Origin of the sequence: Aeromicrobium sp. IC_218 (assembly GCF_004336805.1) — a bacterium.
Classification (GTDB): domain Bacteria; phylum Actinomycetota; class Actinomycetes; order Propionibacteriales; family Nocardioidaceae; genus Aeromicrobium.
This window is the reverse complement of sequence record NZ_SJXM01000018.1, coordinates 1-55,837: the sequence shown is the minus strand read 5'-3', so window position 1 is coordinate 55,837 and position 55,837 is coordinate 1. Positions and strand designations below refer to the sequence as shown.

Below are 55,837 nucleotides of genomic sequence, written 5' to 3'. Positions count from 1 at the left end.
CACGCCCGGGACGAAGCAGGTCGGCGCACGGCTCAGCGTCCGGGTCACCGCGCTGCGGACCGGGTACACCGACGCGACGGTGACGTCGGCCGAGACCGCGCCGGTCGCGGGCTCGGCGGCACCCAGCCCGCGCATCGACGTCGCCGCCGCGAAGCAGCAGCTGCGCCGCGGCCAGTCCACGACCCTGACCTGGACGTCCACCGACGCCGACCGGGTCACCGCCTCGGGCGCCTGGACCGGCACCAAGCCGGCCACCGGACGCGCGACGGTCAAGCCCGGCCTCGGCACGTCCGTCTACCGGCTGACCGCCACGAACGCCGCCGGCACCGCCTCCGCCCAGGTCGCGGTGACCACGACCCGCCAGGCCACCCGCCTGCGCGTCGCCGCCACCGACCGGCCCGTCGTCCGCGGCACGCGCACCCGCATCTCGGTGCGCGGCCTGGACGCCCGCGAGACCTACTCCGTCCGCGTCGCCGGTCGCACCGTCGCGCGCGGCACCGCCGACGCCCGCGGCACGGCCACGCCGGCCGTGACGCTCCCCTGGACCGCGCCCACGGCCGGCCGGGCTGTCGTCGTCACCGGCTCGGTCGCCGACCGGACCGGCCGCGACAGCCTCGCCGTGGTGACCGGGAAGCTCGCCGCCACCGCCAAGAAGTCCGCGGCACGCGCGTCGACCGCCCAGCGGATCACCGTCCGCGGCCTCGTCCCCGGCCAGAAGGTGCGCGTCACCTACCGCGGGAAGACGATCAGCGCCGCGACGGCTCGAGCGTCCAAGAACGGCACCTACACGGTCCGCTTCGACGTCGGACAGCGCTGGGGCACCAAGAAGGTCACCGTCCGCTCCGGCGACCGCACCACCCGGACGTCCTTCACCGTCACGCCGCGCCACGGCTGAGCCGGACCGGCCGCCCCCGCGGGGCGGTGAGTCATCCACGACGCGGACGTCCGCGGTGGTGGATCACTCACCGCCCACCGCGCTGGGTCGTGGACCACTCACCGCCCACCGGCGCGGCCCGTCAGTCGAGGGCGACGACGAGCGACTCCTGGACGAAGCCCAGCCAGTCGTACACGTCGCCGAAGGCGATGACCGCGTCGTCGTCGGACTGCTCGAGCCGCTCGAGGTCCTCGTCGGTCTCGATGCCCAGCCGCACGGCCAGCGCGAGCCGGACGTCGGTGAGCGCCCGCAGCCAGGCCTGCACCTGGGCGGGGTCGAGCTCGACCTCGACCTCGGTGCCGTCGTCGCTGTCGGCGATCGGGCCGTCGTCCAGGCCGCCGGCGCGCAGGGTCTCGATCAGCACCTCGGCGTTCGCGACCTTGCTGGAGACGAGCGACTGCTCGGTGAAGCGGCGGAACTCGGCCGCGTCGTCGGCGTCGTCGCGGTAGGCGTCGGGCAGCAGGCGGCGCAGCACCGGGTCGTCCGGCGGCAGCGCGGGCCCGCCCATGCCGAGCTGGGTGGCGAGCGGGTCGGCGCTGGACTCGGACTCGCCGCTGCGGTCGCGCAGCAGCTCCACGACCTGCGCGGAGAGGTTGGCCAGCAGGTGGGCCTCGGCCGACTCGAAGGTCGCCTGGACGCGTCCGCGCCGGCGACGGCGGAAGGGCTTCACACGCCGCTCCTCTGCAGGGTCGCCCACAGGCCGTACTCGTGCATCGCCTGCACGTGACGCTCCTGCTGCTCACGGCTGCCACTCGACACGACCGCCTTGCCGTCGTGGTGCACCGCGAGCATGAGCTCGGTGGCCTTGTCCTCGGTGTAGCCGAAGTACTCGCGGAACACGTAGGCCACGTACGACATCAGGTTGACCGGGTCGTTCCACACGATGGTGACCCACGGGTCCTCGAGCCGGACGTCGTCGGCGACGTCGGGCTCGTCGATCTGGACGGGGGTCGGCATGCTCACGTCCCCCATTGTGGCGGACGCCGTCCCGCGGCCCAACGCCGCGGAGCGGGTGCCGTCCGGCCGCACTAGCCTGGCCCGGTGACCACAGGGCTGCTGACCGACCACTACGAGCTGACGATGCTCCAGGCGAGCCTGCGCGACGGCACGGCCGGGCGCGCGTCCGTCTTCGAGCTGTTCGCGCGCCGCCTGCCCGACGGACGCCGCTACGGCGTCATCGCCGGCGTCGGCCGCGCGCTGGACGCCATCGAGCGCTTCCGCTTCGACGAGGACGACCTGGAGTTCCTGCGGGCCCACGACGTCGTCGACGCCCCCACGCTGGACTGGCTCGCCGACTTCCGGTTCGGCGGCGACGTCTGGGGCTACCCCGAGGGCGAGGTCTACTTCCCCGGCTCCCCCGTCGTGGTCGTCGAGGGCTCGTTCGCCGAGGCCGTGCTGCTCGAGACGGTGCTGCTGAGCATCTACAACCACGACTCGGCGATCGCGTCGGCCGCCGCGCGCATGCGCACCTCCGCCGCCGGCCGCCCGCTCATCGAGATGGGCTCGCGCCGCACGCACGAGTGGTCGGCGGTCGCCGCCGCCCGCGCCGCGTACGTCGCCGGCTTCGGCGCGACGTCCAACCTCGAGGCCGGACGCACGTGGGGCGTCCCGACCACGGGCACGAGCGCGCACTCGTTCACGCTGCTGCACGACTCCGAGCGCGACGCGTTCGTCGGACAGGTCGAGTCCCTCGGCCGCGGCACCACCGTCCTCGTCGACACCTACGACGTGGCCGAGGCCGTCCGCACCGCCGTCGACGTCGCCGGCACCGGCCTGGGCGCGGTGCGCCTGGACTCCGGCGACCTCGTCTCCCTGGCCGCCGAGGTGCGCCAGCAGCTCGACTCCCTGGGCGCCACCGACACCCGCATCATCGTCACCAGCGACCTGGACGAGTTCGCCATCGCCGCGCTCGCCCAGGCGCCGGTCGACGGCTACGGCGTCGGCACCGCGCTGGTCACCGGCTCGGGCGCGCCGACGTCCGGCTTCGTCTACAAGCTCGTCTCGCGCGAGGGCCCCGACGGGCAGATGGTGCCGGTCGCCAAGAAGTCCAAGGACAAGGCGTCCACCGGCGGACGCAAGCAGGCGCTGCGCCGGCGGGACGCGCGCGGGGTCGCCACCCACGAGGTGATCGGCGTCGACGTGGCGCCGCACGACGACGGCGACGACCGCTCGCTGCTCGTGCCGCTCGTGCGGGGCGGCGAGCGCGTCGACCACTCCACGCTCGACGACGCCCGCAAGCGGCTCGACGACTCGCTCGCCGAGCTGCCGCCGTCGGCGTGCCAGCTCTCGCGCGGCGAGCCCGTGCTGCCGACCGTCTACGAGGGGGCGCGATGAGGGCACTGGTCGTCGTCGACGTGCAGGTCGACTTCTGCGAGGGCGGCTCGCTGGCCGTGGCCGGCGGGCACCGCGTGGCCGAGGACGTCCGCACCCTGCTGGCGTCCGCCCACGGGTACGACCACGTCGTGGCCACCCGTGACCACCACGTCGACCCCGGGCCTCACTTCAGCGAGAACCCGGACTTCGTCGACTCCTGGCCACCGCACTGCGTCGTGGGCACGCCGGGGGCCGAGCTCGAGGCGCCGCTGACCGACGACCTGTTCGAGGCGATCTTCGACAAGGGCGAGTACGAGGCCGCCTACTCCGGCTTCGAGGGCTTGGCCGCCGGCACCGGGCTGGCCGCCTGGCTCCGCGCGCACGACGTGACCGACGTGGACGTCTGCGGCATCGCCACCGACCACTGCGTGCGGGCCACCGTGCTCGACGCCGCAACCGAGGGCTTCACCGTGCGCGTGCTGGAGGGACTGACCGCCGCCGTGACGCCGGCCAACCTCGACCGCGTGCGCGACGAGTGGACGTCCGCCGGCGTCGTGGTCGCATGAGCGTCGACGCCGCCGCCCAGCCGGTCGACGCGGCCGCCCAGGAGGAGCTGGCCGGTCGCGGCCTGCGGCTCGGGCTCGTGGGCGCGTCCGACCGCGCCGGACTCGACGCCTGGGCGCAGGCCGTGCGCCGCGGCTTCCTGGACGTCCGTGGGTCGTCCGACGCGCTCGGTGCCCGGCACGAGCTGCGGGGCCACCACCGCCACGTCGGCGTCTGGGACACGACCGTCGCCGAGCCCGCGACGCCCGTGGGGACGCTGGAGAGCTGGACGTCCGCGCTGACCGTGCCCGGAGGGACCGCCGTGCCGGCGTGGGCGATCAGCGGGGTGACGGTCGCGCCCACCCACCGCCGCCGCGGCATCGCCCGCAACCTGCTGGGCTCGGAGCTGCGCACGGCGAAGGCCGCGGGCCTGCCGATGGCGATGCTCACCGTCTCGGAGGCGACGATCTACGGCCGCTTCGGCTTCGCGCCGTCCGCCATGGCCGCCGACCTCGAGGTCGACACCGGCCGCGCCCGCTGGACCGGCCCCGAGACCACGGGCCGCACCCAGCTCGTCGAGCCCGACACCCTGCGCGACGGTGCCGAGCAGGTGCTCGACCGCGTCCGCCGGGCCACCCCGGGCAACATCGTCATGGGCGAGGTCTTCCTGCGCCGCATGCTCGGCACGCTCGGCGAGACGGCCGGCGACACGCACAGCCGGGCGTGGCGCCACCTGCGCCACGACGACGCCGACGGCACGCCGCAAGGCTTCGCGGTCTATCGGCTGGTCGAGGACGACCGGGACATGTCGCGCTCCACCGTCGTGCTGCACCACCTCGTCGCCGCGACCGACGAGGCGTACGCCGCCCTGTGGCGGACGCTGCTCGAGATGGACCTGGTCTCACGAGTCACGGCTCACCTGCGTCCCGTCGACGAGCCGCTCGGCTGGATGGTCGGCGACCGGCGCGCGATCCGCACGACGACGTTCGACCACCTCTGGACGCGCATCCTCGACGTCCCCGCGGCCCTCGAGGCACGCACCTACGAGACGTCCGGGCGCGTGGTGCTGGAGGTCGACGACCCGCTCGGCGTCGCCGGTGGCACGTTCGCGCTCGAGGCGGACGCGTCGGGCGTCGCGCAGGTGAGCGTGACGGAGGCGCCCGCCGACGTACGGCTCGGCGTGGACGCGCTCGCGGCGCTGCACCTCGGCGGGGTCCGGGCGCACACGCTCGCGACCGCGGGGCGGGTGCAGGGCGACGTCGCCGTGCTGGACGCGCTCATGGCCACGGCCCGGGCGCCGTACCTCGACCACTGGTTCTGAGCCGCAGGGCGTCCCCGAGCCGCTAGCGTGCGCATCATGAGCTCGCCGTCCTCCGATCCGTACCGCTCGCCCGCCGCGCTGGGCTTCCTCGCGCTCGGGATCGTGCTGGTCGTGGTCGGCTTCTTCGTCGGCCGGGACAGCGCCGGCGCGGACGAGGGCGGAGAGATCCTCGCTGCGGTCCTGCTGCTCGTCGGGGTGCTGAGCCTGGTGACCGCCGCGGTGGTCCTGGGCACGCGCCTCGCCCTGGTCGAGCACGAGCAGTCCCGCACCCCCGCTCCCTGAGCCGGTCTCCCGTTCTTCGAGCCGGTCTCCCGTTCCCTGGCCGGTCTCCCGTTCCCTGAGCCTGTCGAAGGGACCCTCAGCGCCTCCACTCGTACGGCGTCGTGGTCGACACCTTGCGCAGCCCGGCGCGCTCGAGGATGGGCCGCGAGTACTCGGTCGAGTCGCTGTGCGCGAGCGTCCACCCGCCGGCGAGTGCTGAACGGGCCCGAGCGGCGGTGAGCGCCCGGTAGATGCCCCGGCCCCGCCACGCCGGCAGGGTCGCGCCGCCCCAGATGCCGACGAAGTCGCTGCCGGCGACGGGCTCGAGGCGCCCGGCGCTGACGATCGTCCCCTCGGTCTCGGCGACCCACAGCTCCATGCCGTCGTCCAGCGACAACCGGTGAAGCAGCGCGTCGGCCTCCCGCTCGGACACGGGCTCACCGAACGCCTCGTCCTGCATCGCGCTCATGGCCCGGACGTCGGCCTCGGCGGTGACGCGGCGCAGCGTGACGCCGTCGGGCAGCGGCACGTCGACGGCGAGTCCGGCCAGCGGTCCGACCATCACCGACTCCGTCTCCCCGGCCACGAACCCGTGCGCGACGAGCGCCTCGTGCAGCCCCGGCGCGTGGTCGTGCCCGCGGGTCTTCCACTCGATGCGGGTGATGTCCGGGTCGGCGGTGAGCCGGGCGAGTCCCTCAGCCACGAGCCGGCGGACCTCCTCGGCGTCGACACCACCGAGGTCTCGGTAGGTGACGAACCCGCGTCGGCCCCGGAAGGTCACGAGCCGCAGCGGGCCGAGCCGCTCGACCGACACCGCGCTCGGCGTCTCGGCGTCGGTGCGGAGCTGCTCGTCGTAGGCCCTCAGCAGGGCGGCGTCGTCCATGGGCTCATCCTCGCGTGCGGCAGCCACCCTTCGACAGGCTCAGGGATCGGGGGTCACGCGGGTTCGAGGGTGCGTGGTCGGTGCTTGACGTGGCGGGCGTGGCGCAGGGGTCGTTGTTGGGGGTCGATGCGTGGTGGTGGGATCACTTCGACGACGCCGTCCGCGCTGAGGCGGGCTTGCCAGTCTGAGTCGTGGAGCAGGTGGTGGTGGAAGAAGCAGAACAGCGCGCCGTTGTCGACGGACGTGTCGCCGCCTTCGCTCCATGGCTTGAGGTGGTGCGCTTCGCACCAGCCTGGTGGTCGGTCGCAGCCCTTCCAGGAGCAGCCGCCGTCTCGCTTCGCGAGGGCGATGCGCTGGGACCTGTCGTGGAGGCGCTTCTGCTGACCGACGTCGAGCGGCTGGCTCGCGCCGTCGAGAACCATGGGGATGAGACCGGCATTGCAGGCCAAGCGCCGCGCCTGGCTGGCGGAGAGCCCGGTGTCGGTGGAGAGCATCGCCCGGCCGAGATCGCGGACCAGGTCCTGGTGCTTCATCGAGACCGTCACAGTCGCGGCGACGCCGCCGGCCTGCGGGAACGCGTCCTGAGGGAGGTGCTCGACGAGCTCGCAGAGGGCGAGGCCCATGCGGCGGGCGTGGTCGAGCCGGCCGACCTCGTGGTCGGAGTGCTCACCGTCGACGTCCCGGAATACAGCACCCTCCCTACGGGGCGAGGCGAGGCCTTCGAGGACGGTCTTCAGCATGTCCGCCTGCACGTCCGGCAGCACGCCCCGGATGCTGCTGCGGCCCTTGCCCATCCTGGTGATGGTCAGGTGGGTCTCGTCCCAGGCCTGCTTCTCCTGACGCTCCAGCTGGGCACCGATGATCTCGTCCGCACTGTCAGGATCGACCACTTCCACGATCCGGTTCGCCAGCCGGCGCAGGTCGTCGGCCCCGAACTCACGAGCGTGCTCCAGCAGGGTGGCCTCGGCGTCGTCGTGCTGCTCGTCCACGAACCACTCGGGAAGGGCGTCGAGGGCCTTCAGGATGATCGACGCCTGCGTCGTTGCCAGACCACCGGACGCCCAGGCCTCACGGGTCGCGGTGCCACGGGTCGAGTCGAGGCGGGACAACCCCACCAGCCTCGAGGCCTCACCCCGGGTGATCCCCGTGGTCGAGGCGAGCCAGGCGGTCGTCGACGCGGAGCCGTCCTCGCGCGGGATCGCTCGCTCCTCGACCGCGCCGGCCAACCGCGCAGCGGTTGCGGTCAGGCTCGCGATGGTCCGGTGGATCTCGGCGTTCACGGTACGCAGCTCGGAGTCGGTCAGCGACCACTCCTCCAGGGCGCGCAGCTCCTCGCGCAGACCCTCCAGCTGATCGCTGATCATCCGAAACCCCCGAGTCGAACGTTTGTTCTAGTCTACCTCTGGGCGGTGACAGAACAAGGCGATATCCACTGGCATTGCAGCGGATTTCTCGCTTCGACAAGCTCAGCGAGCGGGGTCGGGCGCGCCGACGAACCGACCGCGCCGAGCACCCCACCGCTTCGTCATCAGCCTCTCGGGCGACCACGCACTCAAGCCTCCTTTCGACAAGCTCAAGGAGCGGGCTCGGGCGAGCGCCTCGGGCCACAGCGCACCCCGGCTCCTTTCGACAAGCTCAAGGAGCGGGCCCAAGGAGCAGAACGCACGGACGCCCCTCCCGCCGCAGCGGGAGGGGGCGCCCCAGGGCACGCGAGGCTCAGCGCACGCGCACCTTCACCGTCGTCGTGCGGCCGGCCGTGTCCTGGCTGCCGAGGTACGACACCGTGAGCGTGTGCAGCCGGCGTCCGGACGGCTTCACCGTCAGCACGACGCGGCCGTTGCGCAGCGTGCCGGTGGCGAGCGTCCGGCGTCCGTCCGTGACGCGGACCGCGCCGGCCGGGACGTGCCGGGCGCCGCGCACCGCGACGGTCAGCCGCACCGAGCGGCCCTGCTTCACCGACGACGCCGAGCGCGTGACCGCGACGCTCGCGGACGCCTTCTGGACGACCACCTTCGCCGTGCCCAGGCTGGACGCGCTGCGGGCCGTGCCCGCGTACGCCGCGGTCAGCGTGTGGCTGCCCGCCCTCAGGCCGGAGACCGAGAACGTCGCCGCACCGTTGCGCACGGCGGCCGTGCCGAGCGTCCGGGAGCCGTCCTTGAGCGTGACCGAGCCGTCGGCCGTGACGCCCGAGGCGCCCTTCACCGCGACCGTCACGACCACCTTCTGGCCGTGGACCGTCTTCGCCGGCGCCTTGACCGACGTGGTCGTGCGCAGGCTGTCGGCGAACACCGTCGAGGCGCCGCCGAGACGCAGGAACACCGTCTCGCCGGTGGCGTCCTTGAGCCCGTCGTTGTCGGTGACGGCGTAGACCTGGCCGTCGGCGGCGATGGTCAGGCCCTCGAGCTTCTCCTGGGTCCAGCCGTTCGTCGCCTGCAGGTCGGGCAGGACGTCGTGGGCCAGCTTCTTCTCCAGCACCGGGACGCCCGTGGGGTCGCCCGCCGGGACGTCGACCGTGTAGACGCGCTTGACCCGCGCCTTCGGGCCGTTCAGCTTGTCGCGCTCGACGACCGCGAGCGTGTCGGCGTCGACCGCCACGATCTCGGACAGGCCCATCCAGTCCGCGCCGTCACGGCGCGGCGTCTGCAGCTCGTAGCCGTACCAGTGCCACTGCTTCGCGGCGACGTCGTAGCGGCCCAGGCGCGTGGTGCTCTCGCCCTCGAAGGCGTCCGTCGGCGCGGTGCCGTCGGTCCAGAGCGGACGCTGCACGGCGACCCACACGTGCTCGCCGCGCGCGTCGGTCGTGGTGGTGACGCCCTCGAGGCCCCACTTGCCGATCTTCGCGGTCACGTCGGCCGGGAGCTCGACGGTCTCGACGACCTCGCCCTTCGCGTCGGTGCGGAGGACCTTGTTGCCGGGGCCGGTCGCACCCTCGACCGCGAGCCAGAACCCGCCGTCGGCGCGCGAGGCGATGCCCTCGACGTCCAGCTTGGCCGGCACGCCGCCGACGGTCACGGGACGCGCCGCGGTGATGACGGCCGGCGTGCGGCGCACGTCGACGGTGTAGAGCTGTGCGACGTCCAGGGCGGCGTCGGACGCGGCGTAGATCGTGCCGGCGTCCGTCGGGTGCGCGGCCAGCGCGCCGAGCGCCGTCCAGCCGACCGGCTTGCCGTCGACGTCCGCCGAGCGGATCGACGGGAAGGCTGCCTGGCCCTTGCCGTGCTCGAACAGCTGCACCGAGGCGCGGACGCCGGTCGCGGCGTCGTCGGTCTCGCTGGAGACCGCGAGCAGGTCACGCGACTCGATCGCGAGCAGGCCCTCGGGCCCGTTCGTCGTCGGCAGCGCGTGGACGTAGCGCGGGTTGCGCGGGTCGGTCATGTCGTAGGCGACGACCACGTTGCTGCGCTCGGAGCCGACGAACGCGTAGCGGGTGCCGCCGAACGTGCCGATCGTCAGGCCCTCGGGCTCGGGGCCCTTCTTCGCCGCGCGGTCCTCGTTGTGCAGGCCGAGGCTGATGACGACGTCGGCGAACGAGCTGCCGGCGTCCCACACGACGTCGCCGGTGGTGGAGTCGAAGACGCTCCAGCCGCGCGAGCCGCCCTTCCAGTCGCCCTCGTTGGCCGTGGCCAGGTAGCGGTCGTCGACCCAGCCGATCGCGTCGGGCTCGCGCACGACGTTCGTGATCGTCTCGGTCGGCGAGATCCTGCCGTCCTTCTTGGTGTCGAACCCGGACGCGGTCACCGCGCCGGCGCTGAAGACGCGCTCGATCGCGCGGGTCGCCAGGTCGATGACGACGACGCCGTTGTTCTCCTGCAGCGTCACGGCCAGCTTGTTCTCACCGTTGATGGACACGTACTCCGGCTCGGGGTCCTGGGGCGTGTCGAGGCCCGCCGCGACGAGCGACGGCAGCGCGGAGCCGTCGGCGTTCGTCAGGTCGATGCGCTGGGTCGTCCATGCGGACGGCGCACCGTCGAGCGCCACGACCTGGACGAAGCCGGCCGGCGCCTGGGGCAGGTCGCCCTTGGCACCCCCGGCGGGGGTGGCCTCCTCGTCGCGCTGGTTCTCGATCGCGACGGCGGCGTACTTCCCGTCCTTGCTGATCGCGATGGAGTCGGGCTGGCCCTGCAGGTCGATGCTGGCGACGCGCTTGGTGTCGGACAGCCGCACGACGTCCAGGCGTCCGGACGGGTTCGCGAAGTCGCCGCCGCTGGTGTCGACCACGACCAGCACGTACTTGCCGTGGACGGCCACGGACGTCGGCTGGTCGTCGGCGTCGCCGAGCTGGGCCAGCGACAGGCTGCCCTCGCCGCGCGGCTTGCCCGGGTCCGTGATGTCCAGGAACCCGATCCGCTTGCCCGGGGCGTCGGTGTAGACGAGCGTCCGGCCGTCCTCGGACGCGGACGAGATCTCGGCGACCGTCTCGCTGCTGGCGGGCACGTCGGCCGGCAGGTTCTGGTACACGGGGTAGGTCGCCGTGCGGTGGAACGCGGACGGCGACGGGGCCGCGGTGGGCGTGGCCTGCGCGCCGGGCGCGAGGGCGGGGACGAGCGCGGCGGTCAGCGCGAGGGTCGCGAGACCGGCCAGCCCGCGGCGGGTGGGTCGGGACATGCTGCTCCTAGGTCGGGGGACGAGCCCGACCAGGCTGGCGGTGCGGCGGTGACCGGGACGAGAGCCGACCGGTGAACGTCCGGCGAACACTCCCGCCGGCCCTTTCGCGGCGAACCCGCCCCGCGGACGTCCGGCGCCGCCTAGGGTCGCGCCATGAGCAGCGAGCCGACCACGACCCACGCCCCGAGCCGCGACCGCACCGAGGCCGGCGACTGGCTGGCGATCGGCGGCTTCGTCCTCCTCGTGGCGGTGCTGCTCGCGGGCACGGGGTGGACGAGCGCCGAGGGCGACGCCCGAGCCGCCCTGGTCGCCCTCGGCGCCGTCACCGCGATCGCCGGCTTCCTGCTGCTCGTGGTGGGCGCCGTCATCGCCGGCACCACCATCGCACTGCGCACCGAGCGGGCCCGCCTGGAGCAGGAGCGCTCGGCGCCGCAGGCGGACTAGCCCAGGAGCTCCTTGGCCAGCAGGGTCAGCGTCTGCTCACGGGCCTCGGACGCGCGGGCGTCGTCGCCGCGGTGCGCGGATGCCACCGGGTGCAGCATGACCTCGTCGACGCCGAAGGAGTCGGCCAGCGCACGGATCTGCTCGGCCGCCTCGCCCGGCTCGCCGACGACGGCGCGACCGATGCCGGACGCGACCATCTCCATGAGCTGCGGGTGCAGGGGCTCGGCCTGGGCGTCCTCGACCAGCTCCAGCGGGCCGAACGGCTGACCGGTGCGCAGCCGCGCCATCTGACGCATCTGGGGCAGGGCCAGCGCCTCGGCCTCGTCGTGCGTGGGCGCGACGACCGCGTTGACTGTCAGGAACGTGGTCGGGGCCGAACACAGGTCGCTCGCGCGGAAGTTCTCGCGGTAGTACGCGAGCGCCTCCGCGGTGCCGTGGCCGGAGAAGTGGTGCGCGAAGACGTACGGCAGGCCCTTCTCGGCGGCGAGCTCGGCGGAGTACATCGACGAGCCGAGCAGCCACATGCGCGGCTCGCTGGCGGCGGCCGGGGTGGCCTTGAGGACGTACTGCTGGCGCGGGACCGGCACGCGGACGCCCTCGGTGCCCATGAGCGCCACGACGTCGTCGAGGTACTGCGGGAACTGGTGGACGTCGGTGTCGTCACGGCCGGCGGCGCCGCGCAGGGCCATGGAGGTGACCGGGTCCGAGCCCGGCGCGCGGCCGATGCCCAGGTCGATGCGGCCGGGGTAGGCGGCCTCGAGCAGGGCGAACTGCTCGGCGACGGCCAGCGGCGCGTGGTTGGGCAGCATGACGCCGCCCGAGCCGAGCCGGATGCGGTCGGTCTGCGCGCCGAGGATGCCGATCATCACCGGCGGCGACGTCGCGGCGACGGCGGCCATGTTGTGGTGCTCGGCGACCCAGTAGCGCTCGAACCCGGCGGCGTCGGCGGTCTGCGCGAGGCGGACGGACGCCGCGACGGCGTCGGCGGAGGTCTGGTCGGAGCGGACGGGCACGAGGTCGAGCACGGACAGGCGCATACCTGGCGCAACGCGCGCCCGTCCCGGTTGCTTCCCGACGTGACGCGTCCCGCACGGAACCCGTGACGGCTGTCGCCACCGGCTGGTAGACCTTCTCCATGCAGGTCACCCGGGCCCAGGCGCTGCGCTACCGCGTGCACGCCCAGCAGCTCGAACGCACCGGCGTGCACGCCGACGCCGCGGTGCTCGACCTGGGCGTCCAGGACACCGGCCCCGACGGTGCCCCGTGGGCCCTGGCCGTCCGCGGCTGCGAGCCGGCCCCCGGCTCCACGGTGCTGGTCTGGACGCTGCGCGGTGCCCCCGCGGTCTACCGCCGCGACGAGATCGCGCAGGTCGCGTCCGCCACCGCGCCGCTCAGCGAGCGCGACGCCGCCAAGCGCGTCTTCGACGCGGCCAAGCCGCTGAAGGCCGCGCACGTCCCGGTCACCGACGCCCTCGCGAAGGTCGCCTCGCTCATGCGCGAGGTCGTCGACCACCCCATGCCCAAGGGCGACGTCTCCACGGCCATGACCGCGCGGGTCGACGAGCCCTACCTGCGCGAGTGCGGCCCGTGCGCCACGACGCACCTGTACGAGCAGCCGTTCCGCCTGTCGGCGCTCCAGGCCGGGCTCGAGCTGCGGCCCCGCACCTCTCCCCCGGTGCTCGAGCGCATCCACGGCTGGTCCGGCCCGCAGCCGGCCAAGCCGCACCTCGACCCGATCCGGGCCTACCTGCACCTCGTCGGCCCGGCCACGCCGGCCGAGGTGGCCGGCTTCCTCGACTCGCGCATCCAGGACGTCGCCACGCACTGGCCGGCCGACGCCGTCACGGTCGAGGTCGACGGCGAGCCGCGCTCCGTCCTGGCCTCCGACGCCGACGCGCTCCGCGAGGCGCCCCGGGCCGAGGCCGTGCGGCTGCTCGGCCCGTTCGACCTGTTCCTGCAGTCGCGCGACCGCGAGCTGCTCGTGCCCGACAAGCGCCACCGCGACGCGCTGTGGCCCCGGCTCGGACGTCCGGGCGCGGTGCTAGCGGGCGGCGAGCTCGTGGGCACGTGGCGCCCGCGCACGTCCGGCGGCACCCTGCGGCTGCAGACCGAGCTGTGGTCACGGGTCGACCCGACCCTGCTCGGTCACCAGGCCGAGCGGCTCGCCGACCTGCGCGGCGTCCGCTTCGGCGGCTTCACCGACGCCTGAGCGTCACCAGCCCGAGGCACGGGCCGCACGCACGAGCCCGTACGACGCGGCCACGGCGAGCACCGCCAGCAGCACGAACGGCCACGGCGACATCAGGTCGGCGCACTCGACCTCGGTGGCCGACGAGGTGCAGTGGACGCCGGGGCCGTGCCGGTGCAGGAACGCGACGTACAGCAGGGGGCCGGCCGCTCCGGCGACCGAGGCGAGCACGGCCCGGGTGCGCATCGCGGGCAGCAGCAGGCCGAGCCCGACCAGCAGGGCCGTGACCGGCAGGACGAAGACACCCACGGTCAGCAGCGCCAGGACGCCGAAGGTGGCCGCGGCACCCAGCACGGCCCAGGCCGCGTGGGCCCACCACGGCACCACGGCGGACGTCCTCGTGGTGCGGTCGTCGGTGACGGTCATGCGGCCTCCCGGGTCGGTCTGCCCGCACGCTACGCCGGATCGTCCCCGCACGTCCCCGCTTCCGTTCGCGCTGAGTGTGACGTTTCGGGGGTCGATCGGGCCGATGGACCCCCGAAACGTCACACTCAGCGGGAACCGGCGCCGGTCGCGCGGTGAGGACCTAGGCCCGGGCGGGCTCGTCGGTCGCCGCGAAGGTGCCGAGCCGCTCGACCAGGAAGCCGCCCGGGTACGAGCGGACGCGCTCCAGGTCGCGGTTGAGCTGCGGCGTGCGGCGGGCCGGGAGCAGCGCCACCACGCGTCCGCGCAGGCGCAGGGCGCCGTGCGAGGCCCGCTCGAACCAGGCCGGCGGGTGGGCGTAGCCGAACGCGTCGCGCAGCGGCGGGTCGAGCAGCGCGATCGAGAACGCGCGCACCAGCCGCTTGGCCGGACGCGGGTAGAAGGTCGTCAGCAGCTCGAGCGTGGCGTCGGCGACCTCGCGCGAGCGCCAGTCGTAGGCGAAGTGCTCGGCCTCGTAGGCGTCCATGAGGTCGGCGAACGCCTCATAGGTGGCGGGGACGTCGTGGATGCCCATGAGCCGGCCGAGCCGCTGGTAGTACCGGACGGTCGCGGTGCGCTCGGCCTCGACGCCCTGGCGCCAGCCGTAGCGCTCGATCCAGCGCACCGGCGTGACGACGAACGTCGACAGCACGTAGAGCATGTCGTCGTTGGAGATGCCGTAGCGCCCGTGCATCTGGTTCATCCGCCGGACGGCCGAGCGCCCGGACGCGGACTCCATGCCGTCCACGTTGATCGCCTCGAGGATCAGCACGGTGTCGTCGTGACGCTTCTGCGTGGCGGTGGTGAACTGCTCGGTCTCGTGCAGCAGCCGGCCGATCGAGGGCACGGCGTACGTCCGGAACAGCGCGAAGCTCAGCGCCTGGGTGACGTCCCAGGGGAACTCCAGCGTCGCCTGGATGCGCGCCATCTCCTCGAAGTCGACCTCGGGGTCGAGCGTGGCCAGCCGGCGCTGCCAGCGGTCCTTCCCCGGCACCCCCCGCACCCCCGGCACCCTCACAGCACGACCCCCAGGAACGCGACGATCTCGTCCAGGGCGTCCTGGGCGGCCGGCACCACGCCGGGGAGGCTGATGAACCCGTGGATGGCCTCGGGGTAGTCGACCACCTGCACCTTCACGCCGGCGGCCTCCAGCACCTCCCGGTACTTCTCGCCGTGGTCACGCAGGGGGTCGTGCCCGGCGGTCAGGATCAGCGCCGGGCACAGGCCCGTGTGGGACGCTGCACGGATCGGCGAGGCCTGCCAGTCCTCGACCCCGTACGCGTCGCCGAGGTAGGTGCGGCTGAACGTGCGCATGCTGCGGCTGGTGAGCACCGGCGCGTGGGCGTTGGCGTCCTCGGACGGGTAGCGCTCGTAGATCTCGACGGCCGGGTAGATCAGCACCTGGCCGCGCAGCTCGACGCCACGGTCACGGGCGTGCAGCGCGCACACCGCGGCGAGGTTGCCGCCGGCGCTGTCGCCCATGACGGCCACGCGCCCGGCGTCGGCCCCGAGCTCGGCGGCGTGGGCCAGAAGCCACTCCAGCCCGGCGACGGCGTCGTCGGACGCCGCCGGGTAGCGGTGCTCGGGCGCCAGCCGGTAGCTCGGCGAGACGACCACCGCGCCGCTGCGGGACGCCACGTGGCTGGCCGCCCAGGCGGACTGGCGCGGCTCGCCCTGGCACCAGCCACCGCCGTGCAGGTTGAGCACGACCGGACGCGGCGTCACCGTGGCGCCGCGCGGCGTGTGCACCAGCACCGTGGAGACGAACCCGTCGCCCAGCGCGACCTCGAGCTCGCGGACGTCCACGTCGGTCGCGGGCCGGCCGAAGATGATCTGGGCGCCGCGCATCGTCAGCTGACGGGTGCGCCGGGCCCGCGTGCGGACCATCGCGTCGTCGTCGACCTCCTCCTGCGGGGACGACAGCCGCCCGAGGACGGCGGCGAACAGGCGGGTCTGCCACGGCATGCTCATGGGACCCCAGGGTGCCCGACCGCGGTGTCAGCGCCCGAAGCGCGCCCGCATGAGCTCCTCGGCGTCGGCGGCCCGTCCGACCAGCTCGGCGGCCAGCTCGGCGGGGGTGGCGACCTGCAGCAGCGCCAGGCGGTCCAGGTCGCCGATCGGCAGGATGGCCGCGAGCTGCCACAGCGCGGTGACCGGGTCCGGAGACAGCTCGACGTCCGGCGACCAGGGCAGCTCGACCAGGGTCGCGAGCCGGGACACGCACCCGCGCACCGCCAGCTCGGCGTCCTGCAGCGCGCGCCGCCAGCGCTCGTCCCAGACCAGGGGCGGACGCGGCCGCACCCGGGCCCGCGGGTACGGGTCGTCGGGCAGCCACTCCACGACGTCCAGCCGGTGTGTGCCGGTGACCAGCATCGCGACGCCGTCGTCGATCGCCTCGACGTGGTCGATGCGCGCCAGCGTGCCGGTGCCGAAGCGGGTGTCGCCGCCGCCGACCTCGTGGCCGCGCTCGATGAGGACGACGCCGAGCTCGGGCCGGTCGGACGCCATCAGGTCGTCCATCATCCGCCGGTAGCGGGGCTCGAAGACGCGCAGCGGCAGCGTCGCGCCGGGCAGCAGCACCGAGCCCAGCGGGAACATGGCCAGCTCCACGTCGTCCACGCGTCTAGCCGGACGCCTTGAGGGCCCAGGTGCGCAGCGTCTCGATGCGCTCCTTGAGCTGCTTGACCGACGCCTGCGCGGCCGGCGGACCGCCGCAGGACGAGCGCAGCCGGTTGTGCGTGACGCCGTGCGGCTCACCGGTGCGGTGGTGCCAGGCGCCGACGAGCGCGTGCAGCTCGCGGCGCAGCGCGCTGGTCTCCTCGTGCGCGGCCATCCGGTCGGCCTCGGGGTCGGGCGCGGCCACGCCGGCGGCCTTCTTCTGCTGGGCGCGCTTGGACCGGGCCGACTTGAGCAGCTCGGCGACCTGGTCGGGCTCGAGCAGGCCGGGGATGCCGATGAAGTCCAGCTCCTCCTCGCTGCCGGGCTGCACGAACGTGTCGTGCCCGTACTCGCCGCCGTCGAACAGCACGCGGTCGAACGAGGCGTCGCTGCCCAGCGCGGCGAACGTGCCGAGCTCGAGCTCGCCGGACGCCTTGGTGTCCTGCTCGGCCTTGGCCAGCATCTCGGCCTCGGCGGCGAACAGGTCGTCCTCGTCCTTGACCGGACGTCCGATGACGTGGTCGCGCTCCTGCTCCATGCCGCCGGCGTACGACAGCAGCAGCGGCACGCTGGGCACGAAGATGGACGCCGTCTCCCCGCGGCGGCGGGCGCGCACGAAGCGGCCCACGGCCTGGGCGAAGAACAGCGGGGTCGAGGTGGCGGTGGCGTAGACGCCCACGGCCAGGCGCGGGATGTCGACGCCCTCGGAGACCATGCGCACCGCGACCATCCAGCGCTTGTCGCTGTCGGAGAACTCGGCGATGCGCTCGCTGGCGCCCGCCTCGTCGGACAGGACGATCGTGGGCAGCTCGCCGGTGATCTCCTTGAGCAGCTTGGCGTAGGCGCGCGCCGACTCCTGGTCGGAGGCGATGACGAGCCCGCCGGCGTCGGGCACGTGGCGGCGGACCTCGTCCAGGCGGCGGTTGGCCCCGTCGAGGACGGCCGGCATCCACGCGCCCTTGGGGTCGAGCGCGGTGCGCAGCGCCTGGGCAGCCAGGTCGCGGGTCATCGGCTCGCCGAGGTTGGCCGAGATCTCGTCGCCCGCGCGCGTGCGCCAGTGCATCTCGCCGGCGTACGCCATGAACAGCACCGGGCGGACGACGCCGTCGCGCAGCGCGTCGCCGTAGCCGTAGGAGTAGTCGGCGACGCTCGCGACCGAGCCGTCGTCCTGCGGGGCGTAGGTGACGAACGGGATGGGGTTCTCGTCGGAGCGGAACGGGGTGCCGGTCAGGCAGATGCGCCGCACCGCCGGGTCGCACGCCTCGCCCACCGCGTCGCCCCAGGCCAGGGCGTCGCCGGCGTGGTGCACCTCGTCGAGGATCACCACGGTGCGCGCCCGCTCCATGCGCACGCGGAAGCCGTTGGGGTTCGCGGCCAGGCCGGCGTACGTCACGGCGAAGCCGTTGAACTCCTTGCCGAGCACCCCGCGGCCACCCATCGAGGGGTCGAGCCGGATGCCGAAGCGATGGGCCGCGTTGGCCCACTGCGTCTTCAGGTGATCGGTCGGGGCGACGACCACGACGCGCTCGACGACGCCACGGGCCAGCAGGTCGGCGGCGAGGGTCAGCGCGAAGGTCGTCTTGCCGGCGCCGGGCGTGGCGACCGCGAGGAAGTCGCGCGGCTGCGTGCGCTGGTACTTCTCGAGGGCGGCCGCCTGCCAGGCGCGGAGGCCGGCGCTACTCACCCTGCGGAGCGTCGTCGTTCAGGGAGGCCCAGATGTCCTTGCACTCAGGGCAGACCGGGAACTTCTCGGGCGCCCGGCTGGGCACCCAGACCTTCCCGCACAGCGCGACGACGGGCGTGCCCATGACCATGGCCTCGGTCAGCTCGTCCTTCGGCACGTAGTGCGAGAACCGCTCGTGGTCACCATCGTCCGTGCGCAGGTCGGTGCGCTCGTCATGGACCGTCTGCGTACCGCCGCCGCCGAAGATCGTCACGTCCGGGAGTCTAACCCGGCGACCCCGCCCGACCGAAGCGCGCGACCGCGCCGGGTCAGTTCTCGGAGGGGTCGTCGGGGAACGTCGCCAGGAAGCGCGCGTCCCCCTCCTGGCGGCGCAGCACGGTGCGCCACAGGTTCTCCGGCTGCGGGGTCAGGACGTCCTCGTCGTGGGCCTCGGTGACCAGCCACGAGCCCTCGGCGATCTCGTCCTCCAGCTGGCCGGCGCCCCACCCGGCGTACCCGGCGAAGACCCGCAGGCCCAGCAGCTCGGTGGCGTCCGGCACGGGGCCGTCAAGGTCCACCAGGCCGAACCGACCGGTCATTGGGCGGAACCCCTCGGGGCTCGAGCCGGCCGGCACCACGGCCACCGCGAGCGCGGAGTCCATCGACACCGGGCCACCCTCGAACAGGCAGTCCGGGGCGCCGACGAGCGCCGACCACGAGGGCAGGACGTCGTCGACGTCCGCGTGCGTCGGGTGGTTGACGATGACGCCCAGGGCGCCCTCCTCGTCGTGGTCGAGCAGGAAGACGACGCTGCGGCGGAACGGCCCGCTCTCCACCGAGGGGGTCGCCACCAGGAGGCGTCCGCGCATCGAGTCCATGCCCCTATGATGCCCACATGTCGCACGGAGCGCCCGCGTCCGAGGAGTTCACGATCGACGAGCTGGCCCAGCGCGCCGACATGACCGTGCGCAACGTCCGGGCGTACTCGGGTCGTGGGCTCATCCCGCCGCCCCGCCTGGAGGGCCGCACCGGCTACTACAACCAGGCCCACCTGCAGAAGCTGCGCCTCGTGCGCGAGCTGCTCGACCGCGGCTACACGCTCGCGGCGGTGGAGAAGGCGATGCTGTCGAACCCGTCGACGGCCAGCTCCCACGCGCTCGACCTGCTCCAGGTGCTCGACTCCCCCGGCCACGAGGAGGAGCCCGAGCAGATGTCGCGCGACGCGCTCGCCGCCCTCGCCGGGGTCGGCCGCGACGACGCGCTCATCGACGCCCTGGTCGAGTACGGGCTCGCCGAGCACGTCGACGACGACATGGTGCGGCTGCTGTCGCCGACCGTCGTCCGCGCCGGTGCCGCGGCGGTCGCGCTCGGCCTGTCGACCACGACGGTCATGGCGCTGTTCCCGCTCATGCGCGAGTCGCTCAGCCGCATCGCCGACGCGTTCGTGGCCAGCACGGTCGACGAGATCGTCCAGCCGTTCCTGGACGCCGGCATGCCCGAGGGCCAGTGGCCGGACGTCGTCGCGGTCGTGGAGCGGCTCATCCCCGTCGCCAGCCAGGTGACGCTGGGCATCTTCCGCCGCCAGCTCGGCCAGGCGATCGAGCACGAGCTCGGCGAGAAGCTCGCCGAGCTCGGCTACGGCACCCCCGAGGAGCCGGTCAGCGGGTCGTGACCGACCCGGTCTCCTTGGGCACCAGCTCGATCCAGGTGCGGCCCGGGTCGACCGTGAAGCCCTTGCCGTCGGCGGTCTTGAGCGAGATCGTCGAGCCCAGCGTGCGCTTGCTCCACGTGCCCTCGACGACGCCGCCGTCGGCGCGCAGCAGCGTCGCGCGGCCCTGGCCCTTGAAGACCGTCTCGGGCACCGGGTTGCCGCCCGGGTCGCGGTAGCCGGCGTCCTTCACGTCCGCGCTGAGCACGAGCAGCGACGTGGCGCGGAACTCCTGGCCCGACGCGGCGTGGCCGTTCTGCCGCGTCCAGGTGCCGCCCTTGCGGGCCCACTCGGTGGTGTGGCTGCTGGAGAAGCGGACGCTGGCGCGCGAGGCGGTCTTGGCCGCCGCCACCGGCTTCGTGCCCTTGGCCGTCCACGGCAGGTAGTCGCGGGTCACCTCGGCCTCGCCGGCCTTGGCCGCGACCTGGCGCAGGTCCATGAGCCGGTCGTACGGCGCCCGCTTGGCGGGGTCGCGCGTGAAGCCCGGGGCTCCGTTGTCCTCGGACCAGACCTTCACGTCCGCGCGGTCGAGCACCGCGTACGCCTTCTGCGCGCCGCCGGAGGCGACGACCTGGCCCTCGACCGGGGCGGCGATGCCGGCGTCGGTGCCGCGCAGCGACCGGACGTGACCGATCTTGGAGGGCACCTTGGCGTGGTAGATCGCGGCCAGGCGGGTGATGCCGCCCTCGACCATCTCCTCGACGACCAGGTCGGCGTGGTGGACGCCGTACTGCGGCTCGCCGCTGCTGGAGTTCTCGATCTTCACCACGAAGGGCGGGTTCTTCGGCAGGCCGCCGGGCACGTCCAGGCCGGTCAGCGGGGACCGGGCGACGAGGGTGGCGCCGCCGCGCTCGTCGGCGTCCGGGCTGGGCTTGGCGCCGGGCTTCTCGTCGGAGGAGCACGCCGTGAGGGCGAGGCCGGCGACGAGCAGGGCGGATAGCAGGGTGGTGCGAGACGTCATGGTGCACAAGCATGCACGAGGACGCCTGAGAATCCGGGCACGGCACCCGGCTCGCCGTGCGGTGTCGGTGCGTCCTGCCACCATGAAGGCCACATGACCGAGCGAAGCGAGCGAACGAAGGGCACCGTCGCGGGCGGGCGTCCGTACCGTGCGCTCTTCACGGAGGCATGCCCGTGACCGAGCGAAGCGAGCGAACGAAGGGCACCGTCGCGGGCGGGCGTCCGTACCGTGCGCTCTTCACGGAGGCATGCCCGTGAGCAAGCGAACGAAGGGCACCGTCGACGGCCCGATGGCCGGCTTCGCGCCGGCCACCCGGGAGTGGTTCGAGCGCTCCTTCAGCGCGCCCACGCCCGCCCAGCTCGGCGCCTGGGACGGCGCCGCGCGCGGCGACCACCTGCTCGTGGTGGCGCCGACCGGCTCGGGCAAGACGCTGGCGGCGTTCCTGTCGTCCATCGACCGGCTCATGCGCCGCCCGCTCGACGCCGAGCGCACCGGCACCCGCGTCCTCTACGTCTCGCCGCTCAAGGCGCTGGCGGTCGACGTCGAGCGCAACCTGCGCTCGCCGCTGGTCGGCATCACCCAGACGGCGCTGCGCCGCGGCGAGGAGCTGCACCCGGTCACCGTGGGCATCCGGTCCGGCGACACCCCGCAGGCCGAGCGGCGCAAGCTCGTCACCAGCCCGCCCGACGTGCTCATCACCACGCCGGAGTCGCTCTACCTCATGCTCACGTCCGCGGCCCGCGAGACGCTGCGCGACGTCGACACCGTCATCGTCGACGAGATCCACGCCGTGGCCGGCACCAAGCGCGGCGCACACCTCGCGCTCTCGCTCGAGCGGCTCGACGACCTGCTCGGACGTCCGGCCCAGCGCATCGGGCTGAGCGCCACGGTCCGGCCGCACGACGAGGTCGCCCGGTTCCTCGGCGGCCGCGCCCCCGTGCGGGTGGTCGCGCCGGAGTCGCCCTCGCGGCTCGAGCTCGGCGTCGTCGTGCCCGTCGAGGACATGACGTCCATCCCCGCCCCCAAGCGCGAGGAGGGCAGCGGCGCGCGTCCGCTCGACGACGACCAGCCCGCCGGCAGCATCTGGCCGCACGTCGAGGAGCACGTGCTCGACCAGGTGCTCGGCCAGCGCTCGACCATCGTCTTCGTCAACTCGCGCGGCCTGTCCGAGCGGCTGACCGCCCGGCTCAACGAGCTGTACGCCGAACGCCAGGGCGAGGGGGCCGAGAAGACGCTGGTCGCCCGGGCCCACCACGGCTCGGTGAGCAAGGAGCAGCGCGCGATCATCGAGGACGACCTCAAGACCGGGCGGCTGCGCTGCGTCGTCGCCACGTCCAGCCTCGAGCTCGGCATCGACATGGGCGCGGTCGACCTGGTCGTGCAGGTCGCCTCGCCGCCGTCCGTGGCGAGCGGCCTGCAGCGCGTCGGCCGCGCCGGCCACCAGGTCGGCGAGGTCTCGCGCGGCCTGGTCTACCCCCGCACGCGGCACGAGCTGCTCGGTGCGGCCGTCACCGCCGAGCGCATGCAGGCCGGCCTGCTCGAGGCCATCTCGGTGCCGGCCAACCCGCTCGACATCCTGGCCCAGCAGACCGTCGCCGCCTGCGCGCTGGGGCCGCTCGACGCCGAGGAGTGGTTCGAGACCGTCCGCCGCAGCGCGCCGTTCGCCACCCTGCCCCGCTCGGCCTACGAGGCGACCCTCGACCTGCTCAGCGGCCGCTACCCCTCCGACGAGTTCGCCGAGCTGCGTCCCCGGGTCGTGTGGGACCGCGACGGGGCCACGCTCACCGGCCGGCCCGGTGCGCAGCGGCTGGCCGTGACCAGCGGCGGCACGATCCCCGACCGCGGCCTGTTCACCGTCACGCTGCCCGAGGGCGAGGAGCAGTCCCGCGGGCCGCGCAAGGTCGGCGAGCTGGACGAGGAGATGGTCTACGAGTCGCGCGTCAACGACGTGTTCGCGCTCGGGGCCACCAGCTGGCGCATCCAGGAGATCACCCACGACCGGGTCGTGGTCACCCCCGCGCCGGGCCAGCCGGGCAAGCCCCCGTTCTGGCACGGCGACAACGAGGGACGTCCGGCCGAGCTCGGCGAGGCGATGGGCTCGTTCGTCCGCGAGATCACCTCCGGCACCACCAAGCAGGCCCGCGCCCGGGGCGAGGCGGCCGGTCTCGACCGCTTCTCGGTCGACAACCTGCTCGCGTTCCTGGAGGAGCAGCGCGGCGCCACCGGAGTGCTGCCGACCGACCGGCGCCTGGTGGTCGAGCGCTTCCGCGACGAGCTGGGCGACTGGCGGGTCGTGCTGCACTCGCCGTACGGACGCCGGGTCCACGCCCCGTGGGCGCTGGCCGTGGCCGCCCGCATCCTGGAGCGGCACGGCATCGACGGGTCGGTCGTCGCCTCCGACGACGGCATCGTCGCGCGCATCCCCGACACCGAGTCCGAGCCGCCGGGCGCCGACCTGTTCGTCTTCGACGCCGACGAGCTCGACCGCCTGGTCACCGACGAGGTGGGTGGCTCGGCGCTGTTCGCGGCGCGGTTCCGCGAGTGCGCCGCCCGCGCGCTGCTGCTCCCCCGGCGCAACCCGGGCAAGCGCTCGCCGCTGTGGCAGCAGCGTCAGCGCTCGGCCCAGCTGCTCGACGTGGCCCGCAAGTTCCCGACCTTCCCGATCCTGCTCGAGACCGCGCGCGAGTGCCTGCAGGACGTCTACGACCTGCCGGCGCTGGACGCGCTGGCCCGGCGCATCGCGTCCCGCCAGGTCGAGATCGCCGAGGTGACCACCGAGAAGGCGTCGCCGTTCGCCCACACGCTGCTGTTCGGCTACGTCGCGTCCTTCCTCTACGAGGGCGACACCCCGCTGGCCGAGCGGCGCGCGTCCGCCCTGTCCCTCGACCCCGCCCTGCTCTCGGAGCTGCTGGGCCGGGCCGACCTGCGCGAGCTGCTCGACCCCGAGGTGCTGAAGCAGACCGAGGCCGAGCTGCAGCGGCTCACCGACGAGCGCCGGGCCAAGGACGCCGAGGGCGTCGCCGACCTGCTCCGCCTGCTCGGTCCGCTGACCGCCGACGAGGTCGTCGAGCGCACCGTCGAGCGCGACCCCGCGTCGGCCAGGAGCTGGCTGGACGAGCTGACCTCCGCTCGCCGCGTCGTCGAGCTGTCCGTGGCCGGCGAGCAGCGCTGGGCCACCGTGGAGGCGGTCGGTCGTCTGCGCGACGGGCTGGGCGTCGCCGTGCCCGTCGGCGTCCCCGAGGCGTTCCTCGACCCGGCCGACGACCCGCTGGGCGACCTGCTCGGCCAGTACGCCCGCACCCACGGCCCGTTCACCGCCCGCGACGTCGCCGCCCGGCTCGGGCTCGGCGAGGCGGTGGCCCGCGACCAGCTGCGTCGCCTCGCCCGCGACGGACGTCTCGTCGAGGGCGAGTTCCGGCCGGCCTCCACCGGCACCGAGTGGGTGTCCCCCGACGTCCTGCGCCGGCTGCGCTCGCGCTCGCTCGCCGCCGCCCGGCAGCAGGTCGAGCCGGTCGACACCGCGACGTTCGCCCGCTTCCTCGTCTCCTGGCAGTCCGCCGACCGGTCGCTGCGCGGCGTCGACGGCGTCATGACCGTCGTCGACCAGCTCGCCGGCCTGCCGCTGCCCGCCTCGGCCTGGGAGTCGCTCGTGCTGCCCAGCCGCGTGGCCGACTACTCCCCCGCGATGCTCGACGAGCTGACCGCCGGCGGCGAGGTCGTCTGGAGCGGCGCCGGCACGCTGCCCGGCCGCGACGGCTGGGTGCGGCTGCACCCGGCCGACCTCGTCCTGCCGCACGAGTCGGCGCACGAGCCCGACGCGCTCCAGCAGCGTCTGCTCGAGGCGCTCGGCGACGGCGGCGGCCACTTCTTCCGCCGCCTGGCCGACGACGTCGCGGCGCTGAGCGAGGACCCGGTCACCGACGCCCAGGTCGAGGACGCCCTGTGGGAGCTGGTCTGGGCCGGCCGGGTCAGCAACGACACGCTCGCCCCGCTGCGCACCTACGTCGGCGGGCGCGGCGCCCACCGCACCACCCGGCAGCCGCCGCGGTCGCGCCTGCACCGCGGTCGCCCCGCGCGTCCGGCCCGGGTCGCGCGCGCCGGCCTGCCCACCGTGAGCGGACGCTGGTACGTGCTGCCCGACACCGGCCTCGACCCCACGCAGGCGGCGCTCGCGCGGGCCGAGGTGCTGCTCGACCGCTACGGCGTCGTGACCCGCGGCTCGGTCCAGGCCGAGCAGGTGCCGGGTGGCTTCGCCGGGGTCTACCGCGTGCTGCGCGAGCTCGAGCAGGGCGGACGTGCGCTGCGCGGCTACTTCGTGGAGTCGTTGGGCGCGGCCCAGTTCGCCGCGTCGGCGACGATCGACCGGCTGCGCTCGCACGACCGCGACGACGACGCCCCCACGGCCGACGCCGCCGTCGTGCTGGCGGCCACCGACCCGGCGAACCCGTACGGCGCCTCGCTCGGCTGGCCCGAGCGCCCCGACGCCGAGTCCAAGCACCGGCCCGGGCGCAAGTCCGGCGCGCTCGTCGCGCTGCACGACGGGCACCTCGTGGCCTACCTGGAGCGGGGTGGGCGCACGGTGCTCACGTTCACCGACGACGCCGCCCGGCTCGCGGCCGCCGCGTCCGCGCTGGCCTCCGCCGTCCGCGGCCGCCGCATCGAGCGGCTGTCGGTGGAGACCGTCGACGGCGGCACCACGACGTCCACGCCGTTCGGCGAGGCGCTCGTGGAGGCCGGGTTCGAGCGGGCCCCGAAGGGGGTGCGGCTGCGTGCCTGAGGGCGACACCGTCTGGCGCACCGCGCACCGGCTGAACGACGCGCTCGCCGGCCGCGCCCTCACGGTCAGCGACTTCCGGGTGCCGGCCTTCGCCACCCTCGACCTGACCGGCCAGGTGGTCGAGAGCGCCGTCAGCCGCGGCAAGCACCTGCTCGTCCGCACGCCCGAGGTGTCCATCCACTCGCACCTGAAGATGGAGGGCGCCTGGCACGTCTACAAGCTCGACACCCGCTGGCGGCGGCCCGCCCACTCGGCCCGCGCCGTGCTGGCCAACGAGGAGTGGCAGGCCGTCGGATTCTCGCTCGGCGTGCTCGAGGTGCTCGACCGCGACGCGGAGGCCGACGCGATGGCCTACCTCGGCCCCGACCTGCTCGGCCCCGACTGGGACCTCGACGAGGCCGTCCGCCGCGTCGGCGCCGACCCCGCCCGGCCGGTGTTCACCGCGCTGCTCGACCAGCGCAACCTGGCCGGCTTCGGCAACGAGTACGTCAACGAGATCTGCTTCCTGCACGGCCTGCTGCCGACCCGTCCGGTCGGTGACGTCGCGGACCTGCGCCGCGTCGTCTCGCGCGGGCACCGGCTGCTCGACCTCAACAAGGCCCGCATCGAACGCGCGTTCACCGGCAGCACCCGGCCTGGCGAGGAGCGCTGGGTCTACTCGCGCGAGGGCAAGCCCTGCCGCCGGTGCGGCACGCGCATCCGCAAGGGCTCGCTCGGCGACTCGCCGCTCACCGAGCGGGACACGTACTGGTGCCCGCACTGCCAGACCTGAGTCGTCACGAGCCGGGCCCGGCGGACCGGTCCGCTGCTAGCGTGGCGGGGTCCGTGCGAGAGGTCGAGGAGGTGGTCCGCGTGAACACGACGACGTGGGCGCTCCTCGGTGGAGTCACGGTCGGACGCTAGGTCGTCCGGAGCGCCCTCCACGGCACTCGAAAGGCACGACCATGCACCTCATCTCCGAGCGACGTCTCGACGACGTCGTCGAACGCCGGTTCACCCTCGGCGAGATCCCCGGCATCCTCTGGCTGCCGGCGTCCGCCTCCGCGGCGGAGCCCGTCCCCCTCGTCCTGGCCGGCCAGCCCGGCGGCTTCAGCCTCGAGCAGACCCACGCACGCATGCTCGCTCGCGCCGGGCACGCCGCCCGGGCCGGTCTCGCGACCATCACCCTCGAGCTGCCGGGCAGCGGTGACCGGCCCCGGCCGTCCGGCGTGGACGAGGCGCGCGCCCAGGTGCGCGCGTCCCTGACCGCCGGCGAGCCGGTCGGCGAGGACGTCATCGACCGTCTCGTCCTCCCGCTCGTCGACCGGGCCGTCCCCGAGTGGCAGTCGCTGCTGGACGCCGTGCTCGACCTGCCCGAGCTCACGGACCGCATCGCGTGCTCGGGCGGGGTCGTGTCGATCGCGGTGCGGCTCGCCGCGACCGATCCCCGCGTCCGGGCCGCCGTCCTGTTCGCCGGCAGCCTCGTGCCCCGGTCGATCCTGCGGGAGGCGCGCGACGTCACGGTCCCGGTGCACGTCCTGCTGCAGTGGGACGACGAGCACAACGACCGGGCCCGGTCGCTGGAGCTGTTCGACGCGCTCGGCTCGCCGGAGAAGACGCTGAACGCCAACCTGGGCGGGCACACGGGCGTCCCGGCCCATGCCGGCGCGGAGGCGACGCGGTTCCTCGTGCGCCACCTCGGCCCGTCCGCGGCAGGCGGCGCCTGACGGGCTCCCGGGACGGCACGAGCCCGCGACCGAGTCGGTCGCGGGCTCGTGCGGCAGCCGGGTCTAGGCCACGCCGACCGGCTTGCGGACGCTGTACTCGATCTCCTCGTCCAGGCGCAGGCGCTTGGCGTCACGCGAGTCGAGCACCCAGTTCTGCCGGACCAGCCACGGGGCGCGGCTCCCCTGCTTGGGCAGCCGGTCGTTGGCGCGGGCCAGGTAGTTGGACTTCAGCTCCATCGGCGGGCGCAGCTCGCCGACGTCGGTGCGCGGGCGCGGCGTGCCGTACTCGTAGCCCTGCTCGCGCAGGTGGCGCAGGAAGCGGCCGGCGAAGACCGCGGTGAGGTCGGCACGCAGCGTCCAGGACGCGTTGGAGTAGCCCAGCGCGTAGACCAGGTTCGGCACGCCGTCGAGCATCGCGCCGCGGTAGAGCACCTTCTCGCCGAGCTGCACCGGCTCGCCGTCGACGTCGATCTCGACGCCGTCGAAGGCGGCGACCTGCAGGCCGGTCGCGCTCACCACGACATCGGCCTCGATCTCCTCGCCCGAGCACAGCCGGACGCCCTTCTCGGTGAACCGCTCGACCTGGTCGGTGACGATCGACGCCTCGCCCCGGCGCAGCGCACCGAAGAAGTCGCCGTCGGGCACCAGGCACAACCGCTGGTCCCACGGGTCGTAGCGCGGCGCGAAGTGCACGTCGACCGGGTAGCCGTCGGGCAGCTGCCGGGCGGCGAGCTTCTGCAGGATGCGGCGGGACGCCTTCGGGAAGGCACGGCAGAACAGGTAGAAGCCCAGCGTCGTGACCGCCTTGTAGACGCGCGCGGCGCGGTGGGCGAGCCCCGCCGGCAGCTTGCCGCGCAACGCGTCGGCCACCTTGTCACGGCCGGGCAGGGCCATGACGTAGGAGGGCGAGCGCTGCAGCATCGTCACGTGCTCGGCGGTCCCGGCCATCGACGGCACGAGCGTCACCGCGGTCGCGCCGCTGCCGATGACCAGCACCTTCTTGCCCGCGTAGTCGAGGTCCTCGGGCCAGAACTGGGGCACGACGACCTGCCCGCGGTAGTCCTGCATGCCGGGGAAGTCGGGCACGAACGCCTCGCCGTAGCGGTAGTAGCCCGTGCCGGCGAAGATCATCGACGCGGTGATCGTGACCGGCCCGTCGGCGGTCGCCGACGTGATCGTCCAGCGCGCGTCGGCCGACGACCAGCTCAGCGCGGTGACGCGGTGGCCGTAGCGGATGTGATCGGCGATGCCGTTCTCCTCGGCCGTCTGCCGGATGTACTCACGGATCGAGGCGCCGTCCGACAGCGACTTCTCCCCCGTCCACGGCCGGAACGGGTAGGCCAGGGTGAACATGTCGGAGTCGGAGCGGACGCCGGGGTACCGGAACAGGTCCCAGGTGCCGCCGAGCGCGTCACGGCCCTCCAGCACGGCGTACGTGACGCCCGGGTTGGCCTCGAGGATGCGGTACGCCCCGTCGATGCCGGAGAGGCCCGCCCCGATCACGACGACGTCCAGGTGCTCAGTCATGGCGTCAATGTAACACTCCCAATGTCACATAGCCACGGTTCACGATCGGGGGATGCTGGGCACCGTGGGATAGGTTGGTTCGGAACGAGTCGCGCCCGCCAGTCGCAAGGAGCTTCATGCGCCCCTCCGCCCGTGGCACCGCGCTGCCCCTGAGCGAGTCCTCAGCCGCATGACCGACACCGACCCGGCGCTCGTCCCGAACCGGGAGGCGCACACCCCGGCGTACGACACGCCCAACCTCACCACCTGCGACCGCGAGCCGATCCACATCCCCGGCGCGATCCAGCCGCACGGCGTCCTGGTGGCGCTCGACAAGCACGGACGCGTCGCGGTCGCCAGCGCGAACAGCGACCGCCACCTCGGCCTTCCGGCCCCCGAGCTGGTGGGCCTGACCCTCGCCGAGGCCCTCGGCCCCGCGGCCGACGCGGGCGTCGCCAGCCTCGCCGAGCGCGGCGAGCCCGGCGAGCCGGTCCGCGTCGTCATGGACACCGGCCGCGGCGACCTCGACCAGCGACTCGTGGACGTCCTGACCCACCAGTCCGGCGAGCACCTCGTCGTCGAGGTCGAGCCGGTCGCGAGCTCGGGCACCCAGCACGTCTCCTACCGGGCCACCCGCTCGGCGGTCACCCGGCTCACCGCCGCCGCGTCCGTCGAGGACCTCACCCAGCGCCTCGCCCGCGAGATCCGCGAGCTCACCGGCTTCGACCGCGTCATGGTCTACCGCTTCGACGAGCAGTGGAACGGCGAGGTCGTGGCCGAGGAGAAGCTCGACCGGCTCAACTCGTTCAAGGGCCTGCACTACCCCGCGTCCGACATCCCCGCCCAGGCGCGCCGGCTCTACACGTCGAACTGGACCCGGCTGATCGCCGACATCGGCTACCGCCCCGTGCCGCTGCACCCCGTGCGCGACCCGGGCACCGGCCGCCCGCTCGACCTGTCGCACTCGGTGCTGCGCAGTGTCTCGCCGATCCACATCGAGTACCTGACCAACATGGGCGTCACGGCCTCGATGTCGGTCTCGATCGTCATCGACGGCGTGCTGTGGGGCCTCATCGCGTGCCACCACTACAGCGGCCCGCACCAGCCGTCGCTGGACGCCCGCTCGGCCGCGGAGTTCCTCGGCCAGACGGCGTCGACCCTCATCGCCGACCGCGAGCGCTCCGACCAGCGCGCGACCGTCCTGGCCGCCCGCTCGGTGCTTGCCGAGATCATCTCGTCGGTCTCCTCCGACCCGCGCACGCCGCACCAGGCGCTCATGTCGCACCCGTCGCTGCTGCCGCTGTTCGAGGCCACCGGCGCGGCGCTGCTCGCCGACGGCGAGATCACCACCGTCGGCGACGTGCCGCCGGAGACGGTGCTCACCCGGATCGCCGAGCTCATGGCGCCGCACCAGCACGACGGCGTCGCCTCCAGCCACCAGCTCAGCGAGCTCGACCCGGCGCTCGCCGAGCACAGCGACGTCGCCGCCGGCGCGTTCCGCATCGGCAACGGCCCCGACCGCTGGATGCTGCTCGTGCGCCCCGAGCGCCGCCAGGTCGTCGACTGGGGCGGAGACCCGACCAACAAGGCGATCGCCGCGGCCGAGGGCCCGGACGTGCGGCTCAGCCCGCGCAAGTCCTTCGAGAAGTGGCAGCAGGTCGTCAGCGGCCGCAGCCGGCCGTGGGAGGCCTGGCACGCCCAGACCGCCGCGGAGCTGCGCGCCCACATCGCCAACGTGCTCGTCCAGCGCACCCAGGAGCAGGTCAGCGTCGCGGAGTCGCTGCAGCGCAGCGTCGTGCCGCTCGAGGTGCCGCGCTTCGACGGCCTCGACCTCAGCGCGCTGTACCTCTCCGCCCCCGGCAGCCAGCTCGGCGGCGACTGGTGGGACGCGCTCGAGCTGCCCGACGGACGCGTGGCCGTGGTGGCGGGCGACGTCGCCGGGCACGGCGTGCGTGCCGCCGCCGCGATGGTGCAGGCCCGCACCGCCCTGCGCGCCTACCTGCTCGAGGGCCAGCCCCTCGGCCACTCGCTCGACCGGCTCGACAACCTCTTCGTCCGGCTGCTCGACGGCCACACCGCGACGGTCGTCGTGGTCGCGGTCGACCCCGGCAGCGGACGCACGGAGGTCGCCAGCGCCGGCCACCCGCCGGCCCTGCTCGTGAGCGGTGGACGCACCAGCGCCCTCGACCTCGGTCGGCGCCCGCTGCTCGGCGTCGGCGTCGTCGGTGGCGCCAGCGCGTCGGTGACGCTCGAGCCGGGCGACACGCTGCTGCTCTACAGCGACGGCGTCGTGGAGAACCGTGACGCGTCCATCGACGACTCGATCGCCCAGCTCGCGACCCTGGCCGGCACCGGTCCGGGCCCCGACCTGGAGGCGTGGGTGCGCCGGCTCGTCCGCGAGACCGACCCCACCCAGGGCGACGACCGCACGGCCGTCGCGGTGCGCCGCACGCCCTTCTGACGAAGATCACGTCCGAGCCCCGGCCGGGCTCTGCCAGACTTGTGCCCCGTGACCACACCTGACAGCGCGACGGCCGGGCCGCTCGATCGCTTCTTCAAGATCTCCCAGCGAGGGTCCAGCATCGGCACCGAGGTGCGCGGTGGCTTCGTCACCTTCTTCACGATGGCGTACATCATCGTGCTGAACCCGCTGATCCTCGGCTACGCGACCGACTCCGACGGCAGCTTCCTGGGCGGCGGGGCCGAGCCCAACCTGGCCGCGATCGCCGCCGGCACCTCGCTGGTCGCCGGCGTCATGAGCATCCTCATGGGCGTCGTGGCGAACTACCCGATGGCCATCGCCACCGGCCTGGGCCTCAACGCCTTCCTGGCCGTGGCCGTGGCGTCGCAGATGACCTGGGCCGACGCGATGGGCCTGGTCGTGCTCGAGGGCCTGGTCATCCTCGTCCTGGTGCTCACCGGCTTCCGCGAGGCGGTCTTCCACGCCGTGCCCGCGCAGCTGAAGATCGCGATCAGCGTCGGCATCGGCCTGTTCATCGCGCTCATCGGCTTCGTCGACGCGGGCTGGGTGCGCCGCATCCCGGACGCCGCCAACACCACCGTGCCGGTGCAGCTCGGCGCCACCGGCCAGCTCTCCGGCTGGCCCGTGCTCGTCTTCGCCATCGGCCTGGTCGCCGTCGTCGTGCTGTGGGTCCGCAAGGTCCGCGGCGCCATCCTCATGACCATCATCGGCACGACCGTGCTGGCGATCGTCGTGGAGTCGATCGTCGAGGCCGGCTCGTCGGCGGACTCGGCCAAGGGCTGGGCGCTCAACGTCCCCGCGTGGCCGGACAAGATCGTGGACGTCCCGGACTTCGGCACGCTCGGCGAGTTCAACCTGCTGGGCTCGTTCGAGTCGGTCGGCGTGGTCACCGCGGTGCTACTGATCTTCACCCTCATGCTCGCCGACTTCTTCGACACCATGGGCACGATGACGGCGATCGGCGCCGAGGCGAACCTGCTGCAGGAGGACGGCACCCCGCCGAACACCCGCCGCATCCTGGTCGTCGACTCGGTCGCCGCGGCCGCCGGCGGTGCCGCGGGCGTCTCGTCCAACACGTCCTACATCGAGTCCGCCTCGGGCGTCGGCGAGGGCGCGCGCACCGGCCTGGCCACGGTCGTCACCGGCCTGCTGTTCCTGGCCTCGATGTTCCTGGCGCCGCTGGTCAACATCATCCCCAGCGAGGCGGCCGTCCCCGCGCTCGTCCTGGTCGGCTTCCTGATGATGCAGCAGGTCGGCGGCATCGCGTGGAACGACGTCGAGATCGCGATCCCGGCCTTCCTCACCATCGCGCTCATGCCGTTCACCTACTCGATCTCGGTGGGCATCGGCGCCGGCTTCCTGGCCTACGTCGTCATCAAGGTCGCGGTCGGCAAGGTGCGCGAGGTGCACCCGCTCATGTGGGTGGTGGCGGCGCTCTTCGTCGTCTACTTCGCTATCAGCCCCATCACCGACCTGTTCAGCTAGAACCTGCCCGCGACGCCCCGGCACCGCCTCGGTGCCGGGGCGTCGTCGTGTCTAGGCGCGCTCGAGACCGAAGGCGATCATGAACCCGGCGGCGGCGATGAGCCCCGCGTAGAGGTGGGTCCGCTCGAACGCCTCCGGGATCATGGTGTCGGCGACCATGGCCAGGATGGCCCCGGCCGCGACGGCCGTGATGACGGCGATGGTGTCGGGCGAGGCGCCCTCGAGCAGCAGCACCCCGAGCATCCCGGCGAGTCCACTGGCCACGGCGATGCCGCCCCAGACGCCGAAGACGTACCGCGCGCTGCGTCCGTTGGCCTTCATGCCCGACGCGCTCGACAGGCCCTCGGGCAGGTTGGAGATGAAGATCGCCGCCAGCACCGGCACGCCCACTCCCCCGCCGCCCAGCAGGGTCAGCCCCAGCACCACGGACTCCGGGACGCCGTCGAGCAGCGCGCCGACGGCGATGGCCGCCCCGCTGCCCTCCTGCTCGTCCTCGGACGGCTGCTGCTCCTGCGACCGCTTGCGGTGGGCGGCTCCCCGGCGGGCGAGCGCGACGTTCGCGGCGACGTAGACGAGCGCGCCGCCGGCGAATCCGAGCAACGTCGGCACCAGCCCGCCGGTCGTTTCCGCCTCGTCCACCAGGTCGAACGACAGCGCCGAGATCAGCACGCCCGACCCGAACGCCATCACGGACGCCACCACGCGCTGCGGCACGTGCACGAACCACGCGATCGCCGCCCCGATGACGAGCGCGCCCCCTGCGAGCAGGCCCCACAGCCCTGCCTCCAGCCAGACCGGCATCCGTTCCCCTTCCGTTGCTCCCTGCACACAGTGCCCCAGGTCGGCCGTCCGCACACGTTGCCGGATCTCCGGACCGACGTAGCCTCGAAGCAGTCGTCGGGGGAGGACCCATGCGCGGGACGTCGTGGACCAGGCTCGTCACGTGCCTCGCGCTGGTGGGCGCGTGGTCCATCGGGGGCATCGCGCAGGCTCCGCCCGGGCACGCGCTCGAGCCGGTCAACCCGGTCGTCGTCGACCCGGCCGACCCCGCCAACACCGGCTTCCTCGTCTTCGTCGAGGGTGACGTCACGCTCAGCTCGGACGAGTCGGAGGGCACGATCGCGCTCGGCGGCGACCTGCACCTGCGCAGCCCGTACAACGTCGCGGCCGGCGCCGCTCCCGTGCGGACCACGTACGTGGCGCCGGGCGACTCCCGCCCCACGTACCTGCACGTCGCGGGCGGCATCGACTGGGGCGCGTTCACCGGAGCGGTGTACGTGGAGAACCAGGGCTTCACCAAGGTCGGCGACCCGTCGACCTACGACGCCTACGACCGCGACACGAACGGCGCCCTGGTCAACTACCGTCTCGTCCCCGAGGGTGCCGGATACTCCTCCCCCGTGTTCGTCGAAGGACGCTCGAACGCCCAGACCCCGCAGTCGGTCGGCGAGCCGGTCGACCTCGACTTCGCCGGCTCGTTCGCCACGTACCGCGACCTCACCCAGCAGATGGCCGCGTGCGCCGACACGCTGCAGCTGCTCGACGACTCCGGCCAGCCGCTGGACCGACCGATCGCCGACGGGGCGCGCGGCCGGCTCGACCTCACCCCCGGACGCACCAACGTGCTCACTCTCAGTGCGTCCGACCTCGACGCGCTCGCCGAGATCACGTTCGTCGATCAGCCGACCGCCGCGACGCCCCTGCTCGTCAACGTCACGGGACCGGCGTTCTCCGGGAGCGTCCCGAACCTGGCCGGAGTCTCCGCCCTGCAGGCGCCGTACATGCTGTGGAACTTCCCCGACGCGACGAGCGTCTCCATCGGCGCCGGTGACTCGATCGAGGGCACCCTGTACGCGCCGAACGCCGCGCTGCGCTGGATCCCGACCCAGAACATCGAGGGCAACGTCGTCGCGGCGAGCTTCGTCCACGGTGACGCTCCCCGCGGCACGCCGCGCGAGATCCACGACTTCCCGTTCGCGACCACGCTGTCGTGCGCGGCCGCCCCGCCCCCGTCGGCCGAGCTGACCCTGGTCAAGCAGGTCGTCAACGACGACGACGGTGCAGCGGCCCCCGACGACTTCACCCTGGACGCCGACGGCCCGGTGGACGTCGAGGGCGAGACCGGCACGGCGGACGTCACGGACGTGGTCGTGCCGCCGGGTGACTACGACCTGTCCGAGTCCGGGCCCGCCGGGTACGAGACCGACGGCTGGACCTGCGACGGGGGCACGCTCACCGACGACACGGTGACGCTCGTCGACGGCGACGACGTCACCTGCACGATCGTCAACGACGACGTCCCCGTGGGACCGGCGCCGCTCCCCTCGCCCGAGCTGACGCTGGTCAAGGAGGTCGTGAACGACGACGGCGGCACCGCCGAGCCGGGAGACTTCACGCTCGCGGCCGACGGGCCCACCCCCGTGGCAGGCGTCACGGGCGACGCGGCCGTGACGGACGCGACGGTGGGCGCCGGCGAGTACGACCTGTCCGAGGTCGGCCCGACCGACGACTACGACCCGTCCGCCTGGACCTGCACCGACGGCACGCTCGACGGCGACGTCCTGACCCTCGCCGACGGCGACGACGCCACCTGCACGATCGTCAACGACGACGTCCCGCCCGACGGAACCGGAGGCTTCGACGACGTCACGGACGACGGTGCCGCCGGAGGGGACGGCAGTCCCGTCGGCTTCCTGCCCGACACCGGCGCACCCGCCGGGCTGGGTCTCGTCGCGGTGGCCGTGGCCTGCGTCGCGACGGGTACCGCATTGCTCGTCCGCGCCCGCCGCCGCGCCTGAGCGGCACGAGGAGACCCTCCGCCGGCGCGGGGACGGGGTGCACTAGCGTCGCGGCGTGCGTCTCGTGGTCCGGTCCCTCGCCGTCGTCCTGGTGACCGGCTTCGTCCTCGGCGTGCTGACGTCGTTCGGCCAGAAGCTGCTGCCCGACGAGGTCTCGTCCTTCGCGAACTCCAGCGGCTCGTGGTCGCTCGTGGCGTTCCTGCTCGCCCTGCGCGCCCCGCGGCTCGGGGTGGCCCTGGTCGGCGGAGCGCTCGCGCTGTGGGCCCTGCTCGCCGGCTACCTCGTGGCGTCCGAGCTCCGCGGGTTCGCCACCTCGTCCTGGCTCGTGACGTTCTGGGGTGCGGCCGGCCTGGTGGCCGGCCCCGCGCTCGGGCTGGGCGCCTGGTGGTCGCGCTACGGCACCGCGGTCCAGGGCGGCCTCGGCGCCGGGACGCTGGCCGGCGTGCTCGTCGGCGAGGGCGTCTACGGCCTGACCGTCGTCGGCGACACCACCGCGCCCGAGTACTGGTGGGGCCAGGTCGGCGCCGGCGTGCTCGTGTGGCTGGTCGCCACCTGGTGGCACCGCTCGGTGACGACGTTCGCCACCGCGCTGGTCACCGGCGCGGGCGTCGCCGCCGTCTTCCTCGCCCTCTACGACCGCGTCTGAGCCTCAGTCTCCGGATGCGGTGAGCTCGGCCACCTCGTCCGGGCTGAGCTCCAGGTGCACGGCCTTCGCCGAGTCGGTGATGCTCTCGGGCCGGGAGGCACCGGGGATCGGGATGACCGTGGGCGACAGGGCCAGCTCCCAGGCCAGCGTGACCTGGTACGGGCTGACGCCGTGCGCCTCGGCGACCCGGCCGAACGCGGCGTGCCGCTCGGACAGCTCCCGAGCCTGCTTCATCCCACCGAGCGGGCTCCAGGGCAGGAAGGCCAGGCCGAGCTCGGCGCACAGCGCGAGCTCGGGGTGGCTGGACCGGAAGGCGGGCGAGAACTGGTTCTGCACGGCGACGAGCCCGTCCCCCAGCACCCGGTGGGCCAGCTGGATCTGCTCGGGGTCGGCGTTGGAGATGCCCGCTGCCCGGATGACACCGTCCTGCAGCAGCTCGGCGAAGGCACCGAGCGTCTCCTCGTACGGCACGTCCGGGTCGGGGCGGTGGTACTGGTACAGGTCGATCGCCTCGACGCCCAGCCGCGACGCGGACGCCCGCGCCGCCTCGCGGATGTGCTCGGGACGTCCGTCGAGCGTCCAGGTGCCGTCGGGCTGGCGCTGGTGGCCGCCCTTCGTCGCCACGAGGACGTCATCGGTGCTGCCACCCCACGAGCGCAGCGCCTCGGCGACGAGCGACTCGTTGTGGCCGGTCTCGTCGTGGCCGACCTCGTCCGCGCCCAGGTGGTAGGCGTCGGCGGTGTCGATGAGGGTCACGCCGGCGTCGAGGGCGGCGTGGACGGTCGCGATCGACCGCTCGCGGTCGGGGCGTCCCTCGACCGACATGGGCATGCCGCCCAGCCCGATCGCGCTGACCTGCCTGTCGCCGATGCGTCGCTGCTGCATGGAAGCTCCTCGCTGCGGTCCCCCGCGGTCCGGACGACGCGCGGGCGCTCTCGACGCTAGCCGTTCTGCGTCCGCCCGCGACCCGAGCGCCCGTCCGGTCCGGTCAGTGCTCCTCGGTGCTGCGCGAGTCGGTCAGCCGGCTCGAGCCGTACCCCGCCACGACGCCCACCAGCACCGCGGTGAGCAGGAACGCGACCTGCTCGCCGTGCACGAACGACGACACCGTCGCCGCGGTCCACGCCCCGGCCGGCGTGCTGCCCAGCGCGGCGGCCAGCGCCGTCCCGACCAGGGCGGCGCCGACGCTGGTGCCGACCTCCTGGGCGGTGTCGTTGAGCGCGGTGCCGACGCTCGTGCGGTTCGCCGGCATCGCGTCGACGAGGGCGATCGCGCAGACGGTCATGATCACGCGGAGCCCCGCCGTCAGCACCACCATCGCCGCGACGACCGGGACGTAGCCGTGCGGGATCGCCACCGCCAGGCCGAGCATCGCCACGCTCATCACCGCCACCGCGAGCAGGCACCCGACGCGGTGTCCCAGGCGTCCGGCGGCGAGCTCGGCCAGCGGCGTGGCCAGCAGCATCGTGGCGACGACGGGCAGCATGGCGAACCCGGCCCGCACCGGGCTCCACCCGTAGGCGTCCTGGAAGTGCAGGGTCAGGGCGAACATCGAGACCATCATCGCGACGCTGCCGCCGAGCTGGGCCAGCACCGCGCCCCGCAGCGCCGGCGCGCGCAGCAGCGCGAGGTCGAGCATCGGGAACACCGCGCGCCGCTCCCGGACGACGAACAGCACGGCCGCGGCGAGCGCGCCCAGTCCGGTCGCCACGGTGACCGGGGCCAGCCAGCCCCGCTCCACCCCGGACGTCAGGACGTACGCACCGAGGCCGAGCGCGGCCATCGTCAGGACCGCCGCCGGCACGTCCAACGGGGCGCCGTGCAGGTCCTCGGTGCGGTCCGGCGCGATGCCCACGCGCACGCCGCACCACGCCACGACGGCGATCGGCACGTTGACCAGCAGCAGCCAGTGCCAGCTCAGGTGGGCCAGCGCGGTGCCGGCCAGGATCGGCCCCAGCGCGAACCCGGTCATGCCGACGACGACCATGACCGAGATGGCCCGCATCCGCAGCGCCTCGGTGTCGAACAGCCGGTAGACCAAGGACATCGTCACCGGTGCCATCGCGGCGGCCGCGACCCCGAGCGCCGCCCGGAGCACGATGAGCTGTCCGGCGCTCTCCACCGTCATGGCGAACGCGCTGACGACGCCGAACGCGGCGATGCCGGCGAGCAGCACCCGGCGCCGCCCGAACCGGTCGGCGATCGTGCCGGCGGTGAGCAGCAGCCCGCCGAAGGTGAGCGCGTAGGCCCCGGTCACCCACTGCAGCGCGAGCGGGCCCGCGTCCAGGTCTCGGGCGATGGTCGGCAGCGCGATGGTCAGGACGGTGTTGTCCACCATCTCGACGAAGAACGCGAGGGCGAGCGCCGTGAGCGGCAGCCAGGCCTGGCGCAGGGAGGTGGGTCCGGGCGGGGCCGGGAGGGTGGTCGTGGACATGGCGTCCTCCGTTCTCGAACAACGTTCGGTTATCGAACGCGGTTCGATGATAGAACGCTGTTCGGTCGCGGGCAAGACCTGCTTCAATGGCTCCATGCCGTCCTCCCCCACGTCCGCCGCCGCAGGCCCTGCCGGATCCCGGAAGCGGGCCCAGCACTCGCTCGAGAGCGTCGTGCTCGGCACCGTCGCGCTGCTCGACGAGGCGGGGGCCGACGCCCTGACGTTCCGCGCCCTGGCCGCACGGCTGGGCGGAGGCGTCGGCAGCATCTACTGGTACGTCGGCAGCAAGGACGAGCTCGTGGGGCGGGCCGCCGACCACGTGCTCGGCGAGGTCTCCGCGGCCACGACGCTGCCGGACGACGCCGACCCGGTCGACAACGTCCGCGCCCTCGCGATGGCCGTCTACGAGGCGATCGCCCGACGCCGCTGGCTCGGCGCGTACCTCATGCAGGACTTCGGCTTCCAGCCGAACAGCATGGCCCTCTACGACCGCATCGGACAGCAGCTGCAGCGGCTGCCGCTCACCACGCGCCAGCGCTTCCACGCGGTGTCCGCCGTCATCGGCTACGTCGTGGGCGTCTCGGCCGAGCTCGACCACGGGCCGGCCGCGATCGAGGAGATGGCCGACGACGAGCGTGAAGCGTTCCTGGAGCGGCTCCGCACGACGTGGCGCGCCGTCGACCCGGCGACGCACCCGTTCCTGGCCGAGGTCACGGAGGAGTTCGAGCAGCACCGCGACGAGGACCTGTTCGCTGCCGGGCTCGACCTGCTGCTGGCCGGCCTGCGCCAGCAGGCGAGTGCCGCGGAGTAGGACGTAGCGCTCGCCGCCCGGCCCGGTCGGGCACACTGAGCCCCGTGACGTCACCGATGCACCGCCTCGACCGCGCCACACGGACCTTCTGGCGGCTGCGCGGCCGCCCGGTCGACCTCGTGGGCGCAGAGCGCTGGCTCGACGGCCCCATGCACGCCGGACAGCACGTCGGCGACACCTGGCTGCACGCCGAGGCGACCCGCGTCGGCGGCGTCGTCGCCGACCCGACCACCGAGGCCGGCCTGCTCGCGTCCATGGAGCTCCTGGACGGTCCCGGCTTCCGGGCCGCCGACCTGCACCCGCTCGTCCGCGACTTCTACGAGCGCACCTCGACCTGGCGGATGGAGGTGTGGACGCAGTGGAACCCCGTGCTGCAGCCCGGCGGCGAGCTCGTCACGCGGCTGTTCGGCCGGCGGGTCCAGCAGCTCGCGCTCCCCACCCGGCCGCTCGACGTCGCGCACGGCATGGACAGCCGGGTCGTCCCGATCCTCGACGCGGACGGCGTCCAACGCGCCGCTGGCTGGCTGCGCACGCTCCGCTCGACCGGTGAGTACGTCTTCAGCGGCTGCTACTCGGTGCGCCGCCTCCCGACGTCGGACCGTCCCAGCGTGAGCGTGGTGTTCCCCCTGGAGTCGGGCAACGTGCAGGTGTTCCTGCGGCCGGACGTCCTGCCCGGCGGGGCGCTGGGGCTGACGTCGACGTCCGGCTCGTTCGGCCAGGACGGCACGTACGTCGTCGTCGACTCGCGCGGGACGCACGCCGCGCGCGTGCCCCTGCACGAGACCTTCCGCGTCTTCGTGGACGACGAGGGCACGCTGCGCACCGACCATGAGCTCCGGCTGCGGTCCGCCCGGGTCATCCGACTGCACTACAAGCTGACGCCCGGCGCCTGAGGACGTGCGGAAACGACGAAGGGCCACCTCGCGGACGAGGTGGCCCTTCTGGCGCGTGGAGCTGCCGGGAATCGAACCCGGGTCCTCTGACGCAGCTTCAGGACTTCTCCGGGTGCAGTTCGTCTGTCGCTTTTCTCAGCCCCGACGCTCGGACGAACGCGTCGTCGACAGGCTCAGCCACGAAAAAGTCCCGGTCACGCCCCGTGGCACGGCGTGACCAGCAAGTCCCCTAGATGAGACGGATGATCTGGATCGGGAACACTCCAGGTCCGCCCTTCACCAGTCGCTGTCAGGCAGCGAGGGTGAAGTCAGTGCGCTTGTTCTCGGCACTTGTGAGTTTCCATGGATCGTTAAAGAGATGACCATGGGTCCTCTACCCGCTTCTCCTGAACCGTACGACCAAAGTCGAAACCGTTCAGCCCCTTGTGGTGTTGTCAATGCCGGTCGCCCGGCTGTCCTACTGTACCGGTTCCAACCACGTCCGGCGCCCGGTCATTCCCCGACGGGGCCTTCGACGCCGAACAGGCGCGCTCCGTTGTGCCACAGCACGTCGCGCAGCCAGTCGCGACCGAGGTCGAGGCCGACGAGCGACTCGACCTGGTGCGCGTACGGGTACGGGATGTTCGGGAAGTCCGTGCCGAGCAGGATGCGGTCCTGCAGCTCGACGACCTTCGGCAGCAGCGTCGGGTCGTGCGGCGTGCCGAAGAAGTCGACCCAGACCATCGTCGTGTCGAGGTGGACGTTCGGGTGGTCCGCCGCCAGGGCGAGGAACTCGTGCGACTCCGGCATGCCGAGGTGGGCGATCACGAGGGTGAGGTCCGGGTAGCGGCGCAGCACGTCGGCCACCTGCTGCGGGCCGGTGTGCTCGCCGGGCATCGGGCCGGACCCGGCGTGCAGCACGACCGGGGTGCCGGACGCCTGCAGCGTCTCCCACACCGGGTCGAGCAGCGGGTCGCGCGGGTCGAACTCCCCCACCTGGACGTGCGCCTTGAACACCTCGACGCCGTCCTCGACCAGCCGCGGCACGTACTCGGCGGCCGACGGCTCGGGGAAGAACGTGCCCGACCACAGGCAGTCGGGCTTGTCGGCGGCGAAGTCGCGGCCCCAGTCGTTCATGAACTCGGCGACGCCCGGCTTGTGCGCGTACGACAGGGCCGAGAACCGCGAGACGCCGAGCGCCCGAAGCTGGGCGACCCGCTCGTCGTCGGTGCCGCGGTAGGTGATCGGCCAGGGACGTCCGAGCTTGGGGCCGGCGGCGTCGAAGTAGGCCCACACCGCCTGCAGGATCTTCGGCGGCATGAAGTGCACGTGGACGTCGAACAGTCCCGGCAGGCCGAGGTCGTGGACGAGCCCGGGGACGTCCTCGTCGCGCAGGGTCACAGGCCCTTGAGCCGGCGTCCGACCTCGCGCTCGGCGTCGCGGGTGGCCTGGCGCTCGGCGATCGCGTGGCGCTTGTCGTAGGACTTCTTGCCGCGGGCCACCGCCAGCTCGACCTTCGCGCGGCCGTCCTTGAAGTACAGCGCCAGCGGGATGAGCGACATGCCCTTGGTGTCGACGCGCTGCTCCAGCTTGGCGATCTCGCGCTTGTGCAGCAGCAGCTTGCGCCGGCGGCGGGTCTCGTGGTTCGTCCACGTGCCGTTCAGGTACTGCGGGATGTGCACCTGCAGCAGCCACGCCTCGCCGTGGTTGTCGATCTCGGCGAAGCCGTCGACGAGCGACGCGCGCCCCTCGCGCAGGGATTTCACCTCGGTGCCCATGAGCACGAGGCCCGCCTCGACGGTGTCCTCGATGAGGTAGTCGTGACGCGCCTTCTTGTTCTGGGCGATCATCTTCTGACCGGTCTCCTTGGGCACGGGACCAGTCTAGTCACCCGGTGGCGACGGGCGCCGCTACAGCCAGTTCATCGGGTTCGTCGTCGAGCCGTTGACCAGCACCATGAAGTGCAGGTGGCAGCCGGTCGAGTACCCGGTGGAGCCGACGTAGCCGATCACGTCGCCGCGGCTGACGCGCGCGCCGGACGAGCGGCGGTACGCCGACAGGTGGTTGTAGGTCGTGATGACGCTCTTGCCGCGCATGACGCCGTGGTTGATGATCACGCGGTTGCCGTAGCCGGCGTTGTAGTACTGCTCGATGATCCGGCCGGACGCCGCCGCGCGGATCGGCGTGCCGCAGCCGACGCCGAAGTCGGTGCCGTCGTGCAGCTTGTAGATGCCAGTGACCGGGTGCAGGCGCATGCCGTAGCGGCTGGTGATCGGGCCGCTGACCGGGTGCATGAGGCTGCTGGAGCCGCTGTCGCTGGAGTCGCCGCTGTCGCCGTTGCCGCCCTTGTTCGCGGCCGCCCGGCGGCGCGCCTCGGCCAGCTCCTGCCGGACGATCGCCTGGAGCCGGGCCTGGACGCGGGAGCGCTCGGCCTCGAGCGCCGCGACCTTGGCGGCGTCCGCGGCCTGGATCTTGGCCGCGGCCTTGCGGGCGACCTCGCGCTCGCCGACCAGGCCGGCGACCTTGGTGGCCTGTACCTCGGCGTCGGCCTCCAGCTCGCGCATGCGGACGAGGTTGGCGGCAGCCTGCTCGCGCTGCTTCTTGACCTGGTCGCGCAGCTTCTCGACCGCGTCGCGCTCGATCTGCAGCATGACCTTGCGGGCGTCCAGGCGCTGCAGCTCGGCGGCCTGGGCGTCGGCGATGGAGCTGTTGATGCTCATCTGCTCGGAGAACTCCGAGGTGCTCTTGCCCTGGAGCAGGCCACTGACGGCGCGCAGGCTCGGGTCACCCTGCTGCAGCGTCTCGATCGCGAACTGCTGGATGCCGACCTCGGCCTTGGCCAGCTCCTTCTCGGACTTCTCGAGGCTGCGCTCGGCCGCCTCGAGGCGGGCCTGGGTCTGCTCGAGCTTGCGCTGCATCTCGGCGTCACGGCGCTGCGCCTCGGCCAGCTGGGCGCGGGTCTCGCTGAGCCGCGCCTGCGCCTTGTCGAGCACGGCCTGGGCGGCCTTCAGCTTCTTCGCCGCCGCGGCGTAGGCCTTGGACGACTCGTCGTAGCTCTGCTGGGCGTCCTCGATCTTGCCGTTGACCTCGCGCTTGCGGTCCTTGAGGTCGGACTTGTCGTCGGCGACGGACGGCGCCATCGCGCCGATGCCCAGCGCGAGGGCCAGGAGTGCCGAGACGGCGGCACGCCGGCGCCCGACTGCGAGCTTGACCATGTATCCACCTCAGGGGGAAGGGACCGCGAACGGCCGTCTGGGGCGCACGTGACTGCTGTGACCGAACCGACCATAACGCAAAAGTCTCAACTACTGCTTCATGCATCGGCCGCGCGTCGCCGGACCTGAGCCCGGCGACGCGGCCGGACGTCAGACGTCCAGGTACTTGCGGGTCATGACCAGCGTCGGGACGAGGGCCAGGACGAGCGCGAGCACGACCGTCCAGCCCATCACGACCGCCGACTCCGACCAGCTCACCCAGGTGGTGATCGTGCCGAGGTTGTCGCGCAGGTAGCCGTAGACGACGAACTTCATGAACGCCGCCAGGCCCGCGCAGGCCAGCGCGGCCGAGGCCAGCGCGGCGACCAGCGACTCGAGCAGGAACGGCAGCTGGATGTGCCAGCTGGACGCGCCGACCAGGCGCATGATGCCGATCTCGCGGCGGCGCGCGTAGGCGGTCATCCGGATCGTGTTCGACACCTGCAGCACGGCGGCGACGATGAGCACCAGCGACGTGCCGAGCGCGGCCCAGCGCATCTTGTCGAGCAGCTCGAACAGCGGGCCGAGCAGCTGCTTGAGCGAGCTGACGCTGTCGACGCCCTTCATGCCGGACAGCTCGCTCTGCAAGCCGTCGGAGTCGTCACGGTCGACGAGCGTGACGTTGTAGGACTGCGGGAACGCCTCGACCGTCAGCGAGTCGAGCGTCTTGCGGCCCGTCGCGTTCTGGTTGTAGACGGCCTTGGCCTTCTCGAAGTTCTGCTCCGGCGTGCGGATCTCGAAGGTCTTGACCTCCGGGTTCTGGTCGAGCACGGCCTCGACGGCCTCGCGGTCGGCGTCGGAGGCGGCGCCGTCGACGCAGTTCGCGCTCGGCGACAGCTCGGTGCACAGGTTGACCTGCACCTGGAGCCGGTCGCCGTAGTAGCGCTCGGTGCGGTCGGCCTGGGACTGCATCAGCAGGCCGAGCGCGGCCAGCAGCAGCGAGACGGTCATGGTGACGACCAGCGAGATCGTCATGGACTTGTTGCGCGAGAGGCTGACACCCAGGTCGGCCAGGGCGGTGCGGACGCTCATCGGATCACCCCTGGTAGCCGTAGTTGCCGCGGGACTCGTCGCGGACGACCTGCCCGTTCTCGAGCTGGATGACGCGCTTGCGCATCTGGTCGACGATCGAGGAGTCGTGGGTGGCCATGACGACCGTCGTGCCGGCGCGGTTGATCCGGTCGAGCAGCTTCATGATGCCGACGGACGTCGCGGGGTCGAGGTTGCCGGTGGGCTCGTCGGCGATGAGGATCATCGGCCGGTTGACGAACGCGCGGGCGATCGCGACGCGCTGCTGCTCGCCGCCGGACAGCTCGTCGGGGAACCGGTGGCCCTTGTTCTCCAGGCCGACCAGCTCGAGCGTCTCGGGGACGACGGCGTTGATCTCGGCGCGCGACTTGCCGATGACCCGCAGCGCGAACGCGACGTTGTCGTGCACCGTCTTGTTCGGCAGCAGCCGGAAGTCCTGGAAGACCGTGCCCACCTGGCGGCGCAACTTCGGCACCTTCCAGCTCGACAGCTTGTTGATCTCCTTGCCGGCGACGAAGACGCGTCCGCGCGAGGGGCGGGCCTCACGCAGCACGAGTCGCAGGAAGCTGGACTTGCCCGAGCCGGAAGCACCGACGAGGAAGACGAACTCGTCCTTCGCGACCTCGAGGTCGACGGAGTCGAGGGCCGGCCGCTTCTGCCCGGGGTAGGTCAAGGAGACCTTGTCGAAGCGAATCACTCGGTCGAGTGTATGGACCCGGCCGAGGGCTTCAAGGCAGGCTCGCCGGGCCCGGCCGGACTCAGGCCGCGGTCGACGTGCTGCGGCGCCAGCGGATGCCGGCCTCGATGAAGTCGTCGATCTCGCCGTCGAGCACGGCCTGGGTGTTGCCGGTCTCGTGCTCGGTGCGCAGGTCCTTGACCAGCTGGTACGGGTTGAGGACGTAGTTGCGCATCTGGTCGCCCCAGGACGCCTGCACGTCGCCGCGCAGCTCGTCGAGCTGGGCGCGCTCCTCGGCCTTCTTCAGCGCGAGCAGCTTGGCCTTGAGGATGACCATGGCCGACGCCTTGTTCTGCAGCTGGCTCTTCTCGTTCTGGCAGCTGACGACGGTGCCGGTCGGGATGTGGGTCAGGCGCACGGCCGAGTCGGTCGTGTTGACGCTCTGGCCACCGGGGCCGGACGAGCGGTAGACGTCCACGCGGATCTCGTCCTCGGGGATGTCGACCTCGTCGGTCTGCTCGAGCACGGGCACGACCTCGACGGCGGCGAAGGACGTCTGGCGGCGGCCCTGGTTGTCGAACGGCGAGATGCGCACGAGGCGGTGGGTGCCGGACTCGACCGACAGCGTGCCGTACGCGTACGGCGCCTTGACCGCGAAGGTGACCGACTTGATGCCGGCGCCCTCGGCGTAGGAAGTGTCGTAGACCTCCAGCGGGTACTTGTGACGCTCGGCCCAGCGCTGGTACATGCGCTGCAGCATCTCGGTGAAGTCGGTGGCGTCGTCGCCGCCGGCGCCCGAGCGGATGGTCACGATGGCCTCGCGCTCGTCGTACTCGCCCGACAGGAGCGTGCGGACCTCGAGCGCCTCGACCGCCTTGTGCAGGCGCGTGATCTCGGCCTCGGCCTCGGCCATCGAGTCGGGGTCGCCCTCGTCCTGGGCCAGCTCGACGAGCACCTCGACGTCGTCGATGCGCTGGCGCAGGCCCGAGACGCGCTCGACCTCGGCCTGCAGCACCGAGAGACGTCCGGTGACGCGCTGGGCGTTCGCCTGGTCGTCCCACAGGTCGGGGGCACCGACCTGCTCCTGGAGCTCGTCGATCTCGGCCTGGATCTTGGGAAGGTCCAGCACCTTCTCGATCGACGTCATCGTCTGGTCGAGGGCCTTGAGCTGCTCACCGAAATCCACTGTCGCCACGGTCCGAGGCTACAGGCTGGGGCGTCGGCGCTCACGGTCGCGCCGGGTGTCCCCGCCCGGTGGGAGGCTGGGGCCATGAGCATCGGCACCCCGGGCGGCACCCCCGAGCGTCCGTGCGTGTTCTTCCGCGACGCCGCGGAGTTCCGTGCGTGGCTCGAGGCGAACCACGACACCGCCACCGAGCTGTGGATGGGCCTGCGCAAGAAGCACGTCCCCGACCGCGGCCTCACCTGGGAGGACGCCGTGCCCGAGGCGCTGTGCTTCGGCTGGATCGACAGCGTGGCCCAGCGCATCGACGACGACGTCCGGCGCCAGCGCTGGACCCCGCGCAAGAAGGCCAGCACCTGGAGCGCGGTCAACGTCGCGCACGTCGAGCGCCTGGTCGCCGAGGGACGCATGACGCCGGCCGGGCTTGCCGCCTACGAGCGGCGCACGCCCGAGCGCACCGGCACGTACTCGCACGAGAACGACGACGAGCTCACGCCCAAGATGCTGGCCCGGCTCGAGGCCGACCCGGTCGCGAGCGCCTGGTGGCACGGGGCCAGCGCCACGTACCGCCGCGTGTGCGCGCACTGGGTGGTCTCGGCCAAGCGCGAGGCCACCCGCGAGAGCCGGTTCGAGACGCTGCTCGACGACAGCCGGCACGGACGGCTGGTGCCGTTCCAGCGCTACGGCGACGAGCCGCGCTGGTGCGCACGGCTGCGCGAGCAGCTGGGCCTGCCGGGCTAGGCGTCGTCGCGGGCCCGCTGCACCGCCCACACGCCGAGCGCGGCGACGAGCAGGCCGATGCCCAGCCAGGCCGCGGCGGCGATGGCGTCCCCGGCGGTCAGCAGCCGCGCGGTGGGCGAGTCGGCGAAGGCGTCCAGCGGCAGCAGCGAGAGCACCCGGCCGGACGACGTGAAGAGCAGGAGCAGCAGCACGTTGCGCAGCAGGCCGCCGGAGCGGCTGTCCGGGCGCTCGGCCCGGTCCTCGCGGTGCTCGTCCATGGCTCCTATCGTCCCGCACGCGCGCCGGCGGAGCGGACGCAGGTCCGTCACTGCGGAGCGGTGATGGTGATCTGCTCGCCGAGCGCGTACATCTCGGCGGTGCTCTGCGCCGCCGAGCCGTCGACGGTGGCGTCCAGCTCGATCTTGACCGGGCTGAGCGTGCGGTCGAGCCACACGACGTGCCGGGTCACACGGGTGAGGTCGTCGGGGGCGTAGGGCGCAGTCACGCTGACCGGCCACGCGTCCTGCACCGTCCCGCCCTGGCGCAGCTCGATCGTCTGCGGGCGTCCGACCCGCCAGGTGCCCGAGTCCGCCAGGGACACCGTGTCCACGACGAAGTCGCCGGTGAGGGAGTCGGCGAGCTGCGCGGCCATCTGCTGCTCCTTCTCCCCGTCCGGGTCGCTCTCGACCCACCCGTCCTCGGTCTGCAGCCAGGCCTGGTCGCCGATCACGACGAAGTCCTGGGACCCGCCGGACTCGTACCCCTTCGGGTCGCCCAGGCTGTAGGTGACGTTCACGACGCCACCGTCCTGGCCGGCCGACAGCGTCTGGCGACCGGTGACGTGGGCCTCGAGCGAGTCGTCGATGCAGGTGGCGAGGTCGGCGCCCCGCACCCGGGCGCCGGCCTCGACGCCGAGACCGGCGCAGGACGCCGGCTGCTGGTAGGCGCCGTCCCGCTGGGCGGTGAGCGTGACGGGCTCGTCGTCCTCGCCCGTGCACCCGGCGACGGTCAGCAGGGCGAGGGCCAGGACGGCGACGGTGCGGCGCATGCTCCGCACCCTAGTCGCGCGGGCCGCCGGCACCGCCGGTCACTGCGGGGGCGTGATCGTCTGCGGCTCGCCGAGCTGGCTGAAGTAGCGGGTGACGGTGGTGGTCGTGCCGTCGGTGGTCACGGTGGCCTTCATGCCGACCGGGGCCAGCGTGTCGTCGTCCAGCCACAGCACGGCGTCCTTCACCGAGGTGCCGTCAGCGGTGAACGGGGCGGACTCCAGCGGCCAGGCGGTGACCGTGGTGCCGTCCGGCTGGTCGACCTTCTCGGTGCGGGCACCGACGGTCCAACGCTTCGAGCCTCCGACCAGGTCGACGACGGTGCCGGGGTCGGCGACGGGCGCGACCAGACCGCCGATGTCGGCGGCGATCATCTCGTTCTCGTCGCCGTCCGGGTCGGACTTCGCCCAGGTGTCCCCCAGGTCGACCCAGGTGGTGGGCGGCACGACGACGAGCCCGATCGGGCCGTCGGAGCTCTGCACCTCGCCGGCGTACGCGACGTCGTCGGCCCAGGTGAAGCGGATCGTGGCGCTGAGGTCGTCGCCGACGACCTGCTCGACGCCCGAACCGGCCTGCTTCAGCGCGTCGTCCAGGCACGTGGCCAGGGCGCGACCCTGGGCGTCCGCGCCGGCGTCGAGACCGAGCTCGGCGCAGCTGGCCGGCAGGTCGGACGACGAGGACGGGGTGGCGCTCGGCGTCGGCGTGGCCGACGGCGAGGCGGAGGTGCTGGTGGGGCTCGGCTCCGCCTGCGGCTCGTCGTCCCCGCCCGAGCAGGCGGTGAGCAGCAGCACGGACATCAACGCGGCGCCTGTGGCGCGAACCCCCAGCATGCTGACGACCCTAGCCAGGTCGGGCGCGGCTCTCATCCCGGACGCGGACCGCGCGTCCCCTACGGTGACGCCCATGACGGACACCTCTCCCCTGCAGCACGAGATCGACGTCTGGTGGCAGGCGGTGAACGCGTTCGCCGACCTGCTCGACGGCCTGTCGGACGACGAGTGGCGGCTCGCGACCGACCTGCCCGGCTGGGACGTGCACGCCGTGGCGGCGCACACCGCGCACCTGGAGCACCTGACCGCCGGCGGCCGGCACAAGGACGTAGCGTTCGAGCGTCCCGGGCACGTCCGCAGCGACATGGGCATGTTCACCGAGGCCGGCGTGCTGGCCCGGGCCGACCGCACCGGCGACGAGCTGGTCGAGGAGATCCGCACGAGCGCGGGCCGGCGCCGCGAGCACCTCGCCACCGAGCCGCCGACCGACCCGGACGCGCCGGCGATCGGCCTGTTCGGCGCGATCGGCTGGTCGACCCGCACGCTGCTGCGCAACCGTCCGCTGGACGTGTGGATGCACGAGCAGGACGTGCGCCGTGCCGTCGGACGTCCGGGCGGGCTCGACTCCCCCGCGGCGGCGCACGTCGTGGACTACCTGACCGAGAGCCTCGGCTACGTGCTGGCCAAGCGGCTGAAGGAGGCGCCCGGCACGTCGGTCGTCCTGCACGTCGAGGGGCACGAGCCGGTGACCGTGTCGGTGCGCGACGACGGACGCGGGGCGGTGACACCCGGAGCGTCCGAAGACACCACCGCGACGCTGGTGCTCGACCGCGAGGCATTCGTCCTGGCCGCCGGCGGACGGCGTCCGGTCGGGCTCGACGCCGCCCGCAAGGTCGAGGGCGACGAGAAACTCGCCGGTCGCCTGCTCGCCGGCATGGGCGTCACCCCTTAGCCGGCCGGCGAGCAGGGCCGGTCAGGCTCCGTGCGGCGCGACGACGGCGCGGCCGGCGAGCTCGCCGGCCTCGAGCTTGCGGTAGGCCTCGAGCGCGTCGTCGATCGAGAAGATCTCGACCTCGGGCGTGATCTGGCCGGCGCGGTACATGTCGACGACCTCGTGGAGCTCCTCGATCGTGCCCCAGTACGTGCTGGTGAGCTCGACCTCGTAGGGCGCGCCGTAGAAGTTCCAGCCGAAGGTGCCGTTGCCGATGCCCACGACGGTGACGCGGCCGCGCAGCGCGACGACCGACATGGCCAGCGCGATGGTCGGGTCGACGCCGACGAAGTCGAACACCGCGTCCACGCCCTTGCCACCCGTGGCCTCGCGGATCCGGTCCGCCTGACCCTCGCCGCCGGCGACGGTGACCGCACCGTTCGCGGCCGCGCGCGCCATGGCGTCCTCGCGGGTGTCGGTGGCGATGATGGTGGCACCGGTGAGCGCGGTGAGGATCTGCACGGCGATCTGGCCGAGGCCGCCCAGGCCGATGACGAGGGCGTGCTTGCCGCCGCCGGCCAGGGTCGGCAGGGCGAGCTTGATCGCGTGGTACGGCGTGAGGCCGGCGTCCGAGAGCGGCGCGGCGGCGACCGGGTCGGCGTCGCCGAGCGGCACGAGGTTGCGGGCCGGCACCGCGACGTACTCGGCCATGCCGCCGTCGCGGCCCAGGCCGGTGGCCAGGTACGGCATGGTGGCGGCGTTCTCGCAGTAGGTGTCCTGCCCGCGGGAGCAGGCGCGGCAGTGACCGCAGCCGGTGGGGCCGTAGACGAGGTAGGCGTCGCCGACCTCGATCCCGGTGACGCCCTCACCAAGCGCCTCGACCCAGCCGGAGCTCTCGTGACCGAGGACGAACGACGGCTTGAGCTGCGCGGGCCCGAAGTCGGCGTCGAAGTCGCGGAACACGGCGCCGTCGGAGTGGCACGCGCCCGCTCCGGCGACCTTCAGCAGCACCTCACCGGGTCCGGGCGTGGGCTTGTCGATCTCACGCAGTCCAGCCGTAGGGACGCGTGCGCGTCCGCGCGGACGATCGCGGCCCGGGGCATCCCGGGCACGGTGAACGCGAGCGACTCGGGCCGGGTCAGACGGACCCGGACGCCGTCCGGCGTGGTCACGACCTCCATGCCCGTGACGCCGTGACCGGCCACGTGCTGGGCGACGAGCCGACGGGCCTGCACCGGGTCGAGCGGCGCGTCCTGGCCGAGTCCCTGCGTGTAGACGGCCTGCTCGCGCAGGCCGTCCGCCGCGGCCAGGGCAGCGCCGTCGGCCAGGTGCCCGAGGTCCTGCCGCGCGAGGTAGGCATCGGTCGCGTTGACCACCACGACGCTGAGCAGGGCGACGACCAGGAAGAACCCCACGATCATCACGCTCGCGTAGCCGTCGTCGCGCCTCATCGCGGAGCCTCCGCGCGGTACGACCCGTAGGGCTCGGTGTGGGTGCTGCCGACCGCGACCGACGCGATCGGGCCACCCAGGACGTCCGGAACGAACGGGAGCCGCTGCGACCCGGACACGGTGACCCGGACCGACGAGCCCGGGCGCAGGCAGTCCGCCGGGGTCGGCCGGCAGACGACGTCGACGCGCGCCCCTTCGACGCCGCGCCCCTCGAGCGTGGTCGCGGCGGCCAGCTGGGCCCGGGACTGGGCGGCCGCGAGGTCGGGCGCGCGCACGTACGCCTTCGCCGCCGCGGCACTCGCCGCGGACGTCGCGTACGCCGCGCGCTGCACCTCCAGCACCGACAGCAACAGGTAGACGAGCGGCACGACCAGCAGCAGGACCAGCCAGACCATCTCGATGGTCGCGCTGCCCCGCTCGTCGCGGATCACGGCTCGACCTCCGCGAGCGCCCGGCCCTCGACCTCGACCGTGATGCCCGGACCCCAGAGGCCGAGCGGCGGCACCGAGGCCTGGGCGCGGACGACCGTGGCCGGGAGTCCGCCGACGCTGGTGCGGGCGGCGGTCACGTCTCGCGCGAACCGGTCGGCGATCGAGGTGCTGATCATCTGCCGGGCGCGCTCGCTCCCGTCCGCCGGCGTCGCGCCCAGCGAGGCCGACACGCGGGCGCCCTCGGTCGCCGCGGCCTCGAGCGTGTTGCGCACGTGCAGCACGAGCGCGACCTGCATGACGCCGAGCACGAGCGGCACCAGGACGAGCATGACGAGCACGAAGTCGACCACGGCCGAACCGCGCTCGTCCCGGGCCCGGGGCACGTCACCCGCCGACGGACGACAGCGCGGTCGTGAGCATGTTGCGCAGCTGGGGTCCCGCGATCGCGGTGAGAGCCGCCACGAGCCCGGCGGTCATGACCGTGACCATGACCCACCCCGGCACGTCCCCTCGTTCGTCGCGCCGGCGCCACGCGCGGCTGAGCAGTCGATTCATCAGTTCCCCCTGTGATCGGTCACGTTCCGGACGTGAGGCTGAGCCCGATGAGGCCCGGGTAGAAGGCGAAGACGACGGTGACGGGAAGGATCAGGAAGACGACCGGAAGCATCATCGCCACCTCGCGACGGCCGCCCAGCTCCATGAGCTCGCGCCGGCCCGACTCCCGGACGTCCGCGGCCTGCGCGTGCAGGACGTCCACGAGCGGCGTTCCGCGGTCGACCGCGACGGCGAGCCCCTCGGCGAAGCGGGCCAGCGACGCCAGCCCCGTGCGCGCCGCGAGGTCGTCGAGCGCGCGGGTCATGGTCGTGCCGGTGCGGACGTCGGCCAGCACGCGGGCCAGCTCGCGCGAGAGCTCCCCGTGGCTGACCTTCACGACGCGCTCCAGCCCCGCGGTCGGCCCCTCCCCCGCGGCCACCGCGAGGGCGAGCAGGTCGGCGACGGTCGGCAGCTCCTCTCGCATGCGCTGCTCGCGTCGGTTGACCTGCGCGGTCAGCGCGTTGTCGCGGGCGAGCACCCCGACGATAGCGCCGACCAGGCACAGCACGAGCAGCGCGGGCGACGACGCCCCGGCACCGACGAGCCACCACAGCGAGACCCCCGCGCAGACGGCGAAGCCGGCCACGCCCCACAGCACCTGCTGCACGCGGAAGCCGGCGACGGTCTGACCACCGCCCAGCCGGGCGAGACGCTGCTCGACGCTCAGCGTGCCGCCCAGCAGCCGTCCGAGCCGCTCGCCGGCCCACGCGAGGGCCGGGGCGAGCAGTCCGCCCCACGTGCCGCGCTGAGCGACGGCGTACGCGTCGGGCTGCACGTCGCGCACATACGGGGCGACCCGGTCGTAGAGGGCCGGTCGACGTCCTCGGGCCCACGTGGCGACGAGGAGCAGCAACCCGCAGGCGAAGGCGGCACCGACCGCACCGCCGAGCAGCATCGTCATGCCAGGATCCTCCGTTCGGTGGGGAGGCGCCCGATCAGCAGCATCAGCCGGTAGGCCGCGAGGCACGCGACGGCGCCGACCGCGAGGACGAGCGGCCCGGCGCCCTCCGCGAAGCGGACGATGACGTCGCGCTGGAAGCTCATGAGCAGCAGGACGATCCACGGCGCCGCCACCGCGAGCTTCGCACCGGTGACGGTCCAGGACTGGCGCGACTCCAGCTCGCGCCGCGTGCGCAGGTCCTCGCGCAGGAACCCCGACAAGGAGCGGAGCATCCGGCCGAGGTCACCGCCACCGACGTCGCGGGCGATCCGGAGCGCCTCGACGACGCGGTCGCCCACCGGATCCGCCAGACGATCCTTGAGCCGGTCGAGACTGTCGTGGAATCGCCCGGTCGCCTGGTAGTCGCGCCCGAAGGCGACGAACGGCTCGCGCAGACCCTCCGGACCGCGCTCACCGAGCTGCTGCAACGCCTCGGGCAGCGAGAGGCCGGCCCGGACCGCGGACGCGAGGTTGTCGACGGCGTCGGGCCACAGCGCCGCCAGCTCGCGCGTCCGGCGCGCGGCACGGGCCCGGAGCACACCCACCGGCAGGACCGCCGCCATGGCTCCGAGGGCGAGACCGACGACGCCGACCCCGGAGATGCCGGCGACCGTCACGAAGACGAGCACGAACGTGCCCCCGCACAGGCCGACCAGGCTGCGCAGGCGGACGTCCGGGATGCCCGCTCGCACCAGCAGGGACGTGCGCGACGTCTCGGCCCGCCCTGCGGGGCGCCACGTCGGGTCGACCCACGTCCACCACAGGAGCGCTAGGCCAGCGCCGAGCGCCAGGCCTACGAGGCTGCCCATGCGTCCGTCCCCAGGAGCTCGTCGAGGTCGATGCCGGCCTGCACGAACGCGTCGCGTCGTGCGGGGATCCCGCCCGCACGCTCCAACCGGCCGTCTCGCCGGACGAACACCGGCTCGGTCTCGATGGTGTCGTTCTCCACGCGCCCCGTCACGGCCACGACCTCGCGGACGCCACGCCGCCCGTCCGGGTCCATGCCGGTGTGCACCACGAGGTCGACCGAGCTGGCGACCGTCGGGACCACGAACCGGCTGCCGATGTTCTCGCCGGCCAGCAGCGGCAGCGTGCACATCTTCACCAGCGCCTGCCGGGCCGAGCTGGCGTGGATGGACGCCATGCCCGGGAGCCCGGCGTTCAGGGCGAGCAGCAGGTCGAGGCACTCGGCCGCTCGGACCTCGCCGATGATCAGCCGGCTCGGTCGCATGCGCAGCGCTTCCTTCACGAGGTCGCGCAGCGTGACCTCGCCCGTGCCCTCGAGCCCGGCCTGGCGAGTCTGCAGACTGACCCAGTCGGGCACACGGCACTGGAGCTCGTAGACCTCCTCGAGCGAGATCAGGCGCTGGCTGCCCGGGATGGCCGAGGCGAGACAGTTGAGGAGCGTCGTCTTGCCGGCCTGCGTCCCGCCCGAGACCACGATGTTGAGGCCCGCCCGGACGCTCGCGGCGAGGAAGTGCGCCGCGTGCTGGTCCAGCGTGCCGAGGCCGACCAGGTCGTCCAGGGTGTGGGCCGCCGCAACGAACTTGCGGATGTTGACCGCTGCGAAGCCCCGGCTGATTCCTTCGAGGACGACGTGGAGACGGTGCCCGCCCGGGAGCATCGCGTCGACGAACGGCGTGGAGAGGTCGAGCCGGCGGCCGGACGTGGACAGCATCCGCTCGACGAGCTCGCGGACCTGCTCGGTCGTGAGCATCACGCTGGTGAGCTCGTGCGTGCCGTTACGGGCGACGAAGACGCGGGCCGGGTCGTTGATCCAGATCTCCTCGACCGTCTGGTCGTCCAGGAACGGTTGCAGCGGTCCGAGCCCACTGACGTCGGCGACCAGGCGCTCGACCTCGACCTCCGGCTCGGACAGGGCCGACACCGAGCCGGTCAGGCTGCGCTGATCGTGCTCGCGCACGACCTCGCGGGCGATGCGCTGGACCTCGCCCGTCTCCGCGACCGGGTCGATGCGCTGGGCGCGCACCGCGAGGCGCACCTTGTCGGCCAAGGTCGCGGACGCGCGATCACCCATGGCATGCCTTCCCCCGAATGGCACCTACCTCTCGATCGTCACCGCAACAGCAGGCGAGAGGCAACCCCTCACGTCGTTCTGTGGACGCATCGGGACGTCCGTCCGAAGGCGATCCGCGTCTCTGAGCTCGGGCCCGGAGAACGACGGAAGGCCCACCACGTGTCCCGTGGTGGGCCTTCCGTCATGAATGGCTGCGAGGCCGCCCCGGTGTGTTGGGGCGGCCTCGCGCACTAGAAATTGTCCGGCGACGTCCTACTCTCCCACCCCCTCCCGGGGGCAGTACCATCGGCGCTGAGAGGCTTAACTTCCGGGT

General features: G+C 73.3%; 54 protein-coding genes and 1 other RNA gene (1 of these 55 cut by a window edge). 19 read left to right on the top strand and 36 right to left on the bottom strand.

The features are described 5' to 3' along the window. On the top strand, positions 1–895 hold the end of the coding sequence (locus E0W78_RS15470) for a hypothetical protein (protein ID WP_131404830.1). It extends 1,655 nt beyond the left edge of the window; 895 of the gene's 2,550 nt are visible here — the last part of the coding sequence; its start codon lies off the left edge, out of view; it ends in the stop codon at positions 893–895. A 121-nt stretch (positions 896–1,016) separates the two neighbouring features. Here the strand turns inward: E0W78_RS15470 and E0W78_RS15465 are convergent, their stop codons facing one another. Both E0W78_RS15465 and clpS read right to left on the bottom strand, forming a co-directional pair. Continuing rightward, a complete protein-coding gene (locus tag E0W78_RS15465; protein ID WP_131404829.1) occupies positions 1,017–1,604 on the bottom strand; it encodes a DUF2017 domain-containing protein in 588 nt (195 codons plus the stop codon). After that, positions 1,601–1,891: an ATP-dependent Clp protease adapter ClpS gene (gene clpS / locus E0W78_RS15460; protein WP_207392789.1), complete on the bottom strand. Its 291-nt coding sequence runs from the start codon at positions 1,889–1,891 to the stop codon at positions 1,601–1,603. Before clpS ends, E0W78_RS15465 begins: the two co-directional genes overlap by 4 nt. An 84-nt stretch (positions 1,892–1,975) precedes the next feature. On the opposite strand from clpS, the gene E0W78_RS15455 reads away from it, so the two are divergent. The 4 genes from E0W78_RS15455 to E0W78_RS16650 are packed head-to-tail and all read left to right on the top strand — an operon-like array spanning position 1,976 to position 5,393. Continuing rightward, positions 1,976–3,268: a nicotinate phosphoribosyltransferase gene (locus E0W78_RS15455; protein ID WP_131404827.1), complete on the top strand. Its 1,293-nt coding sequence runs from the start codon at positions 1,976–1,978 to the stop codon at positions 3,266–3,268. Continuing rightward, positions 3,265–3,813 carry an isochorismatase family protein gene (locus E0W78_RS15450; protein WP_131404826.1) on the top strand — a complete coding sequence of 183 codons (549 nt, stop codon included), beginning with the start codon at positions 3,265–3,267 and terminating at the stop codon, positions 3,811–3,813. Before E0W78_RS15455 ends, E0W78_RS15450 begins: the two co-directional genes overlap by 4 nt. Further along, on the top strand, positions 3,810–5,111 hold the full coding sequence (locus tag E0W78_RS15445) for a GNAT family N-acetyltransferase (RefSeq protein WP_131404825.1): 1,302 nt from the start codon (positions 3,810–3,812) through the stop codon (positions 5,109–5,111). The genes E0W78_RS15450 and E0W78_RS15445 overlap by 4 nt, the downstream gene beginning before the upstream one ends. A gap of 36 nt (positions 5,112–5,147) precedes the next feature. Continuing rightward, positions 5,148–5,393 (top strand): hypothetical protein, encoded by a 246-nt coding sequence (locus E0W78_RS16650; RefSeq protein ID WP_165570536.1) that lies wholly within the window; start codon positions 5,148–5,150, stop codon positions 5,391–5,393. A 76-nt stretch (positions 5,394–5,469) separates the two neighbouring features. Here E0W78_RS16650 and E0W78_RS15435 read toward each other — a convergent pair whose 3' ends face one another. From E0W78_RS15435 to E0W78_RS15425, 3 genes are all read right to left on the bottom strand, one after another. Next, positions 5,470–6,255: a GNAT family N-acetyltransferase gene (locus E0W78_RS15435; RefSeq protein ID WP_131404824.1), complete on the bottom strand. Its 786-nt coding sequence runs from the start codon at positions 6,253–6,255 to the stop codon at positions 5,470–5,472. Between the two features lie 53 nt (positions 6,256–6,308). Next, the gene (locus tag E0W78_RS15430; RefSeq protein ID WP_131404823.1) at positions 6,309–7,619 is read right to left on the bottom strand and encodes an HNH endonuclease signature motif containing protein; all 1,311 of its coding nucleotides are present in this window, start codon (positions 7,617–7,619) and stop codon (positions 6,309–6,311) included. 352 nt (positions 7,620–7,971) lie between these two features. Further along, on the bottom strand, positions 7,972–10,860 hold the full coding sequence (locus E0W78_RS15425; RefSeq protein WP_131404822.1) for an esterase-like activity of phytase family protein: 2,889 nt from the start codon (positions 10,858–10,860) through the stop codon (positions 7,972–7,974). A gap of 153 nt (positions 10,861–11,013) precedes the next feature. Here E0W78_RS15425 and E0W78_RS15420 point away from each other — a divergent pair, with 153 nt between their 5' ends. Next, a complete protein-coding gene (locus E0W78_RS15420; protein WP_131404821.1) occupies positions 11,014–11,304 on the top strand; it encodes a hypothetical protein in 291 nt (96 codons plus the stop codon). On the opposite strand, the gene E0W78_RS15415 is transcribed toward E0W78_RS15420, so the two are convergent. Beyond that, the gene (locus tag E0W78_RS15415; protein ID WP_131404820.1) at positions 11,301–12,341 is read right to left on the bottom strand and encodes an LLM class flavin-dependent oxidoreductase; all 1,041 of its coding nucleotides are present in this window, start codon (positions 12,339–12,341) and stop codon (positions 11,301–11,303) included. The two genes, E0W78_RS15420 and E0W78_RS15415, sit on opposite strands and share 4 nt — an antisense overlap. 98 nt (positions 12,342–12,439) lie before the next feature. Here E0W78_RS15415 and E0W78_RS15410 point away from each other — a divergent pair, with 98 nt between their 5' ends. Beyond that, positions 12,440–13,513, top strand: coding sequence for a crosslink repair DNA glycosylase YcaQ family protein (locus E0W78_RS15410; protein ID WP_131404819.1), 1,074 nt, complete (start codon positions 12,440–12,442; stop codon positions 13,511–13,513). 3 nt (positions 13,514–13,516) lie between these two features. Here E0W78_RS15410 and E0W78_RS15405 read toward each other — a convergent pair whose 3' ends face one another. From E0W78_RS15405 to E0W78_RS15375, 7 genes are all read right to left on the bottom strand, one after another. Continuing rightward, positions 13,517–13,918 carry a hypothetical protein gene (locus E0W78_RS15405; RefSeq protein WP_131404818.1) on the bottom strand — a complete coding sequence of 134 codons (402 nt, stop codon included), beginning with the start codon at positions 13,916–13,918 and terminating at the stop codon, positions 13,517–13,519. A gap of 160 nt (positions 13,919–14,078) precedes the next feature. Further along, positions 14,079–14,948: an oxygenase MpaB family protein gene (locus E0W78_RS15400; RefSeq protein ID WP_242686381.1), complete on the bottom strand. Its 870-nt coding sequence runs from the start codon at positions 14,946–14,948 to the stop codon at positions 14,079–14,081. A gap of 20 nt (positions 14,949–14,968) precedes the next feature. Beyond that, positions 14,969–15,925 carry an alpha/beta hydrolase gene (locus E0W78_RS15395; RefSeq protein ID WP_131404817.1) on the bottom strand — a complete coding sequence of 319 codons (957 nt, stop codon included), beginning with the start codon at positions 15,923–15,925 and terminating at the stop codon, positions 14,969–14,971. A gap of 27 nt (positions 15,926–15,952) precedes the next feature. Then, positions 15,953–16,573, bottom strand: a complete 621-nt coding sequence (locus E0W78_RS15390) for an LON peptidase substrate-binding domain-containing protein (RefSeq protein ID WP_131404816.1) — start codon at positions 16,571–16,573, stop codon at positions 15,953–15,955. A gap of 4 nt (positions 16,574–16,577) precedes the next feature. Continuing rightward, positions 16,578–18,296: a DEAD/DEAH box helicase gene (locus tag E0W78_RS15385; protein ID WP_131404815.1), complete on the bottom strand. Its 1,719-nt coding sequence runs from the start codon at positions 18,294–18,296 to the stop codon at positions 16,578–16,580. After that, the gene (locus E0W78_RS15380; protein ID WP_242686382.1) at positions 18,289–18,543 is read right to left on the bottom strand and encodes a DUF3039 domain-containing protein; all 255 of its coding nucleotides are present in this window, start codon (positions 18,541–18,543) and stop codon (positions 18,289–18,291) included. Before E0W78_RS15380 ends, E0W78_RS15385 begins: the two co-directional genes overlap by 8 nt. A gap of 61 nt (positions 18,544–18,604) precedes the next feature. Beyond that, positions 18,605–19,153, bottom strand: a complete 549-nt coding sequence (locus tag E0W78_RS15375; protein ID WP_131404813.1) for a YqgE/AlgH family protein — start codon at positions 19,151–19,153, stop codon at positions 18,605–18,607. A gap of 17 nt (positions 19,154–19,170) precedes the next feature. Between E0W78_RS15375 and E0W78_RS15370 the strand changes: the two genes are divergently transcribed. Further along, entirely contained in the window at positions 19,171–19,947 is a 777-nt protein-coding gene (locus E0W78_RS15370) for a MerR family transcriptional regulator (protein ID WP_131404812.1), read from the top strand. On the opposite strand, the gene E0W78_RS15365 is transcribed toward E0W78_RS15370, so the two are convergent. Continuing rightward, positions 19,934–20,944: a DUF3048 domain-containing protein gene (locus tag E0W78_RS15365; protein WP_165570535.1), complete on the bottom strand. Its 1,011-nt coding sequence runs from the start codon at positions 20,942–20,944 to the stop codon at positions 19,934–19,936. The two genes, E0W78_RS15370 and E0W78_RS15365, sit on opposite strands and share 14 nt — an antisense overlap. Before the next feature lie 289 nt (positions 20,945–21,233). Between E0W78_RS15365 and E0W78_RS15360 the strand changes: the two genes are divergently transcribed. The 3 genes from E0W78_RS15360 to E0W78_RS15350 all read left to right on the top strand — a co-directional run bounded on the left by E0W78_RS15360 (position 21,234) and on the right by E0W78_RS15350 (position 27,427). Then, positions 21,234–25,721 carry a DEAD/DEAH box helicase gene (locus E0W78_RS15360; RefSeq protein WP_131404843.1) on the top strand — a complete coding sequence of 1,496 codons (4,488 nt, stop codon included), beginning with the start codon at positions 21,234–21,236 and terminating at the stop codon, positions 25,719–25,721. Beyond that, the gene (locus E0W78_RS15355) at positions 25,714–26,493 is read left to right on the top strand and encodes a DNA-formamidopyrimidine glycosylase family protein (protein WP_131404810.1); all 780 of its coding nucleotides are present in this window, start codon (positions 25,714–25,716) and stop codon (positions 26,491–26,493) included. Before E0W78_RS15360 ends, E0W78_RS15355 begins: the two co-directional genes overlap by 8 nt. Positions 26,494–26,665: 172 nt before the next feature. Further along, positions 26,666–27,427, top strand: coding sequence for an alpha/beta hydrolase (locus E0W78_RS15350; protein WP_131404809.1), 762 nt, complete (start codon positions 26,666–26,668; stop codon positions 27,425–27,427). Positions 27,428–27,490: 63 nt separating this feature from the next. Here E0W78_RS15350 and E0W78_RS15345 read toward each other — a convergent pair whose 3' ends face one another. Then, positions 27,491–28,954: an NAD(P)/FAD-dependent oxidoreductase gene (locus E0W78_RS15345; protein ID WP_131404808.1), complete on the bottom strand. Its 1,464-nt coding sequence runs from the start codon at positions 28,952–28,954 to the stop codon at positions 27,491–27,493. 169 nt (positions 28,955–29,123) lie between these two features. On the opposite strand from E0W78_RS15345, the gene E0W78_RS15340 reads away from it, so the two are divergent. After that, positions 29,124–31,394, top strand: a complete 2,271-nt coding sequence (locus E0W78_RS15340) for a SpoIIE family protein phosphatase (RefSeq protein ID WP_131404807.1) — start codon at positions 29,124–29,126, stop codon at positions 31,392–31,394. Positions 31,395–31,442: 48 nt separating this feature from the next. Further along, positions 31,443–32,900, top strand: coding sequence for an NCS2 family permease (locus E0W78_RS15335; RefSeq protein ID WP_131404806.1), 1,458 nt, complete (start codon positions 31,443–31,445; stop codon positions 32,898–32,900). 51 nt (positions 32,901–32,951) lie between these two features. On the opposite strand, the gene E0W78_RS15330 is transcribed toward E0W78_RS15335, so the two are convergent. Then, the gene (locus E0W78_RS15330; protein WP_131404805.1) at positions 32,952–33,701 is read right to left on the bottom strand and encodes a ZIP family zinc transporter; all 750 of its coding nucleotides are present in this window, start codon (positions 33,699–33,701) and stop codon (positions 32,952–32,954) included. A 110-nt stretch (positions 33,702–33,811) separates the two neighbouring features. Between E0W78_RS15330 and E0W78_RS15325 the strand changes: the two genes are divergently transcribed. Both E0W78_RS15325 and E0W78_RS15320 read left to right on the top strand, forming a co-directional pair. Next, a complete protein-coding gene (locus E0W78_RS15325) occupies positions 33,812–35,698 on the top strand; it encodes a collagen-binding domain-containing protein (protein WP_131404804.1) in 1,887 nt (628 codons plus the stop codon). 55 nt (positions 35,699–35,753) lie between these two features. Beyond that, the gene (locus tag E0W78_RS15320; RefSeq protein WP_131404803.1) at positions 35,754–36,344 is read left to right on the top strand and encodes a DUF6518 family protein; all 591 of its coding nucleotides are present in this window, start codon (positions 35,754–35,756) and stop codon (positions 36,342–36,344) included. A 3-nt stretch (positions 36,345–36,347) separates the two neighbouring features. Here E0W78_RS15320 and E0W78_RS15315 read toward each other — a convergent pair whose 3' ends face one another. After that, complete coding sequence (locus E0W78_RS15315) at positions 36,348–37,229, bottom strand: aldo/keto reductase (protein WP_131404802.1); 882 nt, start codon at positions 37,227–37,229, stop codon at positions 36,348–36,350. Positions 37,230–37,332: 103 nt separating this feature from the next. Continuing rightward, the gene (locus tag E0W78_RS15310) at positions 37,333–38,778 is read right to left on the bottom strand and encodes an MFS transporter (protein WP_131404801.1); all 1,446 of its coding nucleotides are present in this window, start codon (positions 38,776–38,778) and stop codon (positions 37,333–37,335) included. Positions 38,779–38,872: 94 nt separating this feature from the next. On the opposite strand from E0W78_RS15310, the gene E0W78_RS15305 reads away from it, so the two are divergent. Beyond that, positions 38,873–39,589: a TetR/AcrR family transcriptional regulator gene (locus tag E0W78_RS15305; protein ID WP_131404800.1), complete on the top strand. Its 717-nt coding sequence runs from the start codon at positions 38,873–38,875 to the stop codon at positions 39,587–39,589. A 44-nt stretch (positions 39,590–39,633) separates the two neighbouring features. After that, positions 39,634–40,482 (top strand): hypothetical protein, encoded by an 849-nt coding sequence (locus E0W78_RS15300; protein ID WP_242686380.1) that lies wholly within the window; start codon positions 39,634–39,636, stop codon positions 40,480–40,482. Positions 40,483–40,535: 53 nt separating this feature from the next. Here the strand turns inward: E0W78_RS15300 and ssrA are convergent. From ssrA to prfB, 7 genes are all read right to left on the bottom strand, one after another. Beyond that, positions 40,536–40,905, bottom strand: a transfer-messenger RNA (tmRNA) gene (ssrA, locus tag E0W78_RS15295). Between the two features lie 69 nt (positions 40,906–40,974). After that, complete coding sequence (locus tag E0W78_RS15290; RefSeq protein WP_242686379.1) at positions 40,975–41,862, bottom strand: amidohydrolase family protein; 888 nt, start codon at positions 41,860–41,862, stop codon at positions 40,975–40,977. Continuing rightward, positions 41,859–42,335 carry an SsrA-binding protein SmpB gene (gene smpB, locus E0W78_RS15285; protein WP_131404799.1) on the bottom strand — a complete coding sequence of 159 codons (477 nt, stop codon included), beginning with the start codon at positions 42,333–42,335 and terminating at the stop codon, positions 41,859–41,861. Before smpB ends, E0W78_RS15290 begins: the two co-directional genes overlap by 4 nt. 36 nt (positions 42,336–42,371) lie before the next feature. Further along, positions 42,372–43,676: a M23 family metallopeptidase gene (locus E0W78_RS15280; RefSeq protein ID WP_131404798.1), complete on the bottom strand. Its 1,305-nt coding sequence runs from the start codon at positions 43,674–43,676 to the stop codon at positions 42,372–42,374. Positions 43,677–43,826: 150 nt separating this feature from the next. Beyond that, a complete protein-coding gene (gene ftsX / locus E0W78_RS15275; RefSeq protein WP_131404797.1) occupies positions 43,827–44,747 on the bottom strand; it encodes a permease-like cell division protein FtsX in 921 nt (306 codons plus the stop codon). Positions 44,748–44,751: 4 nt separating this feature from the next. After that, the gene (gene ftsE / locus E0W78_RS15270) at positions 44,752–45,441 is read right to left on the bottom strand and encodes a cell division ATP-binding protein FtsE (RefSeq protein ID WP_131404796.1); all 690 of its coding nucleotides are present in this window, start codon (positions 45,439–45,441) and stop codon (positions 44,752–44,754) included. A 61-nt stretch (positions 45,442–45,502) separates the two neighbouring features. After that, positions 45,503–46,615: a peptide chain release factor 2 gene (gene prfB / locus E0W78_RS15265; protein ID WP_131404795.1), complete on the bottom strand. Its 1,113-nt coding sequence runs from the start codon at positions 46,613–46,615 to the stop codon at positions 45,503–45,505. Between the two features lie 75 nt (positions 46,616–46,690). Between prfB and E0W78_RS15260 the strand changes: the two genes are divergently transcribed. After that, on the top strand, positions 46,691–47,344 hold the full coding sequence (locus tag E0W78_RS15260) for a YdeI/OmpD-associated family protein (protein ID WP_131404794.1): 654 nt from the start codon (positions 46,691–46,693) through the stop codon (positions 47,342–47,344). Here the strand turns inward: E0W78_RS15260 and E0W78_RS15255 are convergent. From E0W78_RS15255 to E0W78_RS15245, 3 genes are read right to left on the bottom strand one after another with little or no spacing between them, the layout of a single operon-like run. After that, entirely contained in the window at positions 47,341–47,601 is a 261-nt protein-coding gene (locus E0W78_RS15255; RefSeq protein ID WP_131404793.1) for a hypothetical protein, read from the bottom strand. The two genes, E0W78_RS15260 and E0W78_RS15255, sit on opposite strands and share 4 nt — an antisense overlap. A 47-nt stretch (positions 47,602–47,648) precedes the next feature. Further along, the gene (locus tag E0W78_RS15250) at positions 47,649–48,371 is read right to left on the bottom strand and encodes a hypothetical protein (RefSeq protein ID WP_131404792.1); all 723 of its coding nucleotides are present in this window, start codon (positions 48,369–48,371) and stop codon (positions 47,649–47,651) included. Positions 48,372–48,410: 39 nt separating this feature from the next. Continuing rightward, complete coding sequence (locus E0W78_RS15245; RefSeq protein WP_165570533.1) at positions 48,411–49,199, bottom strand: hypothetical protein; 789 nt, start codon at positions 49,197–49,199, stop codon at positions 48,411–48,413. Positions 49,200–49,272: 73 nt separating this feature from the next. Here E0W78_RS15245 and E0W78_RS15240 point away from each other — a divergent pair, with 73 nt between their 5' ends. Beyond that, positions 49,273–50,091, top strand: a complete 819-nt coding sequence (locus E0W78_RS15240) for a maleylpyruvate isomerase family mycothiol-dependent enzyme (protein ID WP_131404790.1) — start codon at positions 49,273–49,275, stop codon at positions 50,089–50,091. Positions 50,092–50,112: 21 nt separating this feature from the next. Here E0W78_RS15240 and E0W78_RS15235 read toward each other — a convergent pair whose 3' ends face one another. From E0W78_RS15235 to E0W78_RS15205, 8 genes are read right to left on the bottom strand one after another with little or no spacing between them, the layout of a single operon-like run. Then, positions 50,113–51,081 carry an alcohol dehydrogenase catalytic domain-containing protein gene (locus E0W78_RS15235; RefSeq protein ID WP_242686378.1) on the bottom strand — a complete coding sequence of 323 codons (969 nt, stop codon included), beginning with the start codon at positions 51,079–51,081 and terminating at the stop codon, positions 50,113–50,115. Beyond that, positions 51,072–51,521, bottom strand: a complete 450-nt coding sequence (locus E0W78_RS15230; protein WP_131404789.1) for a pilus assembly protein TadG-related protein — start codon at positions 51,519–51,521, stop codon at positions 51,072–51,074. The genes E0W78_RS15235 and E0W78_RS15230 overlap by 10 nt, the downstream gene beginning before the upstream one ends. Beyond that, on the bottom strand, positions 51,518–51,952 hold the full coding sequence (locus tag E0W78_RS15225) for a hypothetical protein (RefSeq protein ID WP_131404788.1): 435 nt from the start codon (positions 51,950–51,952) through the stop codon (positions 51,518–51,520). Before E0W78_RS15225 ends, E0W78_RS15230 begins: the two co-directional genes overlap by 4 nt. Further along, positions 51,949–52,335, bottom strand: coding sequence for a TadE/TadG family type IV pilus assembly protein (locus tag E0W78_RS15220; protein ID WP_131404787.1), 387 nt, complete (start codon positions 52,333–52,335; stop codon positions 51,949–51,951). Before E0W78_RS15220 ends, E0W78_RS15225 begins: the two co-directional genes overlap by 4 nt. Before the next feature lies 1 nt (position 52,336). Beyond that, complete coding sequence (locus E0W78_RS16645) at positions 52,337–52,507, bottom strand: hypothetical protein (protein ID WP_165570532.1); 171 nt, start codon at positions 52,505–52,507, stop codon at positions 52,337–52,339. Between the two features lie 19 nt (positions 52,508–52,526). Continuing rightward, complete coding sequence (locus tag E0W78_RS15215) at positions 52,527–53,447, bottom strand: type II secretion system F family protein (RefSeq protein WP_131404786.1); 921 nt, start codon at positions 53,445–53,447, stop codon at positions 52,527–52,529. Beyond that, positions 53,444–54,295: a type II secretion system F family protein gene (locus E0W78_RS15210; RefSeq protein WP_131404785.1), complete on the bottom strand. Its 852-nt coding sequence runs from the start codon at positions 54,293–54,295 to the stop codon at positions 53,444–53,446. Before E0W78_RS15210 ends, E0W78_RS15215 begins: the two co-directional genes overlap by 4 nt. After that, positions 54,280–55,524, bottom strand: a complete 1,245-nt coding sequence (locus tag E0W78_RS15205; RefSeq protein ID WP_131404784.1) for an ATPase, T2SS/T4P/T4SS family — start codon at positions 55,522–55,524, stop codon at positions 54,280–54,282. The genes E0W78_RS15210 and E0W78_RS15205 overlap by 16 nt, the downstream gene beginning before the upstream one ends. Between the last annotated feature and the right edge of the window lie 313 nt (positions 55,525–55,837).

Bases quoted from the DNA above. Each gene is read 5' to 3' on its own strand.
- clpS (WP_207392789.1), bottom strand. From the start codon at position 1,891: ATGCCGACCCCCGTCCAGATCGACGAGCCCGACGTCGCCGACGACGTC.
- E0W78_RS15450 (WP_131404826.1), top strand. From the start codon at position 3,265: ATGAGGGCACTGGTCGTCGTCGACGTGCAGGTCGACTTCTGCGAGGGC.
- E0W78_RS15445 (WP_131404825.1), top strand. From the start codon at position 3,810: ATGAGCGTCGACGCCGCCGCCCAGCCGGTCGACGCGGCCGCCCAGGAG.
- E0W78_RS16650 (WP_165570536.1), top strand. From the start codon at position 5,148: ATGAGCTCGCCGTCCTCCGATCCGTACCGCTCGCCCGCCGCGCTGGGC.
- E0W78_RS15435 (WP_131404824.1), bottom strand. From the start codon at position 6,255: ATGGACGACGCCGCCCTGCTGAGGGCCTACGACGAGCAGCTCCGCACC.
- E0W78_RS15430 (WP_131404823.1), bottom strand. From the start codon at position 7,619: ATGATCAGCGATCAGCTGGAGGGTCTGCGCGAGGAGCTGCGCGCCCTG.
- E0W78_RS15425 (WP_131404822.1), bottom strand. From the start codon at position 10,860: ATGTCCCGACCCACCCGCCGCGGGCTGGCCGGTCTCGCGACCCTCGCG.
- E0W78_RS15420 (WP_131404821.1), top strand. From the start codon at position 11,014: ATGAGCAGCGAGCCGACCACGACCCACGCCCCGAGCCGCGACCGCACC.
- E0W78_RS15415 (WP_131404820.1), bottom strand. From the start codon at position 12,341: ATGCGCCTGTCCGTGCTCGACCTCGTGCCCGTCCGCTCCGACCAGACC.
- E0W78_RS15410 (WP_131404819.1), top strand. From the start codon at position 12,440: ATGCAGGTCACCCGGGCCCAGGCGCTGCGCTACCGCGTGCACGCCCAG.
- E0W78_RS15405 (WP_131404818.1), bottom strand. From the start codon at position 13,918: ATGACCGTCACCGACGACCGCACCACGAGGACGTCCGCCGTGGTGCCG.
- E0W78_RS15395 (WP_131404817.1), bottom strand. From the start codon at position 15,925: ATGAGCATGCCGTGGCAGACCCGCCTGTTCGCCGCCGTCCTCGGGCGG.
- E0W78_RS15375 (WP_131404813.1), bottom strand. From the start codon at position 19,153: ATGGACTCGATGCGCGGACGCCTCCTGGTGGCGACCCCCTCGGTGGAG.
- E0W78_RS15370 (WP_131404812.1), top strand. From the start codon at position 19,171: ATGTCGCACGGAGCGCCCGCGTCCGAGGAGTTCACGATCGACGAGCTG.
- E0W78_RS15365 (WP_165570535.1), bottom strand. From the start codon at position 20,944: ATGACGTCTCGCACCACCCTGCTATCCGCCCTGCTCGTCGCCGGCCTC.
- E0W78_RS15360 (WP_131404843.1), top strand. From the start codon at position 21,234: ATGGCCGGCTTCGCGCCGGCCACCCGGGAGTGGTTCGAGCGCTCCTTC.
- E0W78_RS15350 (WP_131404809.1), top strand. From the start codon at position 26,666: ATGCACCTCATCTCCGAGCGACGTCTCGACGACGTCGTCGAACGCCGG.
- E0W78_RS15345 (WP_131404808.1), bottom strand. From the start codon at position 28,954: ATGACTGAGCACCTGGACGTCGTCGTGATCGGGGCGGGCCTCTCCGGC.
- E0W78_RS15340 (WP_131404807.1), top strand. From the start codon at position 29,124: ATGACCGACACCGACCCGGCGCTCGTCCCGAACCGGGAGGCGCACACC.
- E0W78_RS15330 (WP_131404805.1), bottom strand. From the start codon at position 33,701: ATGCCGGTCTGGCTGGAGGCAGGGCTGTGGGGCCTGCTCGCAGGGGGC.
- E0W78_RS15325 (WP_131404804.1), top strand. From the start codon at position 33,812: ATGCGCGGGACGTCGTGGACCAGGCTCGTCACGTGCCTCGCGCTGGTG.
- E0W78_RS15315 (WP_131404802.1), bottom strand. From the start codon at position 37,229: ATGCAGCAGCGACGCATCGGCGACAGGCAGGTCAGCGCGATCGGGCTG.
- E0W78_RS15310 (WP_131404801.1), bottom strand. From the start codon at position 38,778: ATGTCCACGACCACCCTCCCGGCCCCGCCCGGACCCACCTCCCTGCGC.
- E0W78_RS15305 (WP_131404800.1), top strand. From the start codon at position 38,873: ATGCCGTCCTCCCCCACGTCCGCCGCCGCAGGCCCTGCCGGATCCCGG.
- E0W78_RS15280 (WP_131404798.1), bottom strand. From the start codon at position 43,676: ATGGTCAAGCTCGCAGTCGGGCGCCGGCGTGCCGCCGTCTCGGCACTC.
- ftsX (WP_131404797.1), bottom strand. From the start codon at position 44,747: ATGAGCGTCCGCACCGCCCTGGCCGACCTGGGTGTCAGCCTCTCGCGC.
- E0W78_RS15260 (WP_131404794.1), top strand. From the start codon at position 46,691: ATGAGCATCGGCACCCCGGGCGGCACCCCCGAGCGTCCGTGCGTGTTC.
- E0W78_RS15255 (WP_131404793.1), bottom strand. From the start codon at position 47,601: ATGGACGAGCACCGCGAGGACCGGGCCGAGCGCCCGGACAGCCGCTCC.
- E0W78_RS15250 (WP_131404792.1), bottom strand. From the start codon at position 48,371: ATGCGCCGCACCGTCGCCGTCCTGGCCCTCGCCCTGCTGACCGTCGCC.
- E0W78_RS15245 (WP_165570533.1), bottom strand. From the start codon at position 49,199: ATGCTGGGGGTTCGCGCCACAGGCGCCGCGTTGATGTCCGTGCTGCTG.
- E0W78_RS15240 (WP_131404790.1), top strand. From the start codon at position 49,273: ATGACGGACACCTCTCCCCTGCAGCACGAGATCGACGTCTGGTGGCAG.
- E0W78_RS15230 (WP_131404789.1), bottom strand. From the start codon at position 51,521: ATGAGGCGCGACGACGGCTACGCGAGCGTGATGATCGTGGGGTTCTTC.
- E0W78_RS16645 (WP_165570532.1), bottom strand. From the start codon at position 52,507: ATGAATCGACTGCTCAGCCGCGCGTGGCGCCGGCGCGACGAACGAGGG.
- E0W78_RS15215 (WP_131404786.1), bottom strand. From the start codon at position 53,447: ATGACGATGCTGCTCGGCGGTGCGGTCGGTGCCGCCTTCGCCTGCGGG.
- E0W78_RS15210 (WP_131404785.1), bottom strand. From the start codon at position 54,295: ATGGGCAGCCTCGTAGGCCTGGCGCTCGGCGCTGGCCTAGCGCTCCTG.
- E0W78_RS15205 (WP_131404784.1), bottom strand. From the start codon at position 55,524: ATGGGTGATCGCGCGTCCGCGACCTTGGCCGACAAGGTGCGCCTCGCG.